The following is a 56,554-nucleotide window of genomic DNA, read 5'->3' as shown; positions in this document are numbered from 1 at the left end:
ATCGCGGCCTACGTCGCGTTCCCGATCGACTCGAACGACTTCGGGACGGTCCGCACCGCGAACCTCTTCCTCGGCCTCTCGATCGCCCTCGCGCTCATCGCGCTGGGCCTCGGCGCGGTCTACTGGTCGAAGTCGCTCGTCGTCGACCGCGAGATCACCGAGCTCCGCCACGGCACCCGCGGCACGGACGCGACGCGCGCCAAGGCCGTCGAGGCCTTCCAGCTGGCCGACAAGGAGTCCGGCTTCAGCCGTCGCAAGCTGATCCGCAACTCGATGATCGGTGCGCTGGCCGCGTTCCCGCTGCCGGGCATCGTCCTGGTCCGCGACCTCGCTCCGGCCGAGGACCCGAACGAGCTCCTGCGCCACACCTTCTGGAAGCAGGGCCTGCGCCTGACGAAGGACCCGACGGGTCTGCCGATCAAGGCCTCGGACGTGACCATCGGTTCGGTGTTCCACGTCATCCCGGACGGCATGCTCGACTCCGAGCACATGCTGGAGGAGAAGGCCAAGGCCTCCGTCCTCCTCATGCGTCTCGACCCGAAGGACCTCAACCCCTCCAAGGGCCACGAGAACTGGGGCTACGACGGCATCGTCGCGTACTCCAAGATCTGCACCCACGTCGGATGCCCGGTCGCGCTCTACGAGCAGCAGACGCACCACCTGCTGTGCCCGTGCCACCAGTCCACCTTCGATGTCTCGAACAACTGCGAGGTCATCTTCGGTCCGGCCGCACGCCCCCTCCCCCAACTTCCTATCGCGATCGACGACGACGGCTACCTGGTTGCCCAGAGCGACTTCCACGAGCCGGTCGGACCGTCCTTCTGGGAGCGTGAACGCTGATGACCAGCACCCCCACCACCACGGCACCGAGCAGCACGGCGAACAAGCCGGCTCCGGAGCGCGGATCCCGCATCATCGGCGGGGTCGCCAACTACATCGACGAGCGCACCAGCATCTCGGGGCTCGTCAAGGAAGTCGGCCGGAAGATCTTCCCGGACCACTGGAGCTTCATGCTCGGCGAGGTGGCGCTGTACAGCTTCGTCGTCGTCCTGCTCTCCGGCACGTTCCTGACGTTCTTCTTCCAGGCCTCCATGGCCGAGGTCGTCTACAACGGCTCGTACGTCCCGCTCAAGGGCGTCGAGATGTCGACGGCGCTCCAGTCCACGCTGGACATCTCGTTCGACATCCGCGGTGGACTCTTCGTCCGCCAGGTCCACCACTGGGCAGCCCTGCTGTTCGTGGCGTCGATCATGCTGCACATGGCCCGCGTGTTCTTCACCGGCGCCTTCCGCAAGCCGCGTGAGCTCAACTGGGTCTTCGGCTTCCTGCTCTGGGTCCTCGCCATGGGTGAGGGCTTCACCGGCTACTCGCTCCCCGACGACCTGCTCTCCGGAAACGGTCTGCGGATCATCGTCGGCATGATCGAGGGTGTTCCGGTGATCGGCGTCTGGATCGCCTACCTGCTCTTCGGTGGCGAGTTCCCGGGCACCGACATCGTCGGCCGCCTCTACACGCTGCACATCCTGCTGCTGCCGGCGATCCTCGTCGCGGTGCTCGGTGTCCACCTCGTGCTCGTCGTGATCAACAAGCACACCCAGTTCGCCGGCCCGGGCAAGACCAACGACAACGTCGTCGGTGTCCCGATCCTCCCGGCGTTCGCCGCCAAGGCCGGCGGGTTCTTCTTCATCGTCGCGGGCATCATCGCCCTCATCGCGTCGATGTTCACGATCAACCCGATCTGGAACTACGGTCCGTACGACCCCTCGCCGGTCTCCGCCGGTACCCAGCCCGACTGGTACATCGGCTTCGCCGACGGCGCACTGCGTCTGGTGCCGCCGCACTGGGAGGTCGTGTGGTTCGGCTACACGGTGTCGTTCAACATCCTGGCGCCCATCGCGGTCCTGGTGCTCCTCATCCTCGCGATCCTGCTGTACCCGTTCCTCGAGTCGTGGATCACCGGCGACAAGCGCGAGCACCACATCCTGGACCGCCCGCGCAACGCCCCGACCCGCACGGCGATCGGTGCCGCAGGCATCACGCTCTACGCCAGCCTCTGGGCTGCGGCGTCGTCGGACATCATCGCGACCCACTTCCTGGTGTCGATCGAACACGTAATCCACGTGATCCAGGCAACGACGGTCCTCGGCCCGTTCGTCGCCTTCTGGATCACGAAGCGCGTGTGCCTCGCACTCCAGAAGAAGGACCGCGAGATCGTCCTGCACGGCTACGAGTCCGGTCGCATCGTCCGACTCCCCCACGGTGAGTACATCGAGGTGCACGAGCAGCTCGACGAGTACGAGCGCTGGAAGCTGCTGCAGTTCAACGAGTACAAGCCGCTCATGATCCGCCCGAACGCCAAGGGGCAGATCACCGTGGTCCAGAAGGCCCGTGCGAGCGTCTCCCGCTTCTTCTTCGAAGACCGCATCGAGCCGGTCTCCAAGGCCGAGCTCGAGGCAGCGCACGCCGCCCACCACGGCCCGGACCTCGAGGGCAGCCTCCAGGCCCCGCAGGTCGAGGAAAAGCACTAAGCAGTCCGACAGGAACCCCCGCCACCACGTGGCGGGGGTTTCTTCGTGCGATGGGCGAAACGCCGCCCCCAGTTCACGGCTGGTTCACCGACACGTGCTGGACTCATCCAGGACGGTGTGGCAACGTGTTGCACCACGCATCCGCCAACGGAATGAGACCCCGATGGACAGCCGGACGGCCGAACACCCCAGGCCGAACCACTTCCTCCTCCACCTCAGCGACACCCACCTCGTCTCCGGCGACGGCGATCTGTACGGCGGGGTCGACTCCGCCGCCCGGCTCACCGAGATCGTCGCGGACATCGAAGCATCAGGCACCCGGCCCGAAGCGATCGTCGTCACCGGCGACGTGGCCGACAAGGGCGAACCGGGGGCCTACGCCCGCGTCCGTGAGATCGTCGAGCCGGCCGCCCGCCGGATCGGTGCCCAGGTCATCTGGGCGATGGGCAACCACGACGAGCGCGGCGCGTTCCGTCAGGAGCTCTTCGGGCTGCACCCCACCGACCGTCCGGTCGACTTCGTCTACGACGTCAACGGTCTCCGGGTGATCACCCTCGACACGAGCGTCCCGGGCCACCACCACGGCGAGGTCTCCCCCGAGCAGCTCGACTGGCTGGCCGAGGTCCTGTCCGAGGCTGCGCCGCACGGCACGATCCTGGCGATGCACCACCCGCCCGTGCCGAGCGTGCAGGACCTGACCGTCCTCGTCGAGCTCCGCGACCAGCAGGCCCTGGCCGAGGTCGTCGAGGGCAGTGACGTCCTGTCGATCATCGCCGGACACCTGCACTACTCGACGAGCGCGGTCTTCGCGGGCATCCCTGTGTCGGTCGCCAGCGCCACCTGCTACACGCAGGACCTCACCGAGTTCCAGGGTGGCACGCGTGGGCGGGACGGCGCGCAGTCGTTCAACCTGGTGCACTCTACGGCCACAACGTCGTGCACTCGGTCGTCCCGATCGGGCACTACTCCACGGTCGGCGAACCGGTGTCGGCCGTCGAGACCGAGGCCCGACTCGCAGCGCACGGGGTCACGATCCCGCCCGCTGTCGAGCCGGCTCCGGTGACCTCGAGCATCCCGGTCTTCACGCTCGACGCGGTGCCGGTCTCCCCCGTCCACCGGTAGGTCGCCGCACTTCGTGAGCAGAAGACGTCGGGTCCGTCATGCGGACCCGGCGTCTTCTGCTCAGCAAGTGTGGGCGCGTGGTCACGACTCCCCGCCGCGCCGGGGTCGAACGGTCACGTTCCGTCGCCCGGCGATGCTTCTGGCGACGGATTGCAACCACTCGCCGTATTGCCGATGGGGTGTCGTGACCGACCGCGAGCGTGTCACCCGCCTGGACCGGGCGGGGCGGTGGAGCGGTCGCCTGTCGGCCGGGAGGCCCGTGGCGGCCCGGCCACGAGCCTCCCGGCGCGCGGTGTGGTCGCGACACACCGCCGGCGCCGCGTCGCGTGGTCACGATCCGTCGACTGCGGGCGGCGCAGGCGACGGTCTGTGACCGCTCGGCGTGCGGTTGCGTCCGAATTACGTGGCTGGGTTTCGGCGCCGGGCTCGCGGGCTCGCCCGGAGCGCCCCGGCAGGACGCTGGCGCGTCCTAAGCGCCGGGGCGCTCCCACGGCGCGGGGAAGGGGAAGTAGCGCTCGAGGAAGTCGGTCACGCGCTGCGTCCGCTCCTCGTCGCTGACCTCGGGGAAACTGCCGTCGTTCAGGCAGAAGAAGTCCGCGTTCCGCTTCTTGAGCAGCTCGTCGAGCGACCGCAGCCCGGACTGCATCGTGGTGTCGATGTAGCGGACGTCGGCGTTCTCCTGCACGATCGCGCGACCCGTGAGCAACGAGTAGTAGTGGTACAGCGAGTTGGTCACCGAGATGTTCTCGGCAGCACGGAAGCGCGAGGCCGCCGTGGCACGGAACTCGTCGGCGAACTCGTGCTCCATCTCCGTCATGATCGAGGACCGGAGCGGGGTCGGCGCGTGCTCGAGGTGCCGCGTCGTGACCGCGCCGAACCGCTGCTGCAACAGGCGACGATTGACCCGCGCGGAGTTCTCGAACCCGCTGCGCGCGGCGTTGTTCACGCCGAGGCCGATGCGGGTGGTGGCGAGGATGAACTTCGACACCGACCCCGGGCTGAAGAACACCGAGGGGTCGACGGTGCGGCCGAAGAACATGTCGTCGTTCGAGTAGATGAAGTGCTCGCTGATGCCCGGGATGTGGTGCAGCTGCGACTCGACGGCCTGCGAGTTGTGCGTCGGCAGCACGGACGGGTCGGCGAAGAACTCCTCGCTGCGCACGATGCGGACCTTGGGGTGGTCGGCGAGCCAGTGCGGCGCGGGTGAGTCGGTGGCGATGTAGATCTGACGGATCCACGGTGCGAAGGTGTGCACCGAGCGGAGTGCGTACTTGAGCTCGTCGATCTGGCGGAACCGTGCGGGGGCGTCGTCGCCCTCACCCAGGACGGCCGTCGCCTGCGCTGCCTGGCGGGCGCGCTGGTACTCGATGGCGTTGCCGTCGACCCACGAGAAGACGATGTCGATCGGGAACCGGATGTCGGAGACGTGGTCGTCGAACATGTGCTCGACGGTGCGCCAGGTGCGGCCGTAGCGCTCGATGTCGACGAGCACGAACTCGTCGACCGGCAGGCTGCGGCGCATCAGTGCGTTCTCGACGGGCGCGAGCACCTCGGTGTCGGTGAGTCGCCAGAACTCGAGCTGCACGCTCGTCTCGGCGCCGTAGCGCAGACGACCGAGGGGCTCGAGGCGCGGGCGGAAGACGCGCAACACCGGCTCGTCGACCGGCCCGAGGCCGTCGTCCTGCACGAGCACGGCCGGTTCGCCCGGCGGCTTCGCGTAGAACGGCTCGTTGACGGCGGCGGCCATGACGGCGCTCTCCGCACGCTGCCGGTCGCGCTCGTCGATCGCGATGACCGGACGCTCGTCGTTGCCGCGGATGAGCAGGTGGTCGACGTCGGCCTCGGTCAGCGCGTCGTCCAGGAACAACAGGTCCTCGATCATCGACTGCTGCGGCGTCAGGTGGCCGTTGAGCAGCGTCAGGCGCCCCTTGCGGACGACGACGTCGGGCCGGTCGAGACCGCCGGAGGACGGTCGAGGGTTCAGCAGAGGACTCTCGGTCACCGGCTCGGTCTCGTCGTTCATCCATGCCCTTCGGATCGTGCTGCCGGGTCCTGTACCCGACCCTGCGATCCTACCGTCCGCCCGCCAGCTCGGTTCTGCAGGCGGTCGCCGGCGCCGGTCAGGAGGCCCGGGGTGCGTCCGCCTCGCGCGGCACCTTGACGGCGATGCCCACCACGATGAACAGGGCGGCGACCAGGATCTGCAGCGCGGCCCACACCTGGCCGGGGATCGGCACCGTGACCAGGGGGTTCCAGCAGACGGCGACGGCGGCCATCAGCACGGCGGCCCACCACGTCTTCCCGCGCACCGCGAAGACGAGCACGATGAGGGACAGCACCGTGACACCCCAGCGGGCGAAGACGAAGCCCGACGAGTCGATGATCGCCACGCAGGCGAGCAACACGATCGCCGCGATCAACGACGGCGCCAGTGCGGGCCGAGTGAACGCGGGGGTTTCTCGGATCTTCGGTGCACCGGCAGCCGGTCGCACGGGTGCGGCGGTCACACCGTTCTGCGACGACCCCACCGGGGGCCGTCCCTTGCGGGCAGCCATCAGGCGGGGGCCTCGTCGAGGTCGATGGCCGTGAAGGACCGGGACATCGGCGGGAGGCCGCGCACACGCTCGAGCGCGGGGACCAGCTCGCCGAGGTAGGCCCGGTAGCCCTCGTCGGTGAGGTGCAGGCCGTCGTCGGTGAAGCGGTCGTCGAGGTGGTCGCCGTCGGCCAGCGCGGGCCAGGCGTCGAGGTACTGCGCGTGGCAGGTCGCGACGAACTGCCGCAGGTGCCGGTTCGCCTCCTCGATCTTCGTCGTGTACTCGGCCTGGCGGGGCAGGACGGAGACGAGCAGCAGGCGGACACCGGGCAGCTCACGCCGCAGGGTGACGAGGATCGTCTCGACGTTGCGGACGACGTGTTCGGCGCTCGCGCGGTGGTTGCCGAAGTCGTTCGTGCCGATCAGCAGCACGATCACCTCGGGCTGTTCGGCGACGACCGCGTCGAGCCGCGCGAGCACGCCGTCCGTCGTGTCGCCGCTGATGCCCTGGTTCAGGGTCTGCTCGTCGGGGAGCCAGGTGTCCCACGACCCCTGGGCCGTGATGCTGTCCCCCAGGAACAGGACGGGACTGCGTTCCTCGGTCATGCTGCCTCCTCGTTCGCCGGTTCCGGACTCCCATTGTGCTGGGTCCGGTTGCGCTGCGTCGACTCGGCGTTGTCCGACTCGCGCTCGGCGGCCGCGGTGATGCGCTCGACCATGCCGGGGAAGATGATCCCGTGGAAGGGCAGGATCCCGTACCAGTACAGCCGGCCGGGCAGGCCCTGCGGGAAGTAGATCGCCCGCTGGTGGTAGTCACTGCCGCCCTCGGGGCTCGGGGTCACGGTCATCTCGAGCCAGGCGCGCCCGGGTGACTTGAACTCGGCGCGGAGCCGCAGGTAGTGACCGCGCTCGAGGCGTTCGACGCGCCACCAGTCGAGTGCGTCGCCCTGCTCGAGTCGGTCCTGATCGCGACGGCCACGGCTGAGCCCGACACCGCCGGCGACCTTGTCCATCCAGCCGCGCGCGACCCAGGCGAGCGGGAACGAGTACCAGCCGTTCTCGCCGCCGATCGACTCGACGACGCGCCAGACGTCCTCCGCCGAGGCGGTCGAGTGACGCTTCCGGTCGTCGACGTAGACGGTGTGGCCGGCCCAGTCCGGGTCGGTCGGCATCGGGTCGGCCGAGGCGCTCGACAGGGTGGCGCTCCGCCAGCTCGTCTGCACCTCGCCGGAGCGCATCTTGTTCAGGGCCAGTCGGACGGCTCGGCGGTACGACGTGAGCCCGCCCTCGGGCTGCGGGACGACGTCGTCGATGTCGTGCTCGCGCTGGACGCACTCGAACTGCAGCGACTCGATGATCGGCGTCGCGAGCTTGCGCGGGATCGGCGTGACGGCGTTGAACCAGTGCGCGGCGAGGCGCGGGGTGAGCACCGGCAGGACCGTGATGGGGCGCTGCCGCAGCTTCGCCTCGACCGCGTAGCCGTTGAGCATCTGCCCGTAGCGCAGGACGTCCGGCCCGCCGATGTCGAAGGTGCGGTTGACGTCGGCGGGGACGTCGAGCGCCGCGACCAGGTAGTACAGGACGTCGCGCACGGCGATCGGCTGGATGCGGTTGCGCACCCACCGCGGTGCCGGCATCCACGGCAGGACGTCGGTCACGTGCCGGATCATCTCGAACGAGGTGCTGCCGGAACCGATGACGACGCCGGCCTGGTAGGCGATCGTCGGCACGCCGGAGCGGAGCAGGATCTCCCCCACCTCCTTCCGGCTGCGCAGGTGCTTCGACAGGTCGCCGTCGGGGTGCAGACCGCCCAGGTAGACGAACCGGCTGACACCGGCGCGCTTCGCCGCGTGCGCCATCGTCTCGGCCGCCTGCCGTTCCGCGGACTCGAAGTCGCCGTCGGCACCCATCGCGTGGGCGAGGTAGTACACGGCCTCGACGCCGTCGACCGCGGCGCGGACCGCGTCTGCGTCCTGCAGGTCTCCTTCGGCGACGTCGACGTCGCTGCTCCACGGGACGTCCTGGAGCTTCCGGGGGTTGCGCACGAACACGCGCACGGAGTGTCCGGCTTCGAGGAGACGGGGGACGAGACGACCGCCGATGTACCCGGTGGCGCCGGTGACGAGGACCTGCATGCCCGGAACGCTACGCGGCACGCCTGACGGGTAGGCTTGCCGGGTGGACAACGCAGCCTTCCCCGTCACCACCGATGCCGTCCGCGGCCTCATCGACCACGCGATCCTGAAGCCCGAGCTCACCCGCTCGGACGTCGACGCCCAGCTCGACGAAGCCGCCGCGTACCGGGTCTTCAGCGTGTGTGTCCGGCCCAGCGACGTCGCCTACGCCGTCGAGCGTCTTCAGGGCACCGGCGTCGGCGTCGGGACGGTCATCGGCTTCCCGCACGGCACCACGTCCACCGCGGCCAAGGTCGCCGAGTCGCTGCAGGCCCTCGCCGACGGTGCCTTCGAGCTCGACATGGTGCAGAACATCGGCGTCGCGAAGTCCGGCGACTGGGAGCGCGTCGAGCAGGACGTCCGCGCCGTCGTCGACGCAGCCGGGTCCACCGTCGTCAAGGTCATCCTCGAGACCGCGTTCCTGACGGACGACGAGATCGTCGCAGCCTCGCGTGCCGCCCAGTCCGCCGGTGCCGCGTTCGTGAAGACCTCCACCGGGTTCGCCGGCGGCGGGGCGACGACCGAGCACATCGCACTGATGCGCCGCACGGTCGGTGCCGACACGGGCGTCAAGGCCTCGGGCGGTGTCCGCGGGCTCGACACCCTGCTCGAGATGGTGGACGCCGGGGCCAACCGCATCGGCACGAGTGCGTCCGCGCGCATCCTCGACGAGGTCGCGCACCGCGTCGAGACCGGTGCCGCGTCGTCGCAGGGCGACGACACCAGCTCCTACTGACCCACCGCGACACGACCTGATCCACCGCACGACGACCTGACCCGACCGACCCACCACCTGCCAGGCCGGGGCGCACCGGACGCGACGCCGCGTCCGGGAGCCGCCCCGGGCCTCCAGACCGCCGCATCGGAGCGCGCATGTCCAGCACCGCACCCCAGCCCCCCGCCCTCGCACTCGCCGTCGACCTCGGCGGCACCAAGGTCGAGGCCGCTCTCGTCACCGACCAGGGCGTCGTCCTGCCGGGCACGCGCTTCCGCAGCCCCACCGGGCCGCAGCGCACGTCCGACGAGCTGCAGGCCGCCGTCGACGAGGTCGTGACGAGCGCGCTCGGCACGGTCCCGACCGACGCGACCCTGGTCGGCGTCGGGGTCGGCTCGGCCGGCCCCGTCGACGAGGAGCACGGCCTCGTCTCCCCGCTCAACATGCCGGTGTGGCGCGGCCACCCCCTGCGCGACCGCATCGCCGCGCTCGTGCCCGAGGGCGTGCCGGTCACGCTGCGCATGGACGGCCTGGCGATCACGCTGGCCGAGCACTGGGTCGGTGCGGCGCAGGGGTACGACCACGTCATGGGCATGATCGTGTCGACGGGCGTCGGCGGAGGTCTCATCCTGCACGGCCGCACCGTCAGCGGCCCGACCGGCAACGCCGGGCACATCGGGCACGTGGAGTGCGGCGGCTACGACGACCCGTGCGCCTGCGGCGGCACCGGCTGCCTCGAGGCGATCGCCAGCGGCCCGAAGACCGTCGCCTGGGCGCAGCGCCAGGGCTTCGACGGATCCACCGGCGAAGAACTGTCGGCGGCGTACGCGGCCGGCGACGAGATCGCGGTCGCCGCGGTCAAGCGCAGCGGCCGGGCGCTCGGGCAGGCGATCGCAGCGGCGACCAGCCTCGTCGACCTCGAGGTCGTGGCGATCGGCGGCGGGTTCTCCCACGTCACGCCGGACCTGTTCGAGTACGCACGCGAAGCAGTGGCGGAGCGCGTCGAGTTCGGGTTCGTGACGAAGGTGCGCATCGTGCCGACGGCGCTGTCGCAGGACGGCCCGCTCATCGGCGCCGCAGCACTCGTGCACCGCGCCGACGTCCTGCGCTGAGCGGACCGCGCCGACGTCCTCCTGCGCTGAGCGGCGCTGTCGGCGCCGATGTGCCCGGCCTCTCCACAGGGGGTGTCGGCCGGGTGTCGCGGTCCGGCAGGATGACGGGGTGCCCGGTTCCCGTCTCCTGACCACGGACGACTGGCCCGAAGCGGAACTGCGCGCAGCGGTGCTCGCTGGCGAGCTGGTGCCCGTCGGGCCGTGCTGGGCCTCCCCCGCGACGCCGCAGGACCCGGCGCTGCGCGCGACCGCGGCGTCGTGGGTCTTCGGCGACGCGCGGCTCGTCGCCTCCGGCCGGACCGCTGCGTGGATCTGGGGCGCGGCGTCGCGGCCACCGGACCCCGTCGAGGCGAGCGTCCCGCCGCAGCTGCGCATCGCGGTCGGCCCGGGCCTGCACCTGCGCGAGGTCGCGCTCCGGCCCGACGACGTGGTCCGGTTGGGGTCCGTGCAGACCGTCGTGACGACGCCGGCGCGCACCGCCGTCGACCTGCTCCGCACCCCGGGTTACTGGGACCCCGAGCGGGCAGCGGCCGTCGACGGGCTGCTGACGATCGGGGCGGTGACCGTGGACGAGCTGCACGCGCGCCTGAGCGGCCTCGGGACCATCCCGATGGCGCGGCAAGCCGAGCGACGGCTGCGCGGGCTGCTCAGCGCACGCTGACACGTGCGTGGACCGTGCTCAGCCCGCGCTGACGCGTGCTCGGGTCGTGCTCAGCCCGCGCTGACGCGGTAGACGTCGTAGACGGCGTCGATGCGTCGGACCGCGTTCAGCACCCGGTCGAGGTGGATGGTGTCACCCATCTCGAACACGAACCGACTGAGCGCCAACCGGTCGGACGAGGTCGAGACCGTCGCCGACAAGATGTTGACGTGGTGGTCCGTGAGCACCCGGGTGACGTCGCTGAGCAGCCCTGACCGATCGAGCGCCTCGATCTGGATCTGCACGAGGAACACCGACTTCGACGACGGGGCCCACTCGACCTCGATCATCCGGTCGGGCTCGTTCATCAGGGACTTGACGTTCGTGCACGACGACTGGTGCACCGAGACACCCTGCCCGCGGGTGATGAAGCCGACGATCTGGTCGCCCGGCACCGGGGTGCAGCACTTCGCGAGCTTCACCAGGATGTCCGGCGCACCACGCACCAGCACGCCGCTGTCGCTCGTGCGCAGCTGACGGCTCGTGACCTGGCGCGGGAACGTGAGCTCCGGCTCGTCGGTCTCCGTGTCGCTCTGGACGCTGCCCAGGACCTTTTCGATGACGGACTGCGTCGAGACGTGTCCCTCGCCGACCGCGGCGTACAGGGCCGAGACGTCGTCGTACCGCATCGACGAGGCGACCTCGGCGATGGTGTCCTGGCTCATGATCCGCTGGAGCGGCAGGTTCTGCTTGCGCACGGCGCGGGCGATGGCGTCGCGGCCCTGCTCGATCGCCTCTTCGCGACGCTCCTTGGTGAACCACTGCTTGATCTTGTTGCGCGCACGCGGGCTCTTGACGAACTTCAGCCAGTCCTGCGACGGACCGGAGTCGGGGTTCTTCGACGTGAAGATCTCGACGACGTCACCGCTCGACAGCGAGCTCTCGAGCGGGACGAGGCGACCGTTGACCTTGGCGCCCATGGTGCGGTGCCCGACCTCGGTGTGCACGGCGTACGCGAAGTCCACCGGGGTGGCGCCGGCGGGCAGTCCGATGACCTTGCCCTGCGGCGTGAAGACGTAGGTCTCCTTCGCGCCGATCTCGTAGCGGAGTGAGTCGAGGAACTCCCCCGGGTCGCTCGTCTCGGCCTGCCAGTCGGTGATGTGCGCGAGCCACGCCATGTCCTGGTCGTCGGTGGTCGACGAGGTGCCGACGTCGCGGCCGGCGGCGCGCTGCTTGTACTTCCAGTGCGCCGCGACACCGAACTCGGCGCGCTGGTGCATCTCGTGCGTGCGGATCTGGATCTCGACGGGTCGCCCCTGCGGCCCGAGCACGCTGGTGTGCAGCGACTGGTACAGGTTGAACTTCGGCGTCGCGATGTAGTCCTTGAACCGGCCGGGCAGCGGGGTCCACCGCGCGTGCACCGAACCGAGCATGGCGTAGCAGTCGCGCACCGTCGGTACGAGCACCCGGATGCCGACGAGGTCGTAGATCTCGTCGAACTCGCGACCCCGCACGATCATCTTCTGGTAGATCGAGTAGTACTGCTTCGGCCGTCCCATGACCTCGCCGCGGACCTTCGCGGCCTTCAGGTCCTTCTTGAGCGTGCCGATGACGTTCTGGACGAACTGCTCGCGCTTCGGCTGCCGTTCCTTGACCAGGCTGTCGATCTCGACGTAGAGCTTCGGGTGCAGGACCGCGAACGACAGGTCCTCGAGCTCGAGCTTGATCATCTGGATGCCGAGCCGGTGCGCGAGGGGCGCGTAGATCTCGAGCGTCTCCTTCGCCTTGCGGGTGGCGGAGGTGGACTCGACGAAGCCCCAGGTGCGGGCGTTGTGCAGCCGGTCGGCGAGCTTGATGACCAGCACCCGGATGTCCTTCGACATCGCGATGACCATCTTGCGGACCGTCTCGGCCTGGGCGCTGTCGCCGTACTTGACCTTGTCGAGCTTCGTGACGCCGTCCACGAGCATGGCGATCTCGTCGCCGAAGTCGACCTGCAGCTGGTCGAGCTGGTAGTCGGTGTCCTCGACCGTGTCGTGGAGCAGCGCGGCGGCGATCGTGATCGGCCCGATGCCCAGGTCGGCCAGGATCTGGGCGACCGCGACGGGGTGCGTGATGTACGGCTCGCCGGACTTGCGCTTCTGGCCGTCGTGCGCGCGCTCGGCGACGGAGTACGCGCGCTCGATGAGCGTGACGTCGGCCTTCGGGTGGTGCGAGCGCACCGTGCGGATCAGGGTGTCCACGGCACCGGCCGGCTGGGCGCGGGAGAACAGGCGCGGCAGCAGCGAGCGGAGGGAACCGAGGTTGCCCGTCGTGTTCGGCCCGAGGGGGCTGGTCGGCCGCTGGGCGGAGCCGGGGCGGCTCGGCGCGGACGGCTCTTCGCGGGTGTCCGTCATGATGCGCCTCCCAGGACTCGGTCCGAGAGCTCGATCCGAGCTCGATCCGCCAACACTACGCGTGTCCGGTCAGTGCTCGTGACCCGGTTCGCCCTGGGCGTCGCGGACCACCGGTGCGCCGGACTGCTCCCAGGCGACCATGCCGCCGGTCAGGTTGACCGCGGAGACACCGGACTGTTCGAGTGCCGCGACCACCCGGGCCGAACGAGCACCCGAGTGGCAGACGATGATCGCCGGTTCGTCGCCGCCGTCGATCTCCTGCCAGCGGTTCACCAGCTCGGACATCGGGACGAGCGTGGCCTCGGGAGCGTGGACCTGGTCCCACTCCCCCTGCTCGCGGACGTCGAACAGCCGTGACCCCGACCCGAGCCGACGACGCGCCTCGGCGACGTCGACCTCGGTGATCTCGATCGGCATCAGGCGGTCGCCTTCGCGTCGGCGTCGGCGTCGACCTCGCGCTGGCGCTTCTCGGCCGCCTGGGTCTTCTTGGCGTCGGCCTGCTTGATCTTCGGCTCGTTCTCGCGCAGCTGGGCGTACATCGGCGACGCGATGAAGATCGTCGAGTAGGTGCCGACGATGATGCCGATGAACAGTGCGAGCGAGATGTCACGGAGCGTGCCCGCACCGAGCACGTACGACCCGATGAACAGGATCGCCGCGACCGGCAGCAGCGCCACGACCGAGGTGTTGATCGAGCGGACGAGCGTCTGGTTCACCGCGAGGTTCACCGACTGCTTGAACGTGCGGATCGACTCCTGCGCGGTGTTCTCACGCACCTTGTCGAAGACCACCACGGTGTCGTAGAGCGAGTACCCGAGGATCGTCAGGAAGCCGATCACCGCCGCGGGCGTGACCTCGAGCCCGACGATGCCGTAGACACCGGCCGTGATCAACAGGTCGTGCAGCAGCGCGGCCATCGCGGAGAGCGACATCTTCCAGGTGCGGAAGTACAGCGTCATGAACACGGCGGCCAGGGCGAGGAAGATCACCAGACCGCGGATCGCCTGGGCGAGCACGTCGGCGCCCCACGTGGCACCGATGAACGTCGCCGCGACCTGGCTCTCCGGCACGTCGTAGGCCTTCGCCAGGGCGTCCTGCACCTCGGTCGTCTGCCGGTCGGTGAGCTGGCCGGTCTGCACGCGGATGCCGTGCGTGCCGAGCTGGGAGACGCGCGGGATCTCGTCCGAGACGACCCGCTCGACGGTGTCCGTCGCGATGCTCTGGTCGGTGTTCTTGACGTCCGACAGGGTGAACTCGGAACCACCGGTGAACTCGATGCCGAGCTGGTACCCGCCGCGCAGCCACGGGGTGACGAGCGAGATCACGATCATGACGAGCGCGATGAGGTACCAGGTCTTGCGTCGCCCGATGATGTCGTACGACCGCTTGCCCGTGTAGAGGTCGCTGCCGAACTGGCTGAAGCTGGCCATCAGTCGTCCTTCCCGTCCGGGGTCGAGCCGTTGTCGCCGGAGGCCTGCTGGGCCTTCCGTTCCGCGATCGTCTGTCGGCGCTGCGCCTCACCGGCACTGCGCTGGCGCTTGCCGTCCACCACGGGGGCGCGGAACTGCGCACGCCCCTTGTAGACCGCACCGAGCGCCGCCGGGTCGAGCCCGCTGAACCTGTGCCCGTCGCCGAAGAACCGGCTGCGGGAGATGAGCTGCATCATCGGGTGCGTGAACAGCGCGACCACCACGATGTCGATCAGCGTCGTGAGGAGCAGCGTGAACGCGAAGCCCTTCACGTCGGCGACCGCGAGCACGTACAGGGTGACGGCGGCGAGGAAGTTCACCGCGTCGGACGCCAGGATCGTGCGGAGTGCGCGCTTCCAGCCCGACTCGACCGCACTCTCGAGGGCACGACCGTCGCGGAGTTCGTCGCGGATTCGTTCGAAGTAGACGATGAACGAGTCCGCTGTGATGCCGATCGCGACGATCAGGCCCGCCACACCCGCCAACGACAGGCGGTAGTCGACGCGCCACGACATGATCGCGATGACCAGGTAGGTCAGGACCGCTGCGACCCCGAGCGAGAGCACCGTCACGAACGCGAGCGCCCGGTACTGGATGACGGAGTAGATGATCACCAGGCCGAGGCCGATCAGACCCGCGACGAGACCACCGATGAGCTGCGCCGTGCCGAGCGTCGCCGAGATGTTCTCGTTCGACTGCACCTGGAAGTTGATCGGCAGCGCACCGTACTTGAGCTGGTCGGCGAGCGTCTTCGACGACTCGGCCGTGAACGAGCCGGTGATCTGCGCCTTGCCGTTGGTGATGGCGGAGTTCGTGGACGGGGCCGTGATGACCGAGCCGTCCAGCACGATCGCGAACTGGTTCTGCGGCGCCTGCAGCGAGACGAGGCGGTTCGTGACGGTGCGGAAGTCCTTCGTGCCCTGGCCGTCGAAGGTCAGGTTGACGGCCCACTGGCCCGTCGACGTGCCCTGCGAGTCGGTGGCGAGACCCGAGGTGGCGTTGCTGATGTTCGCACCGGAGACCTCGACCGGGCCGAGGATGTACTTCGACGCACCGTCGGCGTCACACGTGACGAGGGGCTCGTCGTCCGGCGCCGTGGTCACGTCGTCCGGAGCCGCGCAGTTGTAGTTGGTGTACAGGTCCTGCAGCGCCGGGGTGATCCAGTTGACGTCGCTGGCGTTCGTCGGCTTCGCGCTGGGCGTCGCCGCGAGCGAGGCCGGCGGCGAGTAGGGCGTCGGCGAGGCGGTGGACGTGCCGTCGTCACCGACGGCGGAGTTCGTCGCGGCCTCGGTGAAGAGCACCGGGCGGAAGGTCAGCTTGGCGGCTGCCTCGATGCGGTCGATCGTGGCCTTGTCGGGCCGACCGGGGATCGACACGACGATGTTGTTCGCACCCTGCGTGTTGATCTCGGTCTCGGAGACGCCGGTGGCGTTGATGCGCTGGCGGATGATCTCCACCGCCTGGTCGAGTTGCTGCTTGGTCACCGACCCGCCCTCGGTGTTCTGCGCCGCCAGGGTCAGCTGCGTGCCACCCTGCAGGTCCAGTGCGAGCTCGGGGACCCAGCTCGCGCCCTGGTACCACTTGTCCGTGTCGTCCTTCGAGCTGCCGGCGAGGATCGACGCGGCGGTGTTCAGGCCGGCGAGGATCGCCATCAGGATCACCAACCAGGTGAGCGAGCGCAGCGCCTTCTTGACGGGTGTCGATCGTGCCACCGGTCGTCTCGTCTTTCTGTTCAGGACCGTCGGCGTTCAGGCACGACGGCAGCGGGAAGCCGCCGGGTCAGACGACCCGGCGGCCGAGGGCGTCAGTCGTCGGACTTGCGCTTCGAGTCGGTCTCGTCGAGGCGGTCGTTGTCGACCCGCTCGCCGTAGACCGGCTCCCCGTTGAGTTCGGCGACGGGCTTGGCCTCGTCCTCCGGCGTCGCGGTGGTCTCGATGTCCGACGCGCTGTCGTCGACGACGCGCGACAGGGTCTGGCGGTGCACCGTGACGACGGTGCCCGGTGCGATCTCGACGTCGGCGGTGACCTTCTCGTCGTCGACGGAGAGGAGCGTGCCGTACAGGCCGAAGGACAGCATCACGCGAGCACCCGGCACCATCTTGGTGGCGAGCTCGCCCTGCTGCTTCTTGCGCTTGCGGCTGTTGTAGAACATGAAGGCCGCGAACGCCACGACGATGACGATGAGGATGACTTCTTGACCCATGATGCAGTTGCCTTCTCTGGTTGCTCGGTTTCGGGCCGTAGCAGTCTAGGGCACGCCACTGTGCGTGGCATGTCACCCGACCGATCGGCCGCTAGTCGGTGGTGTCGGTGTCGTCGAACAGACCCGGGAGCGGCCCGACGCCCTGCCCGGGGGTGAGGCCGAGGTGCCGCCAGGCGACCGGGGTCGCGATGCGGCCGCGCGGGGTGCGCGTGACCAGACCGACCCGGACGAGGAACGGTTCGACGACCGACTCGATGGTCTCGGACTCTTCTCCGACCGAGACCGCGAGGGTGTTCAGCCCCACCGGTCCGCCGTCGAAGCGGGTCAGCATGATCTCGACCACGGCGCGGTCGAGGCGGTCGAGGCCGAGTTCGTCGACGTCGTACAGGTCGAGCGCACCCTGGACGGCCGCCATGCCGTCGGTGGTGCGGTGCACGAGGGCGTAGTCGCGGACCCGGCGGAGCAGCCGGTTCGCGATGCGGGGGGTACCACGGGAGCGCCCGGCGATCTCGCGCAGGGCCGATCGGTCGATGTCGAGCTCGAGCAGGTGCGCGGCGCGGATCAGGACCTGTTCGAGCTCGTCCTTCTCGTAGAACTCGAGGTGCGCCGTGAAGCCGAAGCGGTCGCGGAGCGGGTTCGGCAGCAGGCCGGCGCGGGTGGTGGCGCCGACCAGGGTGAACGGTGCGAGGTCGAGCGGGATGCTCGTCGCGCCGGCGCCCTTGCCGACCATGACGTCGATCCGGAAGTCCTCCATCGCCAGGTAGAGCATCTCCTCTGCCGAGCGCGCCATCCGGTGGATCTCGTCGATGAACAGGACCTCGCCCGGCACGAGCGAGGACAGGACGGCGGCCAGGTCGCCCGCGTGCTGGATCGCCGGACCGCTCGACATCCGCAACGGACGGCCGGTCTCGTGCGCGACGATCATCGCGAGCGTGGTCTTGCCGAGGCCGGGAGGACCCGCCATCAGGATGTGGTCCGGGGTGCGGTCCTGCATGCCCGCCGCCTTGAGCAGCAGGTCGAGCTGCCCGCGCACCTTGCGCTGGCCGACGAACTCGTCGAGCGACCGCGGCCGGAGTGCACCTTCGAACGCGAGTTCTTCCTGCGACTCGGCTCCGGCTGACGTGATGCCGCTCATCGACCGGCACCGGCGGGCCGGAGCGCACCGAGCGCGGCGCGGAGCAGCGCCTGCGTGCCCATGGCTGCGGCCCCTGGCTCGTTCGCGACGGTCTCGTCGACGGCGGTCTGTGCTGCGTCCTCGCGCCAGCCGAGGCCGATCAGTGCGGAGACGACGTCGGTCGCAGCCGGGTGGGCAGCAGTGCCACGACCAGCGGTGACGACGGCGGCCTGCTCGAACGCCGCGAGCTTGCCGGTGAGCGCGAGGATGATGAGCTTGGCGGTCTTCGGGCCGATGCCGGAGACCTTGCGGAAGGCGCCGTCGTCGTCCTTCGCGACGGCGTTCGCGACCTGCGACGGGTCCATGTGGGCCAGGACGCCCATCGCGGACTTGGGCCCGACGCCCGTGACGCTGCGCAGCAGGTCGAACACCTGGAGGGCGTCGGTCGACTCGAAGCCGAAGAGCAGGTGCTCGTCCTCGCGCACGATCATCGCGGTGCGGACGAACACCTCGGACCCGTGGCGCATCGTCAGTGCGTGGGCCGGGGTCACGGTGACGGCGTACCCGACTCCCCCGGCCTCGATCACCACGCCGGAACCGGCGATGTCGATGCAGGTACCCCGGAGACTCGCGATCATGCTCCGAGCCTACGGCCGCCCACCGACGCGGCCGACGAGCCACGCGGTCGGGCCGCGGCAGCGGCCGCACGGGCGAGCGGGGAGTCGACGGTGCCGCCCTGTGCGTCGCGCCACGCGCGTTGTGCCGGGGTGAGGTTCGTGGCACGTTCGCCGGCGACGTCAGGTGATCCGAGCCTCCAGGCGTGGCACACGGCCAGCGCGAGCGCATCGGCGGCGTCGGCCGGCTTCGGGGCCTCGGCGAGACCGAGCACGCGCGCGATCATCGTCTGGACCTGGCGCTTGTCGGCGTTGCCGTAGCCGGTGACGGCCGCCTTGACCTCGGACGGCGTGTGCAGGCCGACGGGCAGCCCGCGGGCCGCCGCGGCGTGCAGCGCGAGCCCGGCCGCCTGGGCGGTGCCCATCACGGTGCGGACGTTCGCCTGGGCGAACACACGCTCGACGGCGACCGCGTCCGGGTGGTGCTCGTCGATCTCGGCGGCGATGCCGTCGGCGATGCGGAGTAGCCGCTGCTCGAGCGGCATGTCCGCCGGGGTGCGCACGACCGTCACGTGGACGAGCCGTGCACGACGGTTCGGTGCGACCTCGACGACGCCGACGCCGCACCGGGTGAGCCCGGGGTCCACCCCGAGCACACGGAGCACGGCTACTCGCCCTCGTCCTCGTCGAGCTCGGCCTGGACGTCCGCCGGCACGTCGAAGTTGGCGTAGACGTTCTGCACGTCGTCGCTGTCCTCGAGCGCGTCGATCAGGCGGAAGACCTTGCGGGCGGTCTCGGCGTCCACCGGCACCTTGAGGCCGGGGACGAACTCGGCGTCGGCCGAGTCGTAGTCGATGCCGGCGTCCTGCAGTGCGGTGCGGGCCGCGACGAGGTCGCTCGCCTCGGTGATGATCTCGAAGCCGCCGCCCTGGTCGATGACGTCCTCGACACCGGCGTCGAGCACGGCGGTCATGACGGTGTCCTCGTCGAGGCCGTCGGTCTTCGTGACCGAGATGACGCCCTTGCGCGAGAAGTTGTAGGCGACGCTGCCCGGGTCGGCCATGGTGCCACCGTTGCGGGACATCGCCGTCCGGACCTCGGCCGCTGCGCGGTTCTTGTTGTCGGTGAGGCACTCGATCAGCATCGCGACGCCGTTCGGGGCGTAGCCCTCGTACATGATCGTCGTGTACTCGATCGACTCACCGGTCAGGCCGGCACCGCGCTTGACGGCGCGGTCGATGTTGTCGTTCGGGACCGAGGTCTTCTTGGCCTTCTGGATCGCGTCGACCAGCGTCGGGTTGCCCGACAGGTCGGCGCCGCCCATCTTCGCGGCGACCTCGATGTTCTTGATGAGCTTGGCGAAGGACTTGGCACGGCGGCCGTCGATGACGGCCTTCTTGTGCTTGGTCGTCGCCCACTTGGAATGCCCGGACACGGTTCTCCTTGCGTCTTGCGGAAAGTCGGGGTCAGTTTACCCAGCCGGGAGGCCCGGTGCCGCCCCGCCCCGCCGGTGCGGGCGCGCAGACGGCCGGGCCCAGTGCCCGCAGCTCGCGTCAGGCGCTGCGCACCATGGCGAGGAAGCGGCGGTGGAAGCGGTCCTCGCCGGCGACCTCGGGGTGGAACGCACTCGCGAGCACGTTGCCCTGCTGCACCGCGACGACCTGCCCGTCCGCCAGCGCGCCGAGGACCTGGACGCCGGGGCCGTGCTGCTCCACCACCGGGGCGCGGATGAAGACCGCGTGCACGGGGGCGTCACCGAGCTCGGGCATCGGGACGTCGACCTCGAACGAGTCGTTCTGGCTGCCGAACGCGTTCCGTCGCACCGTGGTGTCGAGCACGTCGAGGGTCTGCTGGCCGCTGATGCCGTCGGTGATCCGCGACGACAGCATGATCATGCCGGCGCACGTGCCGTACGTCGGCAGGCCGTCGCGGATGGCAGCAGCGAGGGGCTCGGCGACGCCGAACGCCCGGGACAGCTTGTCCATCACGCTCGACTCGCCACCGGGGATCACGACGCCGTCGAGCGCCGCGATCTCCTCGGGGCGACGGAGCGGCACCACGTCGGCGCCGAGCTCCGTCAACGAGGCGATGTGCTCGCGGAAGTCACCCTGCAGTGCCAGGACCCCGATGCGGGGCCGAGCGCTGCCCGTCGTGCTACCAGCCACGCTCGGCGAGGCGGTGCGGCGCGGGGACGTCGGCGACGTTGATGCCGACCATCGCCTCGCCCAGACCACGCGAGACCTCGGCGATGACCTTGGGGTCGTCGTGGAAGGTGACTGCCTTGACGATCGCCGCGGCACGCTTCGCCGGGTCGCCGGACTTGAAGATGCCGGAGCCGACGAACACGCCGTCCGCGCCGAGCTGCATCATCATCGCGGCGTCGGCCGGGGTGGCGACGCCACCGGCGGTGAAGAGCACGACGGGGAGCTTGCCGGTGCGGGCGACCTCGCGCACGATCTCGAACGGCGCCTGCAGTTCCTTGGCGGCGACGTAGAGCTCGTCTTCCTTGAGGTGGCGCAGCGCCGCGATCTCCTTGTTGATCGTGCGGATGTGCTTCGTGGCCTCGGACACGTCACCCGTGCCGGCCTCGCCCTTGGAACGGATCATCGCGGCGCCCTCGGTGATGCGACGGAGGGCTTCGCCCAGCTCGGTGGCACCGCAGACGAACGGCGTGGTGAAGTTCCACTTGTCGATGTGGTTGACGTAGTCGGCGGGCGAGAGCACCTCGGACTCGTCGATGTAGTCGACGCCGAGCTCCTGCAGCACCTGCGCCTCGACGAAGTGGCCGATGCGGGCCTTCGCCATGACGGGGATCGACACAGCGGCGATGATCTCCTCGATCATCGACGGGTCGGACATGCGGGCGACGCCACCCTGTGCGCGGATGTCGGCGGGGACGCGCTCGAGGGCCATGACCGCGGTCGCGCCGGCTTCTTCCGCGATGCGGGCCTGCTCGGCGTCGACGACGTCCATGATCACGCCGCCCTTGAGCATCTCGGCGAGGCCGCGCTTGACGCGGTCGGAGCCGGTGATCGAGGTGCCAGGGGTGCCGGAGGTGCTGGTGCTGTCGCTCATGATGCCGATCAGTCTAGTCCGCTGCAGGCCAGCCCTCGGCGACCAGTCGGCGGGTGTCCCCGAGCATCTGGGACATCGACTTCGTCCGCGCGATGATCGGGAAGAAGTTCGCGTCGGACTGCCACCGCGGCACGACGTGCTGGTGCAGGTGCGCGGCGATGCCGGCCCCCGCGACCTCGCCCTGGTTCATGCCGATGTTGAAGCCGTCGCAGTGCGACACGGTGCGCAGGACCCGCATCGCGGTCTGGGTCAGCTCGCCCATCTCGCGGAGCTCGTCCGGCGTGGCCTCGTCGTACAGCGGCACGTGGCGGTACGGGCAGACCAGCAGGTGTCCGTTGTTGTACGGGAACAGGTTGAGCAGCACGTAGGCGTGCTCGCCCCGGGCGACGATGAGGGCGTCCTCGTCGGACTTCCGCGGTGCCTCGCAGAACGGGCAGTCGTCTGCGTGCCCGCGGCCCGTGCCCTCGCGCCCGGCGTCGATGTACGCCATCCGGTGCGGGTTCCACAGGCGCTGGAAGGCATCCGGGACGGCCGCACCGGTGGCGGCGTCCCGGATGACCAGCGGGTCCTGCTCGTCCGTCATCAGACCTGCGCGCGCTCGCGGATCGCCGTCAGGATGCGGTCGACCGCTTCGTCCACGGGCACGGCGTTGTCCTGCCGCCCGTCACGGAAGCGGAACGACACCGCACCGGCGTCGCGGTCGTCGCCGCCCGCGATGAGCTGGAACGGCACCTTCGCCTTGGTGTGCGTGCGGATCTTCTTCTGCATGCGGTCGTCCGAGTGGTCGACCTCTGCGCGGACGCCGTGCGACCGGAGCTTCGCGACGACCTCGTCGAGGTAGTCGCCGTACTCAGCCGCGACGGGGATGCCGACGACCTGCACCGGGGACAGCCAGGCCGGGAACGCTCCGGCGTAGTGCTCGGTCAGCACGCCGAAGAACCGCTCGATCGAGCCGAACAGTGCACGGTGGATCATCACCGGGCGCTGGCGGGAGCCGTCGGCCGCGGTGTAGTCGATGCCGAAGCGCTCGGGCAGGTTGAAGTCGAGCTGCACGGTCGACATCTGCCACGTGCGGCCGATGGCGTCGCGGGCCTGCACCGAGATCTTCGGGCCGTAGAAGGCGGCTCCGGCGGGGTCGGGCACGAGCTCGAGGCCGGACTCCTCGGCGACCTCGCGCAGGGTGTTCGTCGCGACGTCCCAGACCTCGTCGTCGCCGACGTACTTCTCCGGGTCCTTCGTCGAGAGCTCGAGGTAGAAGTCGTCGAGGCCGTAGTCGCGCAGCAGCGAGAGCACGAACTCGAGGGTCGTGGTCAGCTCCTCCTTCATCTTCTCCTGCGTGGTGAAGATGTGCGCGTCGTCCTGGGTCATGCCACGGACCCGGGTGAGGCCGTGGATGACGCCGGTCTTCTCGTTGCGGTAGACCGTGCCGAACTCGAACATCCGGAGCGGCAGGTCACGGTACGAACGCGGCTGCGACCGGTACGCCAGGATGTGCATCGGGCAGTTCATCGGCTTGAGGTAGTAGTCGGCTCCCTGGCGGGTGACGTTGCCGTCCTCGTCCTTCGCCTCGTCCATGTGCATGGCCGGGAACATGCCGTCCTTGTACCAGCCGAGGTGCCCGGAGGTCTCGAACAGGTCGCCCTTGGTGATGTGCGGCGTGTAGACGAACGAGTAGCCGTTCTCCTCGTGCCGACGGCGCGAGTAGTCCTCCATCTCGCGGCGGATGATGCCGCCCTTCGGGTGGAAGATCGCCAGACCGGACCCGATCTCGTCGGGGAACGAGAACAGGTCGAGTTCGGCACCGAGCTTGCGGTGGTCGCGCTTGGCGGCTTCTTCGAGCCGCACCAGGTACGCCTTGAGCTGGTCCTTGTCGGGCCAGGCGGTGCCGTAGATGCGCTGCAGCTGCGGGTTCTTCTCGGAGCCGCGCCAGTAGGCAGCGGCGACGCGCATGAGCTTCGCGGCGTTGCCGATCCAACGGGTGTGCGGCACGTGCGGGCCCCGGCAGAGGTCCTGCCAGACGACCTCACCCGACTTCGGGTCGACGTTCTCGTACACGGTGAGCTCGCCGGCGCCGACCTCGACGCTCTCGCCGGAGTCACCGTCGGTCGCAGCACCCTTGAGCCCGATGAGCTCCTGCTTGTACGGCTCCCCCGCCATCAGCTCGCGCGCCTGCTCGTCCGATACGACCACGCGGCGGAAGCGCTGGGCCTGCTTGACGATGCGGTCCATGCCCTTCTCGATCGCCTTGAGGTCCTCGGGGGTGAAGGGCTCGGCGACGTCGAAGTCGTAGTAGAAGCCGTCGGTGACGGGCGGCCCGATGCCGAGCTTGGCCTCGGGGTTGATCTGCTGCACGGCCTGCGCGAGCACGTGCGCGGCCGAGTGGCGGAGGATGTCGAGCCCGTCCTGCTCCTGCAGGGTGACGGCCTCGGCGGTCTCGCCGGCGGCGACGTCGGCAGCGAGGTCCTTGAGGACACCGTCGACGCGGATCGCGACGACGCCGCGCTCACCGTCGAAGAGCTCGGTGCCCGTCGTGGTCGTCGTCGCGGTGCGGGGCTCGGGTGCCTGGGGCACGGCTGCGGGCTCGGCGCTCTCCGGCGCTGCGGCGACTGACTCGGTCACGATGATGGGACTCCTCGATCGAAATGGTGCGTCAAGACTAGTGCGCGCGTGGGGTTCAGGCGGGCACGGCGCCGAGCGTCGTGACGGGCAGGCGCGGCTCGAGTCGCTCGCGTCCGTTCAGCCCGTCGAGCTCGAGCAGCGCGGCGAACCCGACCGCCTGGTAGCCCGCGCGTTCGAGCAGCGTGATGGTGGCGGCGCCGGTCCCACCGGTGGCGAGGACGTCGTCGACGACCAGGACCCGGGTGCCCGCGGGGAGCTGGCCCGGACGCAGCTCGAGCTCGGCCTCGCCGTACTCGAGTGCGTACTGCTCGCTGAGGACCTCGCCCGGCAGCTTGCCGGCCTTGCGCACCGTGAGCACGCCCACCTGGTGCTGCGCGGCGATCCCGCCGGCGAGGGCGAAGCCCCGTGCTTCGATGCCGGCGACGGCGTCGAACCCGGCACCGACCGCGAAGGGCGCGGCGAGTGCCTCGCACACGCGGCCGAACGCCACGGCGTCCGAGAACACCGGCGTCACGTCACGGAACAGCACCCCCGGCTCCGGGAAGTCCGGGACGACGGCGGTCAGGCGTTCGACGAGTGCAGCTGCGGTTTCGGTCACCCACCAACGGTACGGGAGGCCTTGGGTGCGTCCGAACGCCCCGCACGGTGCGAGGGGTGTCCGGGGTGGTGCGAGGTTCCGTACTCGGTGGCTCCCGGAGGGGCGGTCACCGAGTACGGAACCTCGCACGGTTCGTGCGGTGGGCGGCCGGGCGGCCGGCTCAGCGCCAGGCGCGCATGAGTGCGGCCTGCAGGAGCAGGTCGTTCTCGCGCTGCTGCCGCTCGCGGTCGAGCTGCAGCCGTGTTGCGTGGTCGATCACCGGGTGGACCCGGCGGGTCCGTCGGCTCCAGATGAAGAGCGACATGCCGATGCGCAGCGCGACGCGGTCGGAGAAGGAGACCCGGCGGCGCGGCGCGCCGGTATCGGGAGGACGGGTGGCGGTCTTCGATGACACGGTGATCCCTTTCAGGGCATGACGGAGTTGCCCGGCACACGGGCAGGAGTGGACTGCCCGGGTACACGGGCAGGACGAAATGAATGCGTGAGAATGCATTCCGCGGTCACCGGAGGAATGTCCGACGACGCGGTACTGAATGACTTCCGGTACCGAGAGCGTCGCACCGACCGCCGACATTCTCCGGCGACGATCGACGCAGTCCGATCGCGTGCACGGAGCACACGGATCGGGACCGATCGGCGATCGACGGAGCCGGTTCGACGCGAGCCAGAACGGCTCAGCGCGAGGTGTCAGGCGACGAACTCGTCACGAGACGAGGATCGAACGACACAGATGTCGGAAGAAGGCGGAACGCTCCGGGTCAGCGGACGCGGAACGGGGCGCCGACGCGTCCACGGATTCCACGGAACGGAGTGGTTGCGGTGATCATCATGGTCGGCCCCCTTTCGGTCTCGAGCTGTCGGAGTCGTCCCCCGGCTGGAGTCCAGCGGTTCGCGACGAGTGAACACTATCGGCACCGCAATTCGCAGCGCAACCCCTTTCTTCGATTTCTCCGGAATTGCATTCCCGAACACCCCGCAGCGCACCCGGGCGCGACGAAGGCCCGGTACCGAATCGGTACCGGGCCCCCGTGGTCGAACGGCTGCTACAGCGTCGCGGGTTCCACCACCGCTGCCGTCAGCACGTCGTCCACGACGTCGATCCGCACGGTGTCCCCGGCGGTCACGCCACCGTCGACCACGAGCGTCGCGATGCGGTCGTCGACCTCGCGCTGGATGAGCCGGCGGAGCGGACGGGCGCCGTACTCGGGCTCGTACCCGTGCTCGGCGAGCCAGTCGACCGCGGCGTCGGACACGGAGAGCACCATGTCCTGCGCGACGAGCCGGAGCGCCGTGTCCTGCAGCAGCAGCGACACGATCGACGTGATCTGCGACTGGTCGAGCTTGCGGAAGAGCACGATCTCGTCGATGCGGTTGATGAACTCCGGCCGCATGGCCTCGCGCAGCTTGCCCATCACACGGGCGCGGAGGTCGTCGTCGCCGTACCCGTCGGTCGTGCCCACCGGCGCGAAGCCGAGGGCGCCCGACCGCGAGGCCAGGAACTCCGAGCCGATGTTCGACGTCATGATGACGACGGTGTTCCGGAAGTCCACCGTGCGCCCCTGGCCGTCGGTCAGCCGCCCGTCGTCCAGCACCTGGAGCAGCAGGTTGAACACGTCGGGGTGCGCCTTCTCGACCTCGTCGAGCAGGATCACCGAGTACGGGTTCCGGCGCACGCGTTCCGTGAGCTGCCCGGCTTCGTCGTAGCCGACGTACCCGGGAGGAGCACCCACCAGCCGCGAGACGGTGTGCCGCTCGCCGAACTCGCTCATGTCGAAGCGGAGCATGGCGGACTCGTCACCGAACAGCGACGACGCCAGGGCCTTCGCCAGTTCGGTCTTGCCGACACCGGTCGGGCCGAGGAACAGGAAGCTGCCGACCGGTCGACGCTGGTCGCCCATGCCGGTCCGGCTGCGGCGGACGGCCTTCGCGATCGCCGCGACGGCGTCCTCCTGTCCGACGACGCGCTCGTGCAGTTCCTGCTCGAGCACGGCGAGCCGCGAGCGGTCGCCCTGGGTCAGGCGCGTCGCCGGGATGCCGGTGGCACGCGACACCACACCCGCGATGTCGCGTTCCGTGATCGAGGTGCCCACGGATTCCGGACGGGAGGCGCGGGGAGCGTCCGCCGACGTGGCGGCGGCGATCCGGGCCTCCAGTCCGACCGTCTCGTCGCGCAGGCGCGACGCCTCTTCGTACAGCTCCTCGGCGACCGCGCGGTCCTTCTCGGCCAGCAGCTCGGCGACCTGGTCGCGCAGGGCCTCGACGTCGACGGCACCCGAGCGGGCGAGCCGCCGGCGCGCGCCGGCCTGGTCGATGAGGTCGATGGCCTTGTCCGGCAGGTGCCGGTCGGTGACGTACCGGTGCGAGAGCTCGACGGCTGCGCGCAGCGACTCGGGCGTGTAGACGACGCCGTGGTGCTCCTCGTACCGGGGTGCGAGGCCGGTCAGGATCGCGACGGCGTCCTCGACACTCGGCTCCCCGACCGTGACCGGCTGGAAGCGACGCTCGAGTGCGGCGTCCTTCTCGATCCGGCGGTACTCGTTCAGGGTGGTCGCACCGACCAGGTGCAGGTCGCCGCGGGCGAGCCGGGGCTTGAGGATGTTGCCGGCGTCCATCGAGCCGCCCTCACCGCCACCACCGGCGCCCACGACGGTGTGGAGCTCGTCGACGAAGACGATGAGCTCGTCGGCGTGCGCCGCGATCTCGTCCATGGCCTTCGTCAGGCGCTCCTCGAAGTCGCCGCGGTACCGGGTGCCGGCGAGCATGCCGGGCAGGTCGAGTGCGACGACGCGCTTGCCCTGCAGCAGGGACGGGACGTCGCCGTCGACGATGCGCTGGGCGAGTCCTTCGACGATGGCGGTCTTGCCGACGCCGGGCTCGCCGATCAGGACGGGGTTGTTCTTGGTGCGGCGGAGCAGGATCTCGACCGCCTGCTCGATCTCGTCGGCACGACCGATGACGGGGTCGATACGGCCGTCACGGGCACGCGCGGTGAGGTCGGTGCCGAACTGGTCGAGGGTCGGGGTGTCGCTGACGGCACCGGACTCGTCCGTTCCGGTCGTCGCACCGGTTCCTGGCATGGGGCGCCCCTCTCGTGCTGCTGCCGCGGCCTGCTGGGCGTAGTCCTGCATGGCCTGCGGGGTGACACCGGCGCTGGCGAGCAGCTGCCCGGTGACGGTCTCCTGGTCGGTCACGAGCGCGAAGAAGACGTGCTCGGGGTCGGTGTAGGTGCTGCCGAAGCCCCGCGCGGCCTGGGTGGCCTCGACGAGGATGCGCTGCGCCGTGCCGGTCAGGGCCGGGCGGCCGGTCTGCTCGGGCTGCGGCTCGCGGGCCATCGGCAGACGCTGTTCGATCTCGGCGGCGAGGCGCTCGGGGTCGACCCCAGCGGAACGGACGACGGCGTCGAACGGCTCGGTGCGGACGAGCACGTGCAGCAGGTGCAGTGCGTCGAGCTCGTGCTGCCCCTGCGACACCGCGTACTCGGCGGTGTGCTGGAGCAGCTCGTGGGTACGGCGGCTGAGGAGCCGCGTGATGTCCACCGGTCGGCCGAACGCACGGGGGCGCTGCGGGTCACCGGTGTTCTGCGCCGCGAGGAGGCGGGCGAGGAACTCGTCGAACGAGTCACTGCCGCCGGTCGGGCCGAACGTCTCTGGCAAAGGGACCTCCTGGGGAACTTGAGTGCCTTCGACTCAATGCAACGCAGGAATGCCGGGGTCATTCCCGACGACGAAAAAACTTGCGGCGACCTGACTCAGGTCCGCGCGATCGCTGCCGAGATCGCCTCGGTGACCCGCGCGAGGTCGGCCGGAGCCACCTCGATGTCGAAGCCGCGGCGCCCGCCGGAGACGAAGATGCTGTCGTACGCCAGGGCCGACTCGTCGAGCACGGTCCGGATCCGGGACTTCTGGCCGACCGGGCTGATGCCACCGACGACGTACCCGGTGCGCTTCTCGGCGAGGGCTGGATCGGCCAGCGTCGCCTTCTTGCCACCGACCGCCGCCGCGATGGCCTTGAGGTCGAGCCGGTTCGCCACCGGCACGATCGCCACCGCCAGTGCGCCGTCGACCGAGACGACCAGGGTCTTGAAGACCTGCTCCTCGCGGAGCCCCAGGGCTGCGGCGGCCTCCTCGCCGAAGTTCGTGGCGCTCTCGTGGTGGTCGTACACGTGCGGCGTGTACGACACCCCGGCTCGGTCGAGCGCGACGGTCGCTGGGGTGCTCGGCGAACCTGCGGTCATGCGGCGATCCTCCCCCGCGCTGCCGTCCTGTCCGTGGCGGCACGCGGGCGTTACGCTGAACCGACCATGACCGTCGCCCTGCTGATCCTCCGCGCCGCCGCCGCGCTGGTGCTCGGTGCGCCCGCGGTCGGCGACCCCGCGGCCGGCGTCCTGCCGCTGCTGGCGGTGGCCGCGCTCGGCCTGACGGCCGTCGCCGTGGCGGTCGTCGTCGCGCAGGTCATCGCCACGGTGCTGGCGGCGGTCCTCGGGCTGCGGCCGACGGGTGTCGAACACGCTGCGGTGCCGGACCTGGTCACCCGCATCGCGTGGAGTCACCCCGATGCCGACGGGCACGTCCGATCGCGTGCCCCGGGAGTCGTCGCCCCGGCCTGACCACCGACCGGTGGCCGGCCCCCTCGCGACCCCTCCTGCGAACCACCACCGATCGGAACCGTCATGGACCTGTCCACCCTGCCCCTCGTCGGTCCGCTGCTGCACGGCGGCGCGGACCTCGTCGCCGCCCTGACCGCGGCGCTCTCCCCCACCACGGGGTCGTTCGCCGCGGCGATCGCCGTCGTGCTCCTGACCCTGGCCGTCCGGGCCGTGCTCGTGCCGTTGTCCGTTCTGCAGGTCCGAGCGGAGCGCGACCGACGTCGGCTCGCGCCGCAGCTCGCCGCCCTGCGGAAGCGGCACGGGAAGAACGCCGAGCAGCTGCAACGCGCGGTCCAGCAGCTCTACACGAACGAGAAGGTCTCACCCCTGGCTGGCTGCCTGCCCGTCCTCGCGCAGGCCCCGGTGCTGTCCCTCGTCTACGCCCTGTTCACGCACGCGTCGATCGGCGGCACGGTGAACGCCCTGCTCGAGGCCACCCTGGTCGGCGTCCCGCTCGGGCACTCGCTCGTCATCACACTGACGTCGCCGCTCTGGGTGCACGCCTGGGTCGTCGTCCTGCTGCTGGCCGTGCTCGCTGTCATCGTGGAGCTCAGCCGTCGCGCGAATCTGCGCTGGAACCCGGTCCCGACACAGGAGCCGGGAGCACAGGTGCCCGGTGCGGCAGCGACCGCCGCGATCGGACGGTTCGCGCCGTTCATCACGGTCCTGTTCGCCGCGATCGCGCCACTCGCCGCCGCGCTGTACGTCGTCACCAGCGCCGCGTGGACGGCCGGCGAGCGGGCCGTGCTGCGCCGGGTGATCCGGTAGCGCCGGCGCGCGGCGTCGGCCCCGGCGTCAGCCGCCTTGGCCCTCCTGCTGCGGCCCCTGGTCGACCGGGTCGTACTCGGTGCCGCGCCCCTGTTCCTCGTCGGCGGTCGGCACGTGGCGCTCCGTGCCGGTCCCGCCGGGGCTCGTGGCCACGTAGTCGGCCTCGCCGGACTGGGTGTCGTGGCTCAGCGGTTCGAGGGTCTCCGGGTCGGCGTCGTGCCGCGGTTCGGGTTCGGTGCTCATGCGTCACGCCTACTCCCCTCGTTCTGGGTGCGCGCCGCCGCCCCGGCAGTGCCACGATGAAGGGAGTCCACGCGACCGGCAGATCGGGAGTGCGCATGGCCCACGACGACGTGGCAGCGGAACGGGCACGGCTCGAGGCCGTCGCCTGGGGAGCGGCATCGAGCCCCGCCGACGCGGCGCGCGCCCGGATCGCGCTGCAGGACATGGCGAGCCCGCGGCGGTCGGGTGGTCGGCGAGCGAGCGCAGGTGCCGCTTCCGCCTCGGGGCCGGACGAGCGGCCGGGAGGCACGGCCCCGGCCACCGGCCAGGTCGCGTCCCCCGAGCGGTCGGCTCCACCGCCCCACCCGTCGCCGAAACTGACGGCTCCACCGCCCGCGCCCTCGCCGGAACGGTCGGTGCCGCAGCATGCGGCGGCTGCCGCCGAACCGCAGCCGTCCCGGCAACCGGATCCCTCCCTGCGAACGTCGGCCGGACCGTGGGCGGCGACCGAGGCCCGAGGACCCGACCGCCCCGACGACGCGGGTGACGACGACGGGGGTGAGCCGGGCCTCCCGGTCGGACCGACGCGACGGTCCCGGTGGCGCACACTGCTCTGGACGGAGCGGCCACGCGTCTGGATCGCGCTCGGCGCGGCAGCGGCGGTCGGTGTGGCGTTCGCCGCCGGCACCGTCGTCGGGCCCGTCCGCGGCGACGTCGCGGCGGCACCGAGCGTCACGCCGACGGCGGGCACGGTCACGCTCGAGCAGCTGCTCGACGTGCCGCAGACCTACGCCGACCAGCTGCCGGGGCCGGTGGAGGCACCCGTGAGCCTGCACTCCACGCGGCTCGTGTTCACGAACCGGGCGCTGGACGGCGGCTCGTTCGACACGCCGTGGGCCGTGTGGGCCGGGGTCGGCACGGACCGGTCGACGATCTGCCTGGTGGCGACGGCGAACCGGATCGAGTCGTCGACGGCGTGCTTCCCGCGCGAGGCGGCGCTGCACGGCTCGGTGTCGATGTCGGCGCAGTCGATGAGCGGGACGTTGACGATCGCGCTCCGGGGCGGCGGCGTGCAGGGTCGGGTGACGAACGAGAACTGAGGGCGCGGGCTGTTGGACGCGCTGTTTGTTGGAGCGCTCCGAGAATCTCCTCGGATCCCCTCGCGGGCTGCGGTCCATCGTGCAACACTGGATGAGCGCACTCGCCGTGGAGTCGTACCCACATCACCCACATCCACAGCGAGCGCGCCCCGCAGACCTCCCGGTCATCGTCGTTCCCCCGAACGGCACCGTCGCGCGCTCGCCCGTGCCCCGGAGGAGGTCAGCAGCGTGTCCACCAACACCACCACCTCGGCCGTGTCGACGAACACGCGGCCGATCACCGTCACCACCCAGTCCATCGTCGGCATCGCCGTCCTCGGGCTGGCGACGTTCTTCGCCATCACCACCGAGCTCATGCCCGTCGGGCTGCTCGGCACGATGAGCGCCGACCTCGGTGTGTCCGAGGCCACCATGGGCATCGTCGTCACCGTGTACGCGGGGGCCGTGGCGCTCCTGGCGCTCCCGCTCACCGCCTTCACCGCGAAGCTCCCCCGCAAGGCCGTGCTCGTGTCGACGCTCGTCGGCTACACGGTCTCGAACCTCATGATCGCGTTCGCTCCGTCGTTCGCCGTCGTCTGCGCCGGCCGGGTCGTCGGCGGGATCGCGCACGCGCTGTTCTTCTCGGTCGCCTCGGCGTACGCCACCCGGATCGTGCCGCCGCGCCTGGCCGGCCGTGCCATCGCGTTCGTGTACTCGGGCAGCTCGCTCGGGTTCGTGCTCGGCGTGCCCGTCGCCACCTGGGTCGCGCAGCACATCGGCTGGCGCCCCGCCGTGTTCTCGATCGGTGTCGCCGCCGCCGTGCTCGCCGCCGTGGCGCTGCTGTTCCTGCCCGCCGTCAGCGGTGCCTCGTCGCCGCACATCGGGTCCCCGAAGGCCTGGGCACGCACCGGGCTGCTGTCCGTCGTGATCGCCGACCTACTCCTGTTCGCCGGGCACTACGTCGTCTACACCTACGTCGGGCCGTACGCGATCGACGCCGGACTCGACGCCTCGATGGTGAGCGGTGCGCTGCTGGTCCTGGGCGGCACCGGGGTGATCGGGCTCTGGCTGGCGGGCATGTTCGTCGACCGGGCGCCCCGCCAGACCCTCATCGCCGCCGTCGCCGTGATGGCCGTCGCGTTCGCCGCGATGCCGTTCGTGCACGGCTCCCTGGTCGGCACGATGGTCGTCGCCGGCGTGTGGATGGCCGCGAACGGCACGACGGGCACGCTCTTCATGGCGGCCGCGATCCGCTCCGGAGGCGTCTCCCCCGACATCGCCGGCGCGCTCATCAACGGTGCGTCGAACATCGGCATCGCCGGTGGTGCAGCGATCGGCGGCCAGGCCCTCGGGATCGTCGGCTTGCAGTACCTGCCGTTCGCCGGTGGTGCGGTGCTGCTCGGGTCGCTCGGGGTCGTCGTGCTGGCGCGTCGGGGATTCCCGGTGCACACGGTCGGGCAGGAGCACCTGTCGACGTCGTCGATCGAGGCGATCACGTCCTCGCTCGCGGTGGTCACCACGTCGGTGCCCGTCGTCGGCCGGGCGATCCAGACCCTGACGGGGTCGGTCGCGACGGTCACGGGTTCGCACCGTACGCACCGCACGCAGTAGCGCGGCGAGGCTGGGCGTCGCGTCGGCCCCGTGCGGCGCCGAGGTTCCGAAATCTCGGCATCTCGGCGGTCCTGGCGGCGATCCGTGGAACCTCGGCGGTGGGGCGGCGGCATGTCGTGGAACCCCGGCGGCGAGGTCCGGGCGTGGCGTCGTCGTGGCAGAGTGACGCGGCGTGTGGCGGCGTGTGGCGAGGGGCCGCGGCGACATGCCGTGTGCGTGGCGCTGAGGTTCCACGAACCGCCGCCGGCACCGCCGAGATGGGCAGATTTCGGAACCTCGGGGGTGGGGCGGCCGCCGACGACGAAGGGCGGGTCCGGCATCGCGCCGGGCCTGCCCCTCCGTCGTGACCGATCAGTCCTGCAGGTGGCTCCGGCGACGGTTGCGCACCGCGCGGTAGGTCAGCAGCGCAGCGCCGAGCAGCACGAGCACCCCGGCAGCGATCAGCCCGGGCTTCAGGTCCGCACCGGTGTAGGCCAGCGGACCGCCGTCACCGACGTCACCCGAACCAGAGGCCGGCGCGTTGCCCGATCCTCCGGCAGCCGGCACGGTCGGCACCGCGGTCGGCGAGTTGCTCGGTGTCGGCGCACTGGGCGACGGGGACGGAACCGGGGTCACCGCGGCCTCGATCACGAAGGCCAGCGGGGTCGCAGCACCTTCCTCGGGCGTGACGACGGTCACCGGAGTGGCGCCGTCGACGTCGACCGTGATCGTGTACTCGGTCGTCGGCTGCAGGTCGACCAGGTCGAAGGCGCCGTCGTCGTCGGTGGCCACGGTCACCGGCGGGCCGGCCTCCGGGTCGGTCGGCGTCGCGACGACGTCCACGCCGGCGACCGGGTCGCCGTTCGTGTCCACGACGGTGCCGGGCTGGTCGGTCGTGATGACCTCGGGCGCAGCGGGGGCCTCGAACGGCAGGTCCGACGTCACGCTGGTGCCGGCGACCGCGGCGATGCCGGTGTTCGCGGTGTCACCGGTCGCTCCCGCGGCGGGGACCACCGTGCGGACCGTGTAGGTGCCCGCAACCGTGGCGAAGGTGTACCGCCCGTCGGCGTCGGTGGTGTCCGAGCCGACGACGGCGCCGGACTCGTCGAGGAGTTCGACGACCACGCCGGCGGGCACGGGCGTCCCGTCGAGGGACACGACGCCGGTCACGGTGGCGATGACGGCGGGCGGGGCCACGATCGTCGGATCGGCGGGAGCGGCGCCGACCTCACCCGTTGTGATCGGCTGAGGCTCCCCGTCGGCGACGGAGACGTCCAGCTCGGTGCCGGCGGGCAGGTCGGAACCGGTGTACACACCGTCGCTGTTCGTCGTGGTGTCGACCAGCGTGTCGCCGGTGTCCGGGTCGGTGATGACGACCGGGATGTTCGAGACCGGGTTGCCGTCGTCGTCGGTCACCGTCCCGATCACCGCGACGGTCTCCGGTGGCGATGTGAACGCGAAGTCGGCGACCCCGTCGACGCCGCCTGGGGTGCCGTCAACAGCGAGCGACACGCGCTGCGGTTGCTCCGGACCGTCAGCACCCGCCGGCGGGGTGACCTCGACGCGGTAGTTCGCGATCACCGGCAACTGCGGGAACACGTAGTTGCCGTCGGCGTCGGTGGTCGTCGTGTAGACGGTGCCGCGCGGTGCGGTCACGGTGACGGTGGCTCCCGGGATCGGGGTGCCGTCGAGCGTTGCGGTGCCGCTGATCGCCGCGGTGCGGTTGGCGAACCAGGTCTGGTACACCGGGAACCCGCTGCGCTGCTGGTACGTGATGGTCAGGCTGGTGAGCGAAACGGTGGGGGTGAACCACGCTGTGGCGCCCGCGGTGTCCGACGCGGCGGCGTTGCCGGTCAGGGTGCGCGTGGCCTCGTCCCACGTCGGCTTGTCCTGGCCCGTCGTGCCGTCGGGGTCCGGGGTGCAGGACCAGCCGCCTGCCACGGCAGCAGAGCATGAGTTGTATCCGGTCGTGCCACCGGCCCTGCCGTTGAAGCCGAGCTGCTCCCCGGTCGCAGCTCCGCCGCCGGCCACCGTGGCCGAGATCGTGGCCTGGTCGGCGTCGATGTCGCCGAGGACGAACGACCAGCTCTGCGCGCCGGGCGTCGCGCCGTCGAACGTGTAGGTGGTGGTCGACGCCGAGTCCGAGTTCGGACGGTCGGCCTGTGGCCGCTGGTTCATGTACGTCTGGCCCCGGCTCGTGCCGTAGACCTGGCCCGGAGGCGTCCCCGCCGACTGCCACGTCGACGCCCCGCTGATCACGGTCGACTGCCGCGAGTTCGAGGTGAACGTCGTCGCGGGGAACCCGGCCAACGTCATCGTGCCGGTGTACGCCTTCGAGGCCCCGCTCAGGGTGAACGTGCCCCAGTTGCCCGCGGGCTCCGCCGAGGCGCTCGTCGCGCCGCCGATCGCGAGTCCTGCTCCGAGTGCGAGGGCGGTGAGCCCCGCCGTGACCGCGCGCCAGCGCCGCATGTGTACTCCCCTGGTGGTGACGTCGGCGTGCCCCGACGTCCGTGCAGGCTATCCAGACGGCGCGGACCCGGTCCACACCGACACCACATCGTGATTCAGGCGGGTCGGTCGAGCAGCACGAGCAGCGCGTCCACCGCGGCGACCTGGCCCGCGACGAGCAGCTCCCGCGCCTCGGCGACCGGCACCCACCGGGCGTCGTCGACCTCCGGCACGTCGACGAACCGTCCCGAGCCACGTGGCAGCTCGAGCCGGACGGTGTTGCTCCGCACGACGGCGACCTCGAACCCCGGGGCCGGGGCGGCGAACACCCGGACGCGCTTGCCCGAGGCCTGCCGGAACTCGCCCAGGTCCGTGACGTCGTCGACGGCCACGGGTGCGGGGACCCCGATCTCCTCACCGAACTCGCGCATGGCAGTCTCGAGTGGGTCCTCGCCGGGTTCGACGAGTCCCTTCGGGATCGACCAGGCACGTGGCCGGTTCCGCCAGAACGGCCCGCCCATGTGCGCGACGAAGACCTCCGGCCCGGCCGGACCGGTCCGGTGCAGCAACAGTCCGGCGCTCACCACCACGCCTGCGAGACTACGCGGCGTCGGCCAGGAGGCCCGGTCCGCGTCCGCCGCCCGCGGTCACCACCGCGCACGGCCGGTTCCACCGCCCCCGGCCGGAGTACCGTGTGGCGCACGGAGCGCCATGTGACGCCCCCGGAGCCTGCGATGGAGGAGGCCGATCGGGATGGACGAGCGATGGACGACGGTGACGTTGGCCGCCGACGCGGCGATGCCCCACGACGAGGCCCTGCGGTGGATCGTGGCCCGCGCCGGTGCCGGTGTCGAGCGGCTGCGGATCATCGGCGCGGACCACGCGCTGGAGGGCCGGACGCCGGTCGCCGACCAGCTCGCCGAGGCCTCGCGGACCGCCCTGCCCGGTGTGGCGGTCGAGGTGCACCGGCACGCGGGCCCGTTCGCCGCAGCCCTGGTCGAGGAGTCGGACGGCAGTGACCTGCTCGTGATCGGGAGCTTCCGCCACCGGCGCGGATCGACGGCCGGCGGTGACCCGGCGCGGGTCGCTGAGCGTGCTGCCGTCCCGACCGTGGTCGTGCCGGAGGGTCCGCACCCGATCGACGGCGACGTGGTGCTCGCGGTGGAGGACCCGATCGACGAACGTGCGGTGTCCATCGCCGTCGGCGAGGCCGTCCGGCGGAACCGACGGCTGACGCTGCTGCGCGCGTGGGAGATGCCCGTGCTCACCCGGACCGGGCTGACCGACTTCGCCGAGGACCCGCTCCGGTGGCGCACCAGCAACGCCGAGCTGCTGCAGCGGGTGACGTCCGTGCTGGCCGCGCGGTACCCGTCACTCCGCATCCGTCCGCTGCTGGTCGAGGGCCACCCGGGTCACGCGATCGCCTCGCACACCCGCCGCGCGTCGCTGGTGGTGCTCGGTCGCGGGCACGTGCGCGCGCTCTCGGGCTCGTTGCTCCACGACGTCGTCCGCGAGACGGCAGCCCCGGTCTGCGTGGTCCCGCCAGCGGCGCACGCGGATTGCGGAGCAGCCACGGCGACCGAGACCGCCGGTGGGATCAGCCGGCGAGGGCGCGGATCGCGGCGGCCATCCGCGCGGTCAGGTACGTGACGCCGCGCTCGTTCGGGTGCAGGGCGCCGGCCTTCAGGTCGATCTTCCGCAGGTCGCCGGAACCGGTGAGGGTCACGCCGGCCACGTAGCGCTTCGACGCGGCGCACGGCGAGTGGTCCTGCGTGCTCGCGAACACGTCGACGAACCGCACCCCGGCGGCGGCGGCAGCGGACCGGGAGACCTCGTTGAGCTCGTCCTGGACCCCGTGCAGGTACTCGACGTCGGTGTCCGTGAACGGGTAGGTGTCCGACGGGAACGAGCCCGCCAGGGTGCCGAGGTCGAGTGCGGACCGGAAGCAGCCCTTCGCGGGGGTGTCCTCGGCGTCCGGGAAGATCGCCGGGTACCCGAGGAACACGACGACGGCGTTCGGGGCGGCCCGCTGCACCGCGCCGAGGGTGTCGGCGATGCCGAGGGCCACGCGCGACTGGATCTTCACGGCGAGCTGGTCGACGCCGTCCTGCACCAGGGTGCTCTCGCACGACGGGGCGTCGCGGCCCGAGAACACCGGGCCGTTCGCGGAGATCGCCAGGCACGAGGCCGCCGTGCCGAACAGGTCCGCGTCGTTGCCGCCGATCGTCAGGGTCACCAGTCGGGTGCGGTCGGACAGCGACTCGATCTGGGGTGGGACGCCCTTGAACTGGTGGCCCGTGGTGACGTCGTCGCTCGTGGCGCCGGCGCACGTGACGTCGGTCAGGGCGAGCCCGAACTGGGCCGCGAGCCGGTGTGGGTAGTCGCGCGCCGACTGCACGCAGGCGTTCGTGGGCAGCCCGGTGCGGTCCCCCAGGCCGTACCCGGCCGAGTAGGAGTCGCCGAGCGCCACGTACTCACTGCCTGGGGGGATCGCGTCGAGCGTCTCGGTGGGGTCGGCGGTCACGGGGTACGGCTCGGGCACCGGCCACATCGGCGCCGCGGAGGCCGGCGGCGCGCCGACGGACCCGCCGAGGCCCGCCGCCACGAGACAGACGGCGCCGACCACCGCCAGGGCAGCGCGCAGTGGTCGGCGGGCGATCCGGAGCAGTCCCGGCCTCAGCGGCGTCCGAGGCGACGCTCGCCGCCACTGCCCGTGCGGTACTCGAGGCCGTAGTGCTGGAACAGCTCGGGCTCGGTCGCGGCGTCGAGTTCACCGTCGGTCGCGATGGAGGGTGCGTCCTTCACGAGCTTCTTCGGGAAGGTCACGCGCAGGTGCTTCGGTGCGACGGTCGCCCCGACGAGGGGGACGAACACGAGCTTCTGGAAGCCGACCATCCCGGTCGTGAGCGCACCGAACGCCGGCTCGGACGTGGCGGTGTCGTAGTAGATGCTCTCGAGCGTCCCGACCTTGTCCTCGGCCTCGTCGACGACCGGCAGGCCGATCCAGTCACGGATGTTGGCGGCTTCGAACACGAAGGACTCCTTCCGAGTGCCCGGTGGGTCCGGGTGGCTCTCGGTCGACGCTACCGGTCGGTCGCCTGTGCGGTCACCCTGAGCACGTCGAGCCGGTCGACCGCGGCGAGCACGTCGGCCGCGCCGACCGCCAGGATCGCCGGGTCGGGGTCCTCGGCGAAGACGTCGCCACGCCGGACCGAGGCATCGGTGAGCACGATGTGCGGACCCGATTCGGGCGGTCCCCAGGCCTCCGGCGGTGCCGGCCCGAAGAGCACCACCGACGGCACGCCGTAGGCGGTCGCGAGGTGCGCGGCACCGGTGTCGACGGTGACCACGAGCCGCGCCGCGGCGATGACGCCGGCGAACTCCTGCAGCTCCAGGGAGCCGGCCAGGACCGCCCCCGGCGCCAGCCCGGCCGCGTCGGCCACGGCACGTGCGCGGACGACGTCGTCCGCGCCTCCCGTCAGGACCACGTCGGCACCGCGCTCCCGCAGTCCGCGCACCACGTCGGCGAAGCGGTCCGTGGGCCAGTGCCGCGCCCCGTGGAAGGCACCCACGTGGACGACCGCGGCGTCGGCGACCACGGGCGGTGCCGCCGGGCGGTCGACGGCCACGTCGTCGGCGTCGGCGGGGACGCCGTGCCAGGTGAGCAGGTCCGCCCAGCGGTCGCGTTCGTGCACGTCGGACGGCCACTCCGGACCGTCGTAGCCGTGGGCCGGGTCGGCGTGCCCGATGACCCGACGGGGCTGCAGGGCGGCGATCAGGTCGGACGACTCGGGGCCCGCGCCGTGCAGGTTCACCGCGACGTCGACCGTGCCGGCGGGGACGTTGATCGGGTGGTCGAGCCCGTGCTGCGCCAGGTGGACGTCCACGGCGGGGACGAGCTCGACGACGGGCGCCAGCCACGCGGTCGTCGCGAGGGTGATGCGGTGGTCGGGGAACGCCCGTCGCAGGGCGCGGAGCGCAGGGACGGCGACCAGGAGGTCGCCGAGCTTGATGGCACGGAGGACGACGAGTTCCGGGCGTCCGTCGGCGGCGGGCAGGGTCTCGAGTGCGGTCACGGGCGCGACGGTAGGCGGTGCCCGCTGGTGGCGTCGGCAGCGGGCGCGTTCCCCGGCTGTCCTGAGCCGGCACGCGGCCGCCGACCGGTACTCCGGTGCCATGCCCCTCGCTCCGGACCGCGCGATCCGCGGCCTGCTCTTCGACCGCGACGACACCCTCGTCGTGGACGTCCCGTACAACGCCGACCCGCGCCTGGTGGTGCCGGTCCCCGGTGCCCGTCGCGCCGTGGAGCGGGCTCGTGCAGCCGGGCTGCTGCTCGGCGTGGTCACGAACCAGTCCGTGGTCGCGAAGGGCCTGGCGACGCGCGAGCAGGTCGACGCGACGAACGCCCGCGTGGACGCACTCGTCGGGCCGTTCGACGTCTGGTGCGTCTGCCCGCACGACGCCGGCGACGACTGCGCGTGCCGGAAGCCGCGGCCGGGCATGGTCCTCGACGCCGCCGAGCGACTCGGGGTCCCGCCGGAGGCGCTCGTCGTGGTCGGCGACATCGGCGCCGACGTGCAGGTGGCGCGGACCGCGGGAGCGCAGGGCGTGCTCGTGCCGACCCCGCGCACGCGGCCCGAGGAGGTCGACGCCGCCGAGACCGTCGCGGCGACCCTCGCCGAGGCCGTCGACCTGGTGATCGCCGCGGCCGGACCGTCGACCGTCGAGACGGACCGCACGTGAGCCGTCCCCGCGTCCTCGTGGCGCGCCTCGACTCGTTCGGTGACGTCCTGGTCGCCGGCCCGGCCGTCCGCGCCGTCGCCGCCGGGGCCTCGCACGTCACGATGCTGTGCGGACCGCAGGGCGCCCCGGCCGCCGACCTGCTGCCCGGCGTGGACGGCGTGCGGGTGTGGGCAGCGCCCTGGGTCACCGAGACCGCGCGGCCGATCGACGACGCCGCGCTCGCCGAGTTCCGCGCGCTCGTCGCCGAGGAGCGTCCCGACGAAGCGGTCGTCCTCACCTCGTTCCACCAGTCGCCGCTGCCCCTGGCGCTGCTCCTCCGCCTCGCCGGTGTCCCCCGCGTCTCCGGGGCCTCGGTCGACCACCCCGGCTCGCTCCTCGACGTCCGCCTGCGACCCGGCGAGGACCTGCCCGAGGACATCCCCGAGCCCGAGCGCGCGCTGCGGATCGCCGAGGCGGCCGGGTTCCGGCTGCCGCCGGGGGACGACGGGAGGCTCGTGGTGCGGCACGACGCCGTCGCGCCCCTGTCCGTGGCCGGGCTGGGACGGTACGTGGTCGTGCACCCCGGCGCGAGCGTGCCCGCCCGGTCGTGGCCGGCGTCGCACCACCGGGAGCTCGTCGCTGCCTACGCCGAGCGCGGCGTGCCCGTCGTCGTCACCGGCTCCCCCGGGGAACGCGACCTGACCGCCGCCGTCGCCGGCGCCACCGGCATCGACCTCGGCGGCCGGACCACGCCCGCCGAGCTCGCCGCGGTCCTGGCCGGTGCCGAGGTCGTCGTCGTCGGCAACACCGGGCCCGCGCACCTCGCCGCGGCGGTCGGCGCACCGATCGTCAGCCTGTTCTCGCCCGTCGTCCCCGCCGTCCGGTGGGCGCCGTACGCACCGCTGGTCGAACTGCTCGGGGACCAGGCGGCTCCCTGCCGGCTCAGCCGGGCCCGGGAATGCCCCGTCCCCGGCCACCCGTGCCTGTCCGCGGTGCGCATCGAGGACGTGCTCGCGGCCCACGAACGGCTGCTCGACCGCGCTTCGCGGATGGAACGGAGAAGTCTGCGGAGCGCGCCAGAAGGTGCTGCGTAGCGTCCGCCACTGCTCCCCCTTCTCCTCGTGTCCGACCGACCGAAAGGCTCCGCATGCGCATCCTCGTCTGGCACGTGCACGGCGGCTGGATGGACGCGTTCGTCCGCGGCCCGCACGAGTACCTGATCCCGACCACGCCGGCGCGCGACGCCTGGGGCCTGGGACGTGGTGGGCGCGCCTGGCCGGCGTCGGCGATCGAGATCGACCCCGCCGACATCGCCGACGCCGAGGTCGACGTGGTCGTCCTGCAACGCACCGAAGAACTCGACGCGGCGAAGCGCCTGCTCGCCGGTCGCGACGTGCCGATCGTCTTCGTCGAGCACAACGCGCCCCGCATCGACGTGCCGAACAGCTTGCACCCGTTCCGCGACCGCGACGACCTGACCATCGCGCACGTCACGCACTGGAACGCGCTCATGTGGGACTGCGGCACCACGCGCACCACGGTCGTCGAACACGGCGTCGTCGACCCCGGCCCGCGCTACACCGGCTCGCTCGACCGCCTCGGCGTCGTCATCAACGAGCCCGTCCGTCGGGACCGCGTCGTCGGCACCGACCTGCTCCCCCGCTTCGCGGCCGTGGCACCCGTCGACGTCTGGGGCATGGGCACCGGACGGCTGCCGGAGCTCGGCTTCGGCGACGCCGTGGTCGCCCGCGGTGACGTGCCCTCCGACCCGATGCACACGGCACTCGCCGAACGCCGCGCGTACGTCCACCCGAACCGGTGGACCTCGCTCGGCCTGTCACTCCTCGAGGCGATGCACCTGGCGATGCCGGTCCTGGTGCTCGCGACGACGGACGCGGCCCGCACGGTGCCGGGCGAGGCCGGCGCGATCGCGACCGACGTCGAGGAGCTGGTGCGGGCCTCCCGGATCCTCATCGAGGACCCCGACGAAGCGCGCCGACGGGGCGCCGTGGCACGGGAGGCCGTGCTCGCACGGCACGCGCTCGGCCGCTTCACCGCCGACTGGGACGACCTGCTCGACGACGCCGTGACCCGCGGCGCCGCACGCGACCGTGCGGCTGTGGCCGCGTTCGAGGGGAGCCTCCGATGAAGATCGCGATGGTGTCGGAGCACGCGAGCCCGCTCGCCGTGCTCGGCGGTGTCGACGCCGGTGGACAGAACGTCCACGTTGCCGAACTGTCCGGGGCGCTCGCGGACCGCGGGCACCAGGTGACCGTCTACACCCGGCGCGACGACGCATCCGCGCCGGTCCGGGTGCCACTGCGTCCGGGGGTCGACGTCGTGCACGTCGACGCCGGTCCGGCGCGGCACGTGCCGAAGGACGAGCTGTTCCCGTTCATGGGGACGTTCGCGTCGGTGCTCGCCGCGGAGTGGTTCGTGGACCGGCCCGACGTCGTGCACGCCCACTTCTGGATGTCCGGGCACGCGGCACTCGACGCCGTCGCGCAGGTGCAGGCCCGGACCGGCGGCACCCGCATCGCCGTCGCGCAGACCTTCCACGCGCTCGGCGTCGTGAAGCGTCGGCACCAGGGATCGGCCGACACGAGCCCCGCCGAGCGCGAGTGGCTCGAACCGGCCGTCGGACGGAGCGCCGACCAGGTCGTCGCGACGTGCTCCGACGAGGCCTTCGAACTCAAGGCCCTCGGCGTCCCCCTGCAGCGCATCTCCGTCGTGCCGTGCGGCGTCGACGTTGCGCTGTTCCGCGCCGACGGACCCGTCGAGGAGCGCGGCCGCACGCAGCGGGTGCTCACCGTGTCGCGGCTGGTCCGGCGCAAGGGCGTCGGCACGACCATCGCCGCACTCGCCGCCTTGGTCGCCGAGGGGCGCGACGTCGAACTCGTGGTCGTCGGTGGTGCCGGCGTCGCCGGGGCCGACCTGGTGGACGACCCCGAGTACCAGCGGCTCGACGCGCTCGCCCGGTCGCTCGGGGTCCGTGACCACGTGACCTTCCGCGGGCAGCTGGGACAGCACGAGATGCCCGCCGTGTACCGGAGCGCCGACGTGGTGGTCTGCGCACCCTGGTACGAGCCGTTCGGCATCGTCCCGCTCGAGGCGATGGCCTGCGGTCGACCCGTCGTTGCGTCGAGCGTCGGTGGGCTCATCGACACCGTCGTCGAGGACGGCACGGGCCTGCACGTCACGCCGCGCGACGAGGCCGAGGTCGCTGCTGCCGTCGGCGCCCTGCTCGACGACCCGGACCGCCGCGGATCCCTCGGACGGGCCGGCCGTGCACGCGCGGAGTCGCGGTACACGTGGCAGAAGGTCGCCGCGGACAGCGAGCGCGTCTACGAGCGGCTCCTGGCCGGTGCCGTCGCCGTGGCCGCGCCGACCACCACGGCGGGTGCACCCCAGCGCACCGCCACGGCGGGCGCACCGCAGCGCACCGCCACCCACGCCGGACGGGTCCCGCGTGCCGCACAGCCGACCGAGAGGACCGCCCGATGACCATCGACCAGCAGCCCGGCATCGACGAGCACACCACCGCGAGTGCACGCATCGTGCTCGACCACGTCGCCGCCTCGGTCCCCGTGATCGCCTCGCTCGTCGACCACCACGACCACATCGCCGCCTGGGCCGACGACATCGCGGCCCGTCTCGTCGCGGGTCGCCGCCTGCTCGCCGCGGGGAACGGCGGCTCGGCCGCCGAGGCGCAGCACCTGACCTCGGAGCTGACCGGACGGTTCGACGGCGACCGCCCCGCCTACTCCGCGATCTCGCTGCACGCGGAGACCTCGGCCGTCACGGCGATCGGCAACGACTACGGCTTCGACCAGGTCTTCGCCCGACAGGTGTCGGCGCACGCCCGGGCTGGTGACGTCGTCGTGCTGCTGTCGACCAGCGGCAAGAGCCCGAACCTGCTCCGCGCCGCCGAGGCGGCCCGTGCCGTCGGCGCCCGGACGATCGCGATGACCGGGCCGCGGCCGAACCCCCTGGCCGAGGCGGTGGACGACGCGATCTGCATCGCTGGGCCGTCCGCCAACGTGCAGGAGGCGCAGCTGGTGCTCGTGCACGCCCTGTGTCGGGCGATGGAGCCCGCACTGCGCCGCGGGGTGCGGCGATGACGCCGCGGCGCCTGCGGATCGTCGTCGTCGGCGACACGTTGCTCGACGTCGACGTGGCCGGCACCAGCGATCGGCTCAGCCCGGACGCCCCCGTGCCCGTCGTCGACGTCACGACCGATGACCGCCGCGCCGGGGGCGCCGGTCTCGTCGCCACGATGCTGGTGCGTGACGGACACGACGTCACGCTGGTCACCGTCCTGGGCGACGACACCCGCGCGCAGGAGCTCCGCGACCTGCTCCCCGACGTCACCGTGGTGGCCGGGCCCTCCGGTGCCCCGACGCCGGTGAAGACCCGCGTGCGCGTCGTCGACCACGCGCTCGTCCGCATCGACGAGGGCTGTGCCACTCCGCCGGTGCCCGAGGCCACCGACGCCATGACGGCCGCCCTCGACGACGCCGACGCGATCGTCGTCGCCGACTACGGCCGCGGGGTCGCCGCCGCTCCGGCGCTGCGGGAGGCCCTCGCACGCGTCGCCGAGCACACCCCCGTGGTCTGGGACCCGCACCCGAAGGGCGCCGCACCCGTGCCCGGGATCACCGTGGCCACCCCGAACGCCGCCGAGGCCCGCCGGTTCACCGACGTCGAGGGCCACGGCGTGCCCTTCGCGACCGTGGCCGCCGCGGCCCTCGTCGAGCAGTGGGGTGTCGGCGCCGTCGCCGTGACGCTCGGCGACCGCGGAGCCCTGCTCGCCGACGACCGGTCGGACAGCCGCTTCGTGCCGGCACCCTCCGTCACCGCCGGCGACCCGTGCGGCGCCGGCGACCGGTTGGCGGCCGGTGTCGCCGTGGCACTGGCCGGTGGAGCGGACGTCCCCGACGCCGTCGCCGCCGGCGTGGTCGCGGCCTCCGAGTACCTGGCTGCGGGCGGCGTCACCGCGCTCCTCGCCGACGACGGCCCCGCGCCGCTCTGGGTACCGGGCGCGGACCACGACGCGCTGCGCACCGTGCACGAGGTCCGGAGCGCCGGCGGCACCGTCGTCGCGACCGGCGGCTGCTTCGACCTGCTGCACGCCGGGCACGCCCGCACGCTGTCGGCCGCGCGGGCGCTCGGCGACTGCCTGGTCGTGTGCCTCAACTCGGACACCTCGGTCCGCGCGCTCAAGGGTCCGGACCGGCCGATCATGACCCAGGACGACCGCGTCGAACTGCTGCTCGCCCTGGACTGCGTCGACGCCGTCGTGGTGTTCGACGAGCACACCCCCGACGACGCACTCCGCCGCTTCCGCCCGGACGTCTGGGCGAAGGGCGGCGACTACACCGCGAGCGAGCTGCCCGAGGCCGCGACCCTCGCCGAGTGGGGCGGACGCGTCGTCACCGTCCCGTTCCACCCCGGCCGCTCGACGACCCGGCTCGCCGCGGCCCTCGAACACGTCGGCTGAGCCCGACGGATCCACGCCCCTACGGAAGGAAGTCCATGCCCGTCCCCACCACCCCCATCGGCCGCGTCCTCGTCACCGGAGGCGCCTCCGGACTCGGCGCAGCGGTCGTTGCCGCGGTCGTCGAGGCCGGCGGCACCCCGATCGTCCTCGACCTGCGCGTCGACGCGGTGTCCGAGGGCATCGACGCCGTGGCCGTCGACGTGTCGGACACCGACGCGGTCGAGCAGGCGGTCCGCCAGGCGGCCGAGCGTCACGACGGACTCGACGCGGTCGTCACCGCCGCGGGGATCGACACCCCGGCACCGATCGACGCGATCTCGTCCGGCAACTGGGAGAAGATCGTCGCGGTCAACCTCATCGGCACCGCCTCGGTCGTCCGCGCCGCGCTGCCCGCCCTCGAGGCGGCGCACGGCCGAGTGGTGACGATCTCGTCGTCACTCGCCCTGCGCGGCGTCGGCGACGGCACCGCCTACTCGGCGTCGAAGTTCGGCGTCCGCGGCTTCTCGCAGGCCCTGGCCGCCGAGACCGCCGGCCGCATCGGTGTCACCAACGTGATCCCGGCCGGCATGCGCACGAACTTCTTCGCCGACCGCACCGAGCAGTACAAGCCGGGTCCGGACGCGCAGCTCATCGAGCCCGAGTACGTCGCGAACGCGATCCTCTTCGCGCTGTCGCAGCCGGCCGGCTGCGAGATCCGGGAGCTGTCGATCATGCCCGCGACGGAGCCGAGCTGGCCGTAGGCGCTCGCTGCCGCCGCGCCTCCGCCTGGTGCGAGGTTGATCACTCGGTGCGGGGACGGAGACCTGCACGGAGTGGTCAACCTCGCACCGCGCGTTGGTCGTCGCCACGGGGCGGCCGGGAGGCACGTGCCGGGTTGGCACCGTGCCTCCCGTCCGTCCGTCTTGTCACGTTGCCTGCGCGGTGCGGCGACGCGCGCACGGTGCGGTCAGACGGTGCGGAGCAGGTCGGCGACGTCGTCGAGGACCCGCTGCGGGTCGACCTCGTCGACGTAGGACGGGTCGTGCGCGCAGCGCTCGGCCGTCCACCCCACCTGCGTGACGTCGATCCCGCAGACCGGGCAGCGCGTGACGTAGGACAGGTGCACGCGGTGGCGTCCGCGATCGAACGGCCCGGCGTTGACGACGTTGCCGAACCAGAACACGCCGACGGTGGGCGTCCCGACGGCGACCGCCAGGTGCCGCGGGCCGGAGTCGTCGCCGACCATGACGTCGGCGGCCGCGAGCACGGCGGGGAGCTCGCGGAGCGGCACGGCGCCGGTCAGGTCGTGCACGCGTCCGGCGAGGTCGGCGGGCAGCGCGTCGACGATGGCGGTCGACGCCGGCACGTCCGACGCGTCGCCGACGAGCACCACGTCGTCCCCGGCGGCGAGCCGGACACGGGCGACCTCGGCGAAGCGCGAGGGGCTCCATCGGCGGCGCGGATCCGTCGCCCCGGGGTGGATCGCCAGGAGCCGGGTGCCGTCCCCGGCGACGCCGAGCCGCTCGCGGACCGCTGCCCGCTCGTCGTCGGACACGCGCACCCGCGGGTCGAGCGTGACGGGGGCGGCCCCCGCGAGCGACACGACCTCGAGGGCACGCAGGACCTCGTGCTGGTAGTAGACGTAGCGCACCCAGCGCTCGAGGACCTCGGCGTCCTCGGTCGCGGTGCCGACGGTGTGCCGGGCGCCGAGCCGGAGCAGGAACGGGTTCGAGTTGCGGCCCCCACCGTGCAGCTGCACCGCGAGGTCGAACCGGCCCCACAGCCGGGCGAAGAAGTCCTCGGCATCAGGAGCATCGTCGCCGGCGTCGCGGACACCCGGTGCGACCGGGAGTTCCTCGAAGGCGTGCACGGCGTCGGTCCGGCCGCCCAGGAGCGCTGCCGCGGCGGGCGTGCCGAGGAGCGTGATGCGCGCGTCCGGGTAGGCCGCGGCGAGGGCTTCGAGGGCCGGCACGGCGAACATCAGGTCGCCGAGGCCCCCTCCGCGGAGCACCGCGATCTCGGTCACGCCGTCGAACCGCTCTCCGCCCACACCGATCTGCTGCACGCCTCTCGTCTACCGGTCGGATGCCGGTGGGACGTCCAGCACCGGGCGACGGACGGGCACCGATGGACACGAAGCGCGGAATCGAGTCGGCACACAGCGGTGTCCGAGCACCGTCTGACCCCCGTACGCCCTCCGGAAGGACACCATGACGATCGCACCCGCCGCTGCCGACGCCGCCACGGACCTGGTGGTGACCGACCCCGTCGACGGGACGGTCGCGTCGACCCTGCCCCGTGCCTCCGAAGCCGAGGTCCGCGATGCGGTCGCCCGCGCCCGGGCCGCTGCCGGCTCCTGGGCACGCACCGCCCCGGCCGAGCGCGGGGCGCTGCTGCACGCGGCGGCCGAGCACGTGCGCGCACACGCGCAGGAGCTCGCCGACCTGAACACCCGCGAGACCGGCAAGGTGCCGGGCGACGCACTCGGTGGGGTCGAAGCCGGCGTGGGGACGCTCGTGCAGTACGCCGAGCTCGGGCCGGTGCACCGCGGCGAGGCCCTGCGCGGGCAGTTCGGGGCAGCCGACTGGGCCGTCCCGCACCCCCGCGGAGTCGTGCTCGCCCTGACGCCGTGGAACGACCCGGTCGCCGTGGCCTGCGGCATCCTCGGTGCCGCGATCGTGGCGGGCAACACCGTGGTGCACAAGGGCAGCGAGCGGTCCCCCGCCACCATCGCGCGCCTGAACGCGCTGCTCGCCGAGGTCCTGCCCGACGGCGTGCTCGTCGGCGTGGACGGGGACGGCTCGACCGGCGAGCTGTTGCTCGCCCAGGACGGCATCGACGTCTACGCGCACGTCGGGTCCACCGCGACCGGTGACCGGCTGTCCGAGGTCGCCGTCGCGACCCGAGCCCACGTGGTCCGTGAGAACGGCGGGAACGACGCGGTCGTCGTCGACGCCGAAGTCGACCCGGAGTGGGCCGCCGCCCAGGTGGCGCTCGGCGCGTTCGCGAACACCGGGCAGATCTGCACCAGCGTCGAGCGCGTCTACGTGCACCGCGACGTCGCCGAGCCGTTCGTCGCCGCCCTCGTGGCCGAGGCGGAGCGCCGCACCGCCGCACCCGCGACGAGCTACGGACCGTTGGTCGACGACCGGCTGCGCAGCACCGTGCAGTCCCACGTCGACGACGCCCTGCAGCGCGGTGCCTCGGCACGGACCGGTGGGGTCATCCCGGACGGCGTCGGGTCCTTCTACCCGGCGACCGTGCTCACCGGGTGCTCCGACGACATGCTCGTGATGACCGAGGAGACCTTCGGTCCGATCGCACCGGTCCGCGTCGTGGCCGACTTCGACGAGGGTCTCCGGCTCGCCGCCGCCGACCGGTACGGCCTGGCCGCCACCGTCCTGACGAACGACACCGGTCACGCCCTGCGCGCCGCCGCGGAACTGCCGGTGGGCACCGTCAAGGTCAACGCGGTGTTCGGTGGTGCACCGGGCGGCAGCGCCCAGCCGCGCCGTGCCTCCGGAGCGGGTTTCGGGTACGGCCCGCACCTGCTCGACGAGATGACCACCACTACGGTCGTGCACCTCGAGCCCGCGCCCGCACGCACCGCCGGCGGCACGCGATGAGCGTCGACGTCCGGCTCGTCCGCGACCTGGTCGCCACGATCGACGACCGCGAACCACTCGTCGTCGTGATCGGCGACTGCATCCTCGACCGGTGGACCGTGGGCGAGGCCGAGCGGGTCTCGCGCGAGGCACCGGCACCGGTCGTCCGGGTCACGGAGACCATCGCGGTGCCCGGCGGCGCGGCGAACACCGCGGTGAACGCCCGCGCGCTCGGCGCCCGCGTCCGGATCGTCGGACTCATCGGCGACGACGAGCCCGGTGACGTCCTGCGCGAACGGCTCGAGACCGCGGGCGTCGACACCGCGTTCCTGGTCGAGATCGCCGGTGCGCGCACCACCACGAAGTCCCGCGTGGTCGGTGGCGACCGGGTCGTGGTGCGGGTCGACGACCTGGCCGGCACGCCGACCGCCGACCACAACGAACGGCTGGCACGTGCCGTCGCCCGAGCCGTCCGCTGCGCCGACGCCGCGGTCGTCTGCGACTACGGACTCGGCGTCCGTGCCGAGGACGTCGTCCCGGTGCTCGACCGCGACCGCCCGGGGTCGATCGTCGTCGACGCGCACGACCTGCCCCGCTGGGCGTCGTTGCGACCCGACCTCGTCACGCCGAACGCCGGCGAGGCCGCAGCACTGCTCGGACGCGACCTCGGGACCGGCGCCGACCGGGTGGCCGCCGTCCTGGGCGCACGGGCCGACGTCCTCGCCCGGACGGGTGCCCGCGCGGCCGTCGTCACGCTCGACCGCGACGGCACCGTGCTGCTCGAGCCCGACACGGACGAGGGCTTCCGCACCCGAGCGGTGCCGGCCTCCGAGCAGCAGGCGTCCGGCGCCGGGGACACGTTCTGCGCCGCAGCGACGGTGGCGCTCGCGGTCGACGCGTCCGTCCGCGACGCCGTCTCCGTGGCGCAGGCCGCCGCCGACGTCGTCGTCCGCGAAGCCGGCACGTCGGTCTGCAGCGCAGCCGCCCTGCTCGACTCGGTGACGGCACCGGCAGCCACCGTCGTCGACCACGACGAACTCGCGATCGCCGTCGAACGGGCCCGTCAGGCCGGTCGGCGCGTGGTGTTCACGAACGGCTGCTTCGACGTCGTGCACCGTGGGCACACGACGTACCTGCGCCAGGCCCGGGACCTCGGCGACCTGCTGGTCGTCGCGCTGAACGACGACGACTCGGTGCGACGGCTGAAGGGCCCGGAACGCCCGATCAACCCGGCCGAGGACCGCGCCGGCGTGATCGCCGCCCTGGCCTGCGTCGACCTGGTGACGGTGTTCGCGACCGACACACCGATCCCGCTCATCGAACGGCTGCGCCCCGAGGTCTACGTCAAGGGCGGTGACTACTCGCCCGAGATGCTCCGCGAGACGGCGGTCGTGCGCGGGTACGGCGGCGAGGTGGTGATGGTCGACTACGTCCCCGAGCACTCCACGACGGCCGTGGTCCGGCGCATCCGTGAAGCCGCCGCCGCGACAGCCGGGCCCGCGACGGCCGTGCCCGCAGCGACCACCGCGACCGCAGCCGCGACCGACCCCGAGGGGACCACGGACGGAAAGGTCATACCGCAGTAGGGGGTCGTCGAGACCCCGGCGGGATGGCAGCGCTCGCGGTGCTCCGTAGCGTCGAACCCGTCGACGAGGTCCGTCGACGGAGGGAGCGTCGCCGTGTTCGACCAGATCACCCCGTTCGTCGTCGAGTTGGCCGCGAGCCCGCTCGTCTACGTCGTGCTCGTCGCCCTGTGCTTCGTCGACGGCTTCTTCCCGCCGGTCCCGAGCGAGTCGGCGCTGGTCGCCGTCGCCGCCATCGCTGCCACGTCCGGCCAGCCGGTGCTCGCCGGGGTCCTGGTGGCCGCCGCGGTGGGGGCGATCGCGGGTGACTCGGTGGCGTACTGGATCGGCCGCCGGATCGGACTCGCGCGCCTGGCGCAGTCCCGGTGACCGCGGATCGCTGCGGCGTTCGCGTTCGCCGAACGGCAGATGCAGCGCCGGTCCGCGAGCCTGATCCTGGTCGGCCGCTACATCCCCGTGGGCCGGGTCGCGGTGAACATGACCGCCGGCGCGACCCGGCTGCCCTACCGTCGCTTCCTCGCCATCAGTGCGATCGCCGGGACGGCGTGGTCCGCGACGTCGGTCGGGATCGCCCTGGCCGCGTCGCAGGTGCTGCACGAGCCGCTCGTCGCCGCCCTGGTGTCGATGGTGGTCGCGGGTGGCCTCGGCATCGCGGTCGACCGGGTCATCGGTAGCATCAGCCGCAGGCGCGATGCCCGTGCCGCCCGAGCGGCCGCCGCGATCGTCCCCACGACCGGCGTGCCCGCGACCGGGGTGCCCGCGACCGACGTGCCGACCGCGAGCACCGCACCCGTCGCGCACGCCCCGTCCGCCACACCCCGCATCGTCCCCACCGGAGAGATCGTCCGACCGTGACCACCGCCCTGCTCCGCCCGCGACCGACCTGGCTGCCGCTGGCGACCCGGATCGCACTCGTGGTCGCGGTGGTGTCCCTGTTCAGCGTCGCCGCCCCGGTGACCTCGGTGTACTACGCCGTCGCCGTCCCGCTCTCCCTGCTCGTGTCGGCGGTGCTCGCGGTCAGCATCGGCATCGCCCCGTTCGTCCCCCGCACCGCCGCCGCCGCCCACCTCGTCGGTCTCGTCGCGCTCGGCCTGCTCACCGCCCCGGTCGAGACGAGCCCGTGGCCGATCCCGGTCACCGGCATCATCGGCCTGAGCGTCCTGCTCGTCGTGCTCGGAGTCCGCTCGACCTGGCGGCTGACCGCGATCGTCTGGGCCGTCGCCGCCGTGCTCCCCCTGCTGCTCGTCGCCGTGACGCCGGGCCGCTGGGACCAGCCCGCCGTCTGGGCGACGAGCTTCGTCGTGTCGGCTGGTGACACGCTCCTGGTCGCCGCGGCCGCCGTCGTCATCGGGCAGCGCCGCAGCATCCGCCAGGAGCTCGTCGCCGCCCGCCGCGACGCCGAGCTCGAGCAGGCCCGGCGCCGCACGGTCGAGGAACGCTCCCGGATCGCCCGCGAGCTGCACGACGTCGTCGCGCACAGCATGTCCGTCGTGCACATGCAGGCGGAGTCGGCCCCGTACCGGGTCGCCGACCTGCCGCAGGAGGCCCGCGCCGAGTTCGCCGCGATCGCCGAGACCTCGCGCACCGCGCTGCGCGAGATGCGGCAGCTGCTCGGCACCCTGCGCGGGGACACCGCCGCCGAGCGCGCCCCGCAGCCGGACCTCGCCGACCTGCCCGCGCTCGTGCAGGCCACGCGCGCCGCCGGCATCCCCGTGGAGCTCCGCGTCGACGTCGCCGACGACGTCGACCGGCTCGCACAGCTCACTGTCTACCGGGTCGTGCAGGAGGCGCTCGGCAACGTCGCCCGGCACGCGCCCGGCGCGTCCACCGTCGTGACGGTCAAGAGGGACGAGACGCGTCTCCGGGTCGAGGTCGCCAACACCGCTCCACCCGCTGGCACCGTGCCGACCGCACCACCCGACGACGGTGGCTTCGGCCTGGCCGGTATGCGCGAGCGGGTGACGGCGCTCGACGGCACGATCGACAACGGCCCCGTGGCGGACGGCGGCTTCACGGTCGTGGTGACGCTTCCCGTCCGCGTACCGGCAGCCGACGGGGGCAGCCGATGACGCGGGTGATGGTGGTGGACGACCAGCAGATGTTCCGCATGGGACTGCAGGCGATCCTCCAGGCCCAGGACGACGTCGAGGTCGTCGGCGAGGCCGCGAACGGTGCCGAGGCGGTGGTCGCGGCGATCCGACTGCAGCCGGACGTGATCCTGATGGACGTCCGGATGCCGGAACTCGACGGGATCGAGGCGACCCGACGGATCACGGCGGCGCCGACGGACCGACCCGTCCGCGTGGTCATGCTGACGACGTTCGACATCGACGACTACGTGTTCGACGCCCTGCGCGCCGGGGCGAGCGGCTTCCTGCTCAAGGACGCGAGCGCCGACGAGCTCGTCGCCGCGGTGCGCACGGTGGCCGCGGGCGAGGCACTACTCGCGCCGCGCGTGACCCGGCACCTGGTCGAGGCGTTCGTCGCCGGACCGGTCACCGCCGCTCCGCGCACCGAGGTGCTCGACGTCCTGACCGACCGGGAGCGCGACGTCTTCCTGCTCATGGCGCGCGGGCGGTCGAACGGCGAGATCGCGGGCGACCTGTTCATCGCGGAGCAGACCGTCAAGACCCACGTGGGGCGGGTGCTGGCGAAGTTGCAGTTGCGCGACCGGGTGCACGCCGTGGTGCTGGCGTACGAGGCCGGCCTGGTCCGCCCGTCCGCCTGACGCGCCGCTCACGTCCCGTCCGACGCGCCGCTCACGTCCGACGCGCCGCTCACGTCCGACGAGGTTCCGAAATCTGCACATCTCGCGCGCCGAACCGTCGGTCCGTGGAACTTCGGCGTCGTGCCAGCGGCGTGTCGCCCAGCCGCGCGCCGGGTCGACGCAGGTCGCGGTGGGCAGACCCGACGACACACGGACGGGAGGCCCGGTGCCAGCCGGCACCGGGCCTCCCGTCAGTAGGTGGTCGCGACTCAGGCGGCGAGGTGCGCCTGCAGGAACCAACGGTCCTTCGTCAGACCGCGCTCGATCTCGATGACGACGTCCTGGCTGTTGAGGTCGACCTCGTCGAGACCCTCGACGGCGCGACGGACCTGCAGCAGGGCCGCGTCGATCTGGGCGATGACCTCGGTGATGGTGACGTCGGAGTTCTGGAAGCCCTGCGACAGCGGCGGCAGCGTCGTGTTGGCGGCGACGGTCGCGATGCGCGAGTCGACCGGCAGGCCGAGGGCGACGATGCGCTCCGCGGCGGTGTCGGCGTAGGCCTGGGCGTGCTCGACGATGTCGTCGAGGAGCTCGTGCACACCGACGAAGTTGCGGCCGCGGACGTGCCAGTGCGCCTGCTTGCCGTTGACGACGAGTGCCTCGAGGTCGATCACGACGGGGGCGAGGAACTGTGCCACTCCGGCGGCGAGCTCCGGCGTCGTCGAGAACGGGGACGTGGTGGTCGTGGTGCTGGTGGTGGTCGTGGTCATGTCTGAACCTCCTGCGTCGTGGTTACACCGGATCGCTGGGCCTGTCCTGACCAGTTCGGTGCTGCCGATGGACACAACCATGCCCGCTTCTCTTGTATGCCGCAAGGAAGCGGAGGCTGCCCTTACCGGCACCAGCAGCGGGCAGCGGTCAGCCGACGAGCGTGTCGAAGCCGGCGTCGCTCAGCTCGATCTGGACGGCGGAACGCGCGCGCTCGACCCAGGGGCTGTCGGTGCACCCGATCCAGACGCTCGTGCGCGGCTCGCAGTCGGCGACGCACCACTCGGCCGCCCAGCCGGTCAGGGCGTGCGCGAGGGCCTCGCCGTGGTCGGCGAAGACGAGTGGCGACACCGCCGAGGCGCGGGCGCTGCGGACCAGCCACGTCACGGTCACGCGGGGCGGTGCGGGCAGGTTGCGGATCTGCTCGTCGAGGGCGACCTCGACGAAGACCTGTCCGTACGCGTTCTCCGGCAGGTCTTCGAGCTGACGGCGGATCTCCGGAAGGTCCTCGACGCCGCCGGCGATGAGGATGCGTTCGCTGGGCTGTCGCCGGGTCCGTGCCATGCTGCAACGGTAAGGCAAGCCTTACCTCATCACAAGGGCTGCTGGCCGGTTCCGGCGATCTCCACAGCCGGCACACCGAGTTCGTGCGCCAGGAACGTCCACATCCACGACAGCGCGACGGTGTTCGTGAGCCCGGGGACGCCCTGGGCGATCTGCGTCGCGACACCGTCGCTGTAGGCCGCGAGCTTCAGGGCCACGGTGTCCGGGTCGATCGGTCCGGCGCCGCCCGGGAACGTGCCGGCGTCGGCACCGCGGCGGATCACGCGGACCAGACAGGCCTCCCAGACGCGGATCCGTTCGGCGTACTCGGCGGCCACCTCGGGCCGGCGGGCGACCGCGGTCCAGTAGTCGGACCAGATCCGCCAGTGCTGCCGGACCTGTTCGGTGTCGTCGAACAGCGGCGCGACGAGCATCCGCAGCGCCTCGACGGGGTCGGACTCGGCGTCGACGGCGATGACGATCGCCCCGTAGAAGCGCTCCGTCTCGAGCACGACGACCTCGTTGAGGATCTCCGCCACGCTGCCGAAGTGGTACGTCACGGTGCCGACGGACACCCCCGCCTCGGCGGCGATGTCCCGCAGGCCCGTCGCGCCGACGCCGTTCCGGACGATGACGGCGCGGGCGGCCGCGACGATCATCGCGCGCCGGACCGCGGGACGCTGCCGGACGCGCGGCGCAGCCCCCGCTGCCGCCCCCGCCGCGCCGGTCACGCCGAGGTCCTCGGGACGTCGTCGGCGAAGGTCTGCTCGGTGACCAGCACCTCGGGGACGTCCGGGCCGCCGACACGGGCCCAGGCCCGCACGGTGTTCACGACGTGGAAGGCCTCGGCGTCGGCGGTGACCTCGGAGGAGGTCTCGAGCCGCGCCGACCAGTCCGGCTTCTCCAGGCCGATCGCCCAGCGCGACGACGCCACGGCCGAGTTGGGGTCGTCCGACCGGATGCGGTACGTCTCACGGGCGTCCTCGCTGAAGACGAGCCCGTCGGGGTAGACCCGTCCGCCGCCGTACCCGGGGTCGACGTCGAGGGTCCACTCGCCCGTCTCGACGTCGTGCGTGACGGTGCGCTGCGGCAGCTGCTCGGTCGGTGCCACACGCTCGATCGCGAGCGGCGTCGACCGCTCGGGCTCGTCGAAGCGCACGTCGTCGTCGGTGTCGCGCGTCCAGACCGGCAGGCACACCTCGGACGCCGTCGGGTCGATCGTGACGGTGGCCTCGGTGCCGTGCGGCCAGACCCAGGGCCAGTAGGACGACGACACCGCGATCCGCATGCGGTGCCCGGCTTCGAACCGGTGTCCGGTCGCGACGAGCTGCACCGGCAGCGACGCCGGTTCGCCGGGGACCAGCGGGTCGTTCCGGTCCATGCCGTCCCGCTTCGCGGCGTTGAGCACCCCGCGCGTCACGAGGGTCGACGAGCCGTCCGGCGCGACGTCGCACAACCGTACCGTCAAGGTGGCGCGGGGCTG

At 71.9% G+C, this 56,554-nt stretch carries 55 protein-coding genes and 1 pseudogene (2 of these 56 cut by a window edge); 24 read left to right on the top strand and 32 right to left on the bottom strand.

Features of this window, described 5'->3' with window-relative positions; genetic code table 11:
- The 3 genes and pseudogenes from qcrA to DEJ14_RS09705 all read left to right on the top strand — a co-directional run.
- Nucleotides 1-840 carry the 3' portion of a cytochrome bc1 complex Rieske iron-sulfur subunit gene (qcrA, locus tag DEJ14_RS09715; protein WP_111084029.1) on the top strand. 225 nt of this gene lie to the left of the window's left edge, so only the last 840 of its 1,065 coding nucleotides appear in the window; the start codon falls outside the window, past its left edge; the stop codon is at nt 838-840.
- The gene (gene qcrB, locus DEJ14_RS09710) at nt 840-2,528 is read left to right on the top strand and encodes a cytochrome bc1 complex cytochrome b subunit (protein WP_111084030.1); all 1,689 of its coding nucleotides are present in this window, start codon (nt 840-842) and stop codon (nt 2,526-2,528) included. The genes qcrA and qcrB overlap by 1 nt, the downstream gene beginning before the upstream one ends.
- Nucleotides 2,529-2,691: 163 nt before the next feature.
- Nucleotides 2,692-3,650: pseudogene (locus DEJ14_RS09705) on the top strand (phosphodiesterase).
- Between the two features lie 469 nt (nt 3,651-4,119).
- Here the strand turns inward: DEJ14_RS09705 and DEJ14_RS09700 are convergent.
- From DEJ14_RS09700 to DEJ14_RS09685, 4 genes are all read right to left on the bottom strand, one after another.
- Nucleotides 4,120-5,673 (bottom strand): stealth family protein, encoded by a 1,554-nt coding sequence (locus DEJ14_RS09700; protein ID WP_111084031.1) that lies wholly within the window; start codon nt 5,671-5,673, stop codon nt 4,120-4,122.
- A 97-nt stretch (nt 5,674-5,770) separates the two neighbouring features.
- Complete coding sequence (locus DEJ14_RS09695) at nt 5,771-6,205, bottom strand: DUF6804 family protein (RefSeq protein WP_181437398.1); 435 nt, start codon at nt 6,203-6,205, stop codon at nt 5,771-5,773.
- On the bottom strand, nt 6,205-6,789 hold the full coding sequence (locus tag DEJ14_RS09690; protein ID WP_111084032.1) for a GDSL-type esterase/lipase family protein: 585 nt from the start codon (nt 6,787-6,789) through the stop codon (nt 6,205-6,207). Before DEJ14_RS09690 ends, DEJ14_RS09695 begins: the two co-directional genes overlap by 1 nt.
- On the bottom strand, nt 6,786-8,318 hold the full coding sequence (locus DEJ14_RS09685; protein ID WP_111084033.1) for an SDR family oxidoreductase: 1,533 nt from the start codon (nt 8,316-8,318) through the stop codon (nt 6,786-6,788). The genes DEJ14_RS09690 and DEJ14_RS09685 overlap by 4 nt, the downstream gene beginning before the upstream one ends.
- Nucleotides 8,319-8,361: 43 nt before the next feature.
- Between DEJ14_RS09685 and deoC the strand changes: the two genes are divergently transcribed.
- The 3 genes from deoC to DEJ14_RS09670 all read left to right on the top strand — a co-directional run bounded on the left by deoC (nt 8,362) and on the right by DEJ14_RS09670 (nt 10,845).
- Nucleotides 8,362-9,093, top strand: coding sequence for a deoxyribose-phosphate aldolase (gene deoC, locus DEJ14_RS09680; protein ID WP_111084034.1), 732 nt, complete (start codon nt 8,362-8,364; stop codon nt 9,091-9,093).
- A gap of 137 nt (nt 9,094-9,230) precedes the next feature.
- Nucleotides 9,231-10,184, top strand: a complete 954-nt coding sequence (locus DEJ14_RS09675; RefSeq protein WP_111084035.1) for an ROK family protein — start codon at nt 9,231-9,233, stop codon at nt 10,182-10,184.
- A 109-nt stretch (nt 10,185-10,293) separates the two neighbouring features.
- Entirely contained in the window at nt 10,294-10,845 is a 552-nt protein-coding gene (locus tag DEJ14_RS09670; RefSeq protein WP_111084036.1) for a type IV toxin-antitoxin system AbiEi family antitoxin, read from the top strand.
- Between the two features lie 50 nt (nt 10,846-10,895).
- On the opposite strand, the gene DEJ14_RS09665 is transcribed toward DEJ14_RS09670, so the two are convergent.
- The 17 genes from DEJ14_RS09665 to ybaK all read right to left on the bottom strand — a co-directional run bounded on the left by DEJ14_RS09665 (nt 10,896) and on the right by ybaK (nt 29,146).
- Nucleotides 10,896-13,220, bottom strand: a complete 2,325-nt coding sequence (locus tag DEJ14_RS09665; protein WP_228505676.1) for a RelA/SpoT family protein — start codon at nt 13,218-13,220, stop codon at nt 10,896-10,898.
- 69 nt (nt 13,221-13,289) lie between these two features.
- The gene (locus tag DEJ14_RS09660; protein WP_111084037.1) at nt 13,290-13,637 is read right to left on the bottom strand and encodes a rhodanese-like domain-containing protein; all 348 of its coding nucleotides are present in this window, start codon (nt 13,635-13,637) and stop codon (nt 13,290-13,292) included.
- Nucleotides 13,637-14,650 (bottom strand): protein translocase subunit SecF, encoded by a 1,014-nt coding sequence (gene secF, locus DEJ14_RS09655; protein WP_111084038.1) that lies wholly within the window; start codon nt 14,648-14,650, stop codon nt 13,637-13,639. The genes DEJ14_RS09660 and secF overlap by 1 nt, the downstream gene beginning before the upstream one ends.
- Entirely contained in the window at nt 14,650-16,401 is a 1,752-nt protein-coding gene (gene secD / locus DEJ14_RS09650) for a protein translocase subunit SecD (protein WP_111084039.1), read from the bottom strand. Before secD ends, secF begins: the two co-directional genes overlap by 1 nt.
- A gap of 92 nt (nt 16,402-16,493) precedes the next feature.
- Complete coding sequence (locus tag DEJ14_RS09645; RefSeq protein ID WP_111084040.1) at nt 16,494-16,892, bottom strand: preprotein translocase subunit YajC; 399 nt, start codon at nt 16,890-16,892, stop codon at nt 16,494-16,496.
- Between the two features lie 91 nt (nt 16,893-16,983).
- Nucleotides 16,984-18,027, bottom strand: coding sequence for a Holliday junction branch migration DNA helicase RuvB (ruvB, locus tag DEJ14_RS09640; protein ID WP_111084041.1), 1,044 nt, complete (start codon nt 18,025-18,027; stop codon nt 16,984-16,986).
- Complete coding sequence (gene ruvA / locus DEJ14_RS09635; protein WP_111084042.1) at nt 18,024-18,644, bottom strand: Holliday junction branch migration protein RuvA; 621 nt, start codon at nt 18,642-18,644, stop codon at nt 18,024-18,026. The genes ruvB and ruvA overlap by 4 nt, the downstream gene beginning before the upstream one ends.
- A complete protein-coding gene (gene ruvC, locus DEJ14_RS09630; RefSeq protein ID WP_111084043.1) occupies nt 18,641-19,285 on the bottom strand; it encodes a crossover junction endodeoxyribonuclease RuvC in 645 nt (214 codons plus the stop codon). The genes ruvA and ruvC overlap by 4 nt, the downstream gene beginning before the upstream one ends.
- Before the next feature lie 2 nt (nt 19,286-19,287).
- Nucleotides 19,288-20,055, bottom strand: coding sequence for a YebC/PmpR family DNA-binding transcriptional regulator (locus DEJ14_RS09625; RefSeq protein WP_111084044.1), 768 nt, complete (start codon nt 20,053-20,055; stop codon nt 19,288-19,290).
- Nucleotides 20,056-20,173: 118 nt separating this feature from the next.
- Nucleotides 20,174-20,785 carry a pyridoxal 5'-phosphate synthase glutaminase subunit PdxT gene (gene pdxT / locus DEJ14_RS09620; protein ID WP_111084045.1) on the bottom strand — a complete coding sequence of 204 codons (612 nt, stop codon included), beginning with the start codon at nt 20,783-20,785 and terminating at the stop codon, nt 20,174-20,176.
- Nucleotides 20,775-21,695 (bottom strand): pyridoxal 5'-phosphate synthase lyase subunit PdxS, encoded by a 921-nt coding sequence (gene pdxS, locus DEJ14_RS09615; RefSeq protein ID WP_111084046.1) that lies wholly within the window; start codon nt 21,693-21,695, stop codon nt 20,775-20,777. The genes pdxT and pdxS overlap by 11 nt, the downstream gene beginning before the upstream one ends.
- A 13-nt stretch (nt 21,696-21,708) precedes the next feature.
- The gene (locus DEJ14_RS09610; RefSeq protein WP_111084047.1) at nt 21,709-22,278 is read right to left on the bottom strand and encodes an HIT family protein; all 570 of its coding nucleotides are present in this window, start codon (nt 22,276-22,278) and stop codon (nt 21,709-21,711) included.
- Entirely contained in the window at nt 22,278-24,266 is a 1,989-nt protein-coding gene (thrS, locus tag DEJ14_RS09605; RefSeq protein WP_111084180.1) for a threonine--tRNA ligase, read from the bottom strand. Before thrS ends, DEJ14_RS09610 begins: the two co-directional genes overlap by 1 nt.
- A gap of 103 nt (nt 24,267-24,369) precedes the next feature.
- Nucleotides 24,370-24,912 (bottom strand): adenine phosphoribosyltransferase, encoded by a 543-nt coding sequence (locus DEJ14_RS09600; RefSeq protein ID WP_111084048.1) that lies wholly within the window; start codon nt 24,910-24,912, stop codon nt 24,370-24,372.
- 160 nt (nt 24,913-25,072) lie between these two features.
- Nucleotides 25,073-25,306, bottom strand: coding sequence for a hypothetical protein (locus DEJ14_RS09595; RefSeq protein ID WP_111084049.1), 234 nt, complete (start codon nt 25,304-25,306; stop codon nt 25,073-25,075).
- Between the two features lie 649 nt (nt 25,307-25,955).
- Entirely contained in the window at nt 25,956-28,565 is a 2,610-nt protein-coding gene (locus tag DEJ14_RS09590; protein ID WP_111084050.1) for an ATP-dependent Clp protease ATP-binding subunit, read from the bottom strand.
- A gap of 95 nt (nt 28,566-28,660) precedes the next feature.
- Nucleotides 28,661-29,146, bottom strand: a complete 486-nt coding sequence (ybaK, locus tag DEJ14_RS09585) for a Cys-tRNA(Pro) deacylase (protein ID WP_111084051.1) — start codon at nt 29,144-29,146, stop codon at nt 28,661-28,663.
- Between the two features lie 66 nt (nt 29,147-29,212).
- Here ybaK and DEJ14_RS09580 point away from each other — a divergent pair, with 66 nt between their 5' ends.
- Nucleotides 29,213-29,518, top strand: coding sequence for a DUF6412 domain-containing protein (locus DEJ14_RS09580; protein WP_111084052.1), 306 nt, complete (start codon nt 29,213-29,215; stop codon nt 29,516-29,518).
- Nucleotides 29,519-29,581: 63 nt separating this feature from the next.
- Complete coding sequence (locus tag DEJ14_RS09575) at nt 29,582-30,325, top strand: YidC/Oxa1 family membrane protein insertase (protein ID WP_111084053.1); 744 nt, start codon at nt 29,582-29,584, stop codon at nt 30,323-30,325.
- Nucleotides 30,326-30,352: 27 nt separating this feature from the next.
- Here the strand turns inward: DEJ14_RS09575 and DEJ14_RS09570 are convergent, their stop codons facing one another.
- Nucleotides 30,353-30,568 carry a hypothetical protein gene (locus DEJ14_RS09570; RefSeq protein ID WP_111084054.1) on the bottom strand — a complete coding sequence of 72 codons (216 nt, stop codon included), beginning with the start codon at nt 30,566-30,568 and terminating at the stop codon, nt 30,353-30,355.
- Nucleotides 30,569-30,663: 95 nt separating this feature from the next.
- Here DEJ14_RS09570 and DEJ14_RS09565 point away from each other — a divergent pair, with 95 nt between their 5' ends.
- Together DEJ14_RS09565 and DEJ14_RS09560 are read left to right on the top strand one after the other, a co-directional pair.
- Nucleotides 30,664-31,647 carry a hypothetical protein gene (locus DEJ14_RS09565; RefSeq protein ID WP_146249677.1) on the top strand — a complete coding sequence of 328 codons (984 nt, stop codon included), beginning with the start codon at nt 30,664-30,666 and terminating at the stop codon, nt 31,645-31,647.
- 228 nt (nt 31,648-31,875) lie between these two features.
- Nucleotides 31,876-33,237: an MFS transporter gene (locus tag DEJ14_RS09560; protein ID WP_111084056.1), complete on the top strand. Its 1,362-nt coding sequence runs from the start codon at nt 31,876-31,878 to the stop codon at nt 33,235-33,237.
- 351 nt (nt 33,238-33,588) lie between these two features.
- Here DEJ14_RS09560 and DEJ14_RS09555 read toward each other — a convergent pair whose 3' ends face one another.
- Nucleotides 33,589-35,685: a carboxypeptidase regulatory-like domain-containing protein gene (locus DEJ14_RS09555; RefSeq protein WP_111084057.1), complete on the bottom strand. Its 2,097-nt coding sequence runs from the start codon at nt 35,683-35,685 to the stop codon at nt 33,589-33,591.
- Between the two features lie 95 nt (nt 35,686-35,780).
- Nucleotides 35,781-36,254, bottom strand: coding sequence for an NUDIX hydrolase (locus DEJ14_RS09550; protein WP_258373168.1), 474 nt, complete (start codon nt 36,252-36,254; stop codon nt 35,781-35,783).
- Nucleotides 36,255-36,417: 163 nt separating this feature from the next.
- On the opposite strand from DEJ14_RS09550, the gene DEJ14_RS09545 reads away from it, so the two are divergent.
- Entirely contained in the window at nt 36,418-37,314 is an 897-nt protein-coding gene (locus DEJ14_RS09545; RefSeq protein ID WP_111084058.1) for a universal stress protein, read from the top strand.
- On the opposite strand, the gene DEJ14_RS09540 is transcribed toward DEJ14_RS09545, so the two are convergent.
- The 3 genes from DEJ14_RS09540 to DEJ14_RS09530 all read right to left on the bottom strand — a co-directional run bounded on the left by DEJ14_RS09540 (nt 37,262) and on the right by DEJ14_RS09530 (nt 39,740).
- Nucleotides 37,262-38,206 (bottom strand): SGNH/GDSL hydrolase family protein, encoded by a 945-nt coding sequence (locus DEJ14_RS09540; protein WP_165903549.1) that lies wholly within the window; start codon nt 38,204-38,206, stop codon nt 37,262-37,264. The two genes, DEJ14_RS09545 and DEJ14_RS09540, sit on opposite strands and share 53 nt — an antisense overlap.
- Before the next feature lie 134 nt (nt 38,207-38,340).
- Nucleotides 38,341-38,697 (bottom strand): PRC-barrel domain-containing protein, encoded by a 357-nt coding sequence (locus DEJ14_RS09535; RefSeq protein ID WP_111084060.1) that lies wholly within the window; start codon nt 38,695-38,697, stop codon nt 38,341-38,343.
- 50 nt (nt 38,698-38,747) lie between these two features.
- Entirely contained in the window at nt 38,748-39,740 is a 993-nt protein-coding gene (locus DEJ14_RS09530) for a glycosyltransferase family 9 protein (protein ID WP_111084061.1), read from the bottom strand.
- Nucleotides 39,741-39,840: 100 nt separating this feature from the next.
- On the opposite strand from DEJ14_RS09530, the gene DEJ14_RS09525 reads away from it, so the two are divergent.
- Genes DEJ14_RS09525 through DEJ14_RS09495 form a run of 7 tightly spaced genes read left to right on the top strand, consistent with a single transcriptional unit; the run spans nt 39,841 to nt 46,626 of the window.
- A complete protein-coding gene (locus DEJ14_RS09525; RefSeq protein ID WP_111084062.1) occupies nt 39,841-40,407 on the top strand; it encodes a D-glycero-alpha-D-manno-heptose-1,7-bisphosphate 7-phosphatase in 567 nt (188 codons plus the stop codon).
- Entirely contained in the window at nt 40,404-41,480 is a 1,077-nt protein-coding gene (locus DEJ14_RS09520) for a glycosyltransferase family 9 protein (protein ID WP_258373169.1), read from the top strand. Before DEJ14_RS09525 ends, DEJ14_RS09520 begins: the two co-directional genes overlap by 4 nt.
- Nucleotides 41,481-41,533: 53 nt before the next feature.
- On the top strand, nt 41,534-42,535 hold the full coding sequence (locus DEJ14_RS09515) for a glycosyltransferase (RefSeq protein WP_111084063.1): 1,002 nt from the start codon (nt 41,534-41,536) through the stop codon (nt 42,533-42,535).
- The gene (locus DEJ14_RS09510; RefSeq protein WP_111084064.1) at nt 42,532-43,890 is read left to right on the top strand and encodes a glycosyltransferase; all 1,359 of its coding nucleotides are present in this window, start codon (nt 42,532-42,534) and stop codon (nt 43,888-43,890) included. The genes DEJ14_RS09515 and DEJ14_RS09510 overlap by 4 nt, the downstream gene beginning before the upstream one ends.
- A complete protein-coding gene (locus DEJ14_RS09505) occupies nt 43,887-44,507 on the top strand; it encodes a D-sedoheptulose-7-phosphate isomerase (protein WP_111084065.1) in 621 nt (206 codons plus the stop codon). Before DEJ14_RS09510 ends, DEJ14_RS09505 begins: the two co-directional genes overlap by 4 nt.
- Nucleotides 44,508-44,518: 11 nt before the next feature.
- Complete coding sequence (locus DEJ14_RS09500; RefSeq protein ID WP_111084183.1) at nt 44,519-45,886, top strand: PfkB family carbohydrate kinase; 1,368 nt, start codon at nt 44,519-44,521, stop codon at nt 45,884-45,886.
- Nucleotides 45,887-45,921: 35 nt separating this feature from the next.
- Entirely contained in the window at nt 45,922-46,626 is a 705-nt protein-coding gene (locus DEJ14_RS09495; RefSeq protein ID WP_111084066.1) for an SDR family oxidoreductase, read from the top strand.
- A gap of 206 nt (nt 46,627-46,832) precedes the next feature.
- Here DEJ14_RS09495 and DEJ14_RS09490 read toward each other — a convergent pair whose 3' ends face one another.
- Nucleotides 46,833-47,930: a glycosyltransferase family 9 protein gene (locus DEJ14_RS09490; protein ID WP_111084067.1), complete on the bottom strand. Its 1,098-nt coding sequence runs from the start codon at nt 47,928-47,930 to the stop codon at nt 46,833-46,835.
- Nucleotides 47,931-48,075: 145 nt separating this feature from the next.
- Here DEJ14_RS09490 and DEJ14_RS09485 point away from each other — a divergent pair, with 145 nt between their 5' ends.
- The 6 genes from DEJ14_RS09485 (at nt 48,076) to DEJ14_RS09460 (ending at nt 53,781) form a co-directional block, all read left to right on the top strand.
- Nucleotides 48,076-49,491, top strand: coding sequence for an aldehyde dehydrogenase family protein (locus DEJ14_RS09485; RefSeq protein ID WP_111084068.1), 1,416 nt, complete (start codon nt 48,076-48,078; stop codon nt 49,489-49,491).
- On the top strand, nt 49,488-51,056 hold the full coding sequence (rfaE2, locus tag DEJ14_RS09480) for a D-glycero-beta-D-manno-heptose 1-phosphate adenylyltransferase (protein ID WP_111084069.1): 1,569 nt from the start codon (nt 49,488-49,490) through the stop codon (nt 51,054-51,056). Before DEJ14_RS09485 ends, rfaE2 begins: the two co-directional genes overlap by 4 nt.
- A 93-nt stretch (nt 51,057-51,149) precedes the next feature.
- Nucleotides 51,150-51,422 (top strand): hypothetical protein, encoded by a 273-nt coding sequence (locus DEJ14_RS09475; protein ID WP_258373170.1) that lies wholly within the window; start codon nt 51,150-51,152, stop codon nt 51,420-51,422.
- 39 nt (nt 51,423-51,461) lie between these two features.
- Entirely contained in the window at nt 51,462-51,908 is a 447-nt protein-coding gene (locus DEJ14_RS09470) for a DedA family protein (protein ID WP_349775254.1), read from the top strand.
- Nucleotides 51,905-53,122 carry a sensor histidine kinase gene (locus DEJ14_RS09465; RefSeq protein ID WP_111084070.1) on the top strand — a complete coding sequence of 406 codons (1,218 nt, stop codon included), beginning with the start codon at nt 51,905-51,907 and terminating at the stop codon, nt 53,120-53,122. The genes DEJ14_RS09470 and DEJ14_RS09465 overlap by 4 nt, the downstream gene beginning before the upstream one ends.
- Entirely contained in the window at nt 53,119-53,781 is a 663-nt protein-coding gene (locus DEJ14_RS09460; RefSeq protein WP_111084071.1) for a response regulator, read from the top strand. The genes DEJ14_RS09465 and DEJ14_RS09460 overlap by 4 nt, the downstream gene beginning before the upstream one ends.
- 248 nt (nt 53,782-54,029) lie before the next feature.
- Here DEJ14_RS09460 and DEJ14_RS09455 read toward each other — a convergent pair whose 3' ends face one another.
- The 4 genes from DEJ14_RS09455 to DEJ14_RS09440 all read right to left on the bottom strand — a co-directional run.
- Nucleotides 54,030-54,530, bottom strand: coding sequence for a Dps family protein (locus DEJ14_RS09455; protein ID WP_111084072.1), 501 nt, complete (start codon nt 54,528-54,530; stop codon nt 54,030-54,032).
- 148 nt (nt 54,531-54,678) lie between these two features.
- Nucleotides 54,679-55,092 (bottom strand): SIP domain-containing protein, encoded by a 414-nt coding sequence (locus DEJ14_RS09450; RefSeq protein WP_111084073.1) that lies wholly within the window; start codon nt 55,090-55,092, stop codon nt 54,679-54,681.
- Between the two features lie 29 nt (nt 55,093-55,121).
- Nucleotides 55,122-55,802, bottom strand: a complete 681-nt coding sequence (locus tag DEJ14_RS09445) for a TetR/AcrR family transcriptional regulator (protein WP_258373171.1) — start codon at nt 55,800-55,802, stop codon at nt 55,122-55,124.
- On the bottom strand, nt 55,799-56,554 hold the 3' portion of the coding sequence (locus DEJ14_RS09440) for a CocE/NonD family hydrolase (protein WP_111084074.1). It continues 1,302 nt past the right edge of the window; only the last 756 of its 2,058 coding nucleotides appear in the window; the start codon falls outside the window, past its right edge; it ends in the stop codon at nt 55,799-55,801. The genes DEJ14_RS09445 and DEJ14_RS09440 overlap by 4 nt, the downstream gene beginning before the upstream one ends.

This window comes from Curtobacterium sp. MCJR17_020 (assembly GCF_003234365.2).
Lineage (GTDB): Bacteria > Actinomycetota > Actinomycetes > Actinomycetales > Microbacteriaceae > Curtobacterium.
The sequence above is the reverse complement of the archived record's forward strand: the minus strand, read 5'-3'. Positions and strand labels throughout refer to the sequence as shown.

Excerpts from the sequence above, each read along its gene's own strand:
- qcrB (WP_111084030.1), top strand. The coding sequence starts at position 840 with ATGACCAGCACCCCCACCACCACGGCACCGAGCAGCACGGCGAACAAG.
- DEJ14_RS09700 (WP_111084031.1), bottom strand. The coding sequence starts at position 5,673 with ATGAACGACGAGACCGAGCCGGTGACCGAGAGTCCTCTGCTGAACCCT.
- DEJ14_RS09695 (WP_181437398.1), bottom strand. The coding sequence starts at position 6,205 with ATGGCTGCCCGCAAGGGACGGCCCCCGGTGGGGTCGTCGCAGAACGGT.
- DEJ14_RS09690 (WP_111084032.1), bottom strand. The coding sequence starts at position 6,789 with ATGACCGAGGAACGCAGTCCCGTCCTGTTCCTGGGGGACAGCATCACG.
- DEJ14_RS09685 (WP_111084033.1), bottom strand. The coding sequence starts at position 8,318 with ATGCAGGTCCTCGTCACCGGCGCCACCGGGTACATCGGCGGTCGTCTC.
- DEJ14_RS09675 (WP_111084035.1), top strand. The coding sequence starts at position 9,231 with ATGTCCAGCACCGCACCCCAGCCCCCCGCCCTCGCACTCGCCGTCGAC.
- DEJ14_RS09665 (WP_228505676.1), bottom strand. The coding sequence starts at position 13,220 with ATGACGGACACCCGCGAAGAGCCGTCCGCGCCGAGCCGCCCCGGCTCC.
- DEJ14_RS09660 (WP_111084037.1), bottom strand. The coding sequence starts at position 13,637 with ATGCCGATCGAGATCACCGAGGTCGACGTCGCCGAGGCGCGTCGTCGG.
- secF (WP_111084038.1), bottom strand. The coding sequence starts at position 14,650 with ATGGCCAGCTTCAGCCAGTTCGGCAGCGACCTCTACACGGGCAAGCGG.
- DEJ14_RS09645 (WP_111084040.1), bottom strand. The coding sequence starts at position 16,892 with ATGGGTCAAGAAGTCATCCTCATCGTCATCGTCGTGGCGTTCGCGGCC.
- ruvB (WP_111084041.1), bottom strand. The coding sequence starts at position 18,027 with ATGAGCGGCATCACGTCAGCCGGAGCCGAGTCGCAGGAAGAACTCGCG.
- ruvA (WP_111084042.1), bottom strand. The coding sequence starts at position 18,644 with ATGATCGCGAGTCTCCGGGGTACCTGCATCGACATCGCCGGTTCCGGC.
- pdxS (WP_111084046.1), bottom strand. The coding sequence starts at position 21,695 with ATGAGCGACAGCACCAGCACCTCCGGCACCCCTGGCACCTCGATCACC.
- DEJ14_RS09610 (WP_111084047.1), bottom strand. The coding sequence starts at position 22,278 with ATGACGGACGAGCAGGACCCGCTGGTCATCCGGGACGCCGCCACCGGT.
- ybaK (WP_111084051.1), bottom strand. The coding sequence starts at position 29,146 with ATGACCGCAGGTTCGCCGAGCACCCCAGCGACCGTCGCGCTCGACCGA.
- DEJ14_RS09580 (WP_111084052.1), top strand. The coding sequence starts at position 29,213 with ATGACCGTCGCCCTGCTGATCCTCCGCGCCGCCGCCGCGCTGGTGCTC.
- DEJ14_RS09575 (WP_111084053.1), top strand. The coding sequence starts at position 29,582 with ATGGACCTGTCCACCCTGCCCCTCGTCGGTCCGCTGCTGCACGGCGGC.
- DEJ14_RS09570 (WP_111084054.1), bottom strand. The coding sequence starts at position 30,568 with ATGAGCACCGAACCCGAACCGCGGCACGACGCCGACCCGGAGACCCTC.
- DEJ14_RS09565 (WP_146249677.1), top strand. The coding sequence starts at position 30,664 with ATGGCCCACGACGACGTGGCAGCGGAACGGGCACGGCTCGAGGCCGTC.
- DEJ14_RS09555 (WP_111084057.1), bottom strand. The coding sequence starts at position 35,685 with ATGCGGCGCTGGCGCGCGGTCACGGCGGGGCTCACCGCCCTCGCACTC.
- DEJ14_RS09545 (WP_111084058.1), top strand. The coding sequence starts at position 36,418 with ATGGACGAGCGATGGACGACGGTGACGTTGGCCGCCGACGCGGCGATG.
- DEJ14_RS09525 (WP_111084062.1), top strand. The coding sequence starts at position 39,841 with ATGCCCCTCGCTCCGGACCGCGCGATCCGCGGCCTGCTCTTCGACCGC.
- DEJ14_RS09515 (WP_111084063.1), top strand. The coding sequence starts at position 41,534 with ATGCGCATCCTCGTCTGGCACGTGCACGGCGGCTGGATGGACGCGTTC.
- DEJ14_RS09510 (WP_111084064.1), top strand. The coding sequence starts at position 42,532 with ATGAAGATCGCGATGGTGTCGGAGCACGCGAGCCCGCTCGCCGTGCTC.
- DEJ14_RS09505 (WP_111084065.1), top strand. The coding sequence starts at position 43,887 with ATGACCATCGACCAGCAGCCCGGCATCGACGAGCACACCACCGCGAGT.
- DEJ14_RS09495 (WP_111084066.1), top strand. The coding sequence starts at position 45,922 with ATGCCCGTCCCCACCACCCCCATCGGCCGCGTCCTCGTCACCGGAGGC.
- DEJ14_RS09485 (WP_111084068.1), top strand. The coding sequence starts at position 48,076 with ATGACGATCGCACCCGCCGCTGCCGACGCCGCCACGGACCTGGTGGTG.
- rfaE2 (WP_111084069.1), top strand. The coding sequence starts at position 49,488 with ATGAGCGTCGACGTCCGGCTCGTCCGCGACCTGGTCGCCACGATCGAC.
- DEJ14_RS09470 (WP_349775254.1), top strand. The coding sequence starts at position 51,462 with ATGCAGCGCCGGTCCGCGAGCCTGATCCTGGTCGGCCGCTACATCCCC.
- DEJ14_RS09460 (WP_111084071.1), top strand. The coding sequence starts at position 53,119 with ATGACGCGGGTGATGGTGGTGGACGACCAGCAGATGTTCCGCATGGGA.
- DEJ14_RS09455 (WP_111084072.1), bottom strand. The coding sequence starts at position 54,530 with ATGACCACGACCACCACCAGCACCACGACCACCACGTCCCCGTTCTCG.
- DEJ14_RS09450 (WP_111084073.1), bottom strand. The coding sequence starts at position 55,092 with ATGGCACGGACCCGGCGACAGCCCAGCGAACGCATCCTCATCGCCGGC.